At 26.6% G+C, this 57,419-nt stretch carries 65 protein-coding genes, 2 tRNA genes and 1 rRNA gene (1 of these 68 only partly in view); 25 read left to right on the top strand and 43 right to left on the bottom strand.

What is annotated here, in order from left to right; translation table 11 throughout:
• On the top strand, positions 1-659 hold the 3' portion of the coding sequence (locus tag ACTT9U_RS06750; RefSeq protein ID WP_440932395.1) for a polyprenyl synthetase family protein. Its footprint begins 355 nt before the window's first position; 659 of the gene's 1,014 nt are visible here — the last part of the coding sequence; its start codon lies beyond the left edge, outside the window; its stop codon occupies positions 657-659.
• Here the strand turns inward: ACTT9U_RS06750 and pdxH are convergent.
• Positions 656-1,282, bottom strand: coding sequence for a pyridoxamine 5'-phosphate oxidase (gene pdxH / locus ACTT9U_RS06755; protein ID WP_440932396.1), 627 nt, complete (start codon positions 1,280-1,282; stop codon positions 656-658). The genes ACTT9U_RS06750 and pdxH overlap by 4 nt on opposite strands.
• A 33-nt stretch (positions 1,283-1,315) precedes the next feature.
• Between pdxH and aroC the strand changes: the two genes are divergently transcribed.
• Positions 1,316-2,398 carry a chorismate synthase gene (gene aroC / locus ACTT9U_RS06760; RefSeq protein WP_440932397.1) on the top strand — a complete coding sequence of 361 codons (1,083 nt, stop codon included), beginning with the start codon at positions 1,316-1,318 and terminating at the stop codon, positions 2,396-2,398.
• Position 2,399: 1 nt separating this feature from the next.
• Here the strand turns inward: aroC and dxs are convergent, their stop codons facing one another.
• The 3 genes from dxs to ACTT9U_RS06775 are packed head-to-tail and all read right to left on the bottom strand — an operon-like array spanning position 2,400 to position 5,417.
• Complete coding sequence (gene dxs, locus ACTT9U_RS06765; RefSeq protein ID WP_440932398.1) at positions 2,400-4,313, bottom strand: 1-deoxy-D-xylulose-5-phosphate synthase; 1,914 nt, start codon at positions 4,311-4,313, stop codon at positions 2,400-2,402.
• Positions 4,310-5,182 carry a polyprenyl synthetase family protein gene (locus ACTT9U_RS06770; protein ID WP_440932399.1) on the bottom strand — a complete coding sequence of 291 codons (873 nt, stop codon included), beginning with the start codon at positions 5,180-5,182 and terminating at the stop codon, positions 4,310-4,312. Before ACTT9U_RS06770 ends, dxs begins: the two co-directional genes overlap by 4 nt.
• Complete coding sequence (locus tag ACTT9U_RS06775; protein WP_440932400.1) at positions 5,163-5,417, bottom strand: exonuclease VII small subunit; 255 nt, start codon at positions 5,415-5,417, stop codon at positions 5,163-5,165. The genes ACTT9U_RS06770 and ACTT9U_RS06775 overlap by 20 nt, the downstream gene beginning before the upstream one ends.
• Positions 5,418-5,437: 20 nt before the next feature.
• Between ACTT9U_RS06775 and ACTT9U_RS06780 the strand changes: the two genes are divergently transcribed.
• The 3 genes from ACTT9U_RS06780 to ACTT9U_RS06790 are packed head-to-tail and all read left to right on the top strand — an operon-like array spanning position 5,438 to position 7,885.
• Entirely contained in the window at positions 5,438-6,373 is a 936-nt protein-coding gene (locus ACTT9U_RS06780) for an L-threonylcarbamoyladenylate synthase (protein ID WP_440932401.1), read from the top strand.
• A complete protein-coding gene (locus ACTT9U_RS06785) occupies positions 6,370-7,107 on the top strand; it encodes an ABC transporter ATP-binding protein (protein ID WP_440932402.1) in 738 nt (245 codons plus the stop codon). The genes ACTT9U_RS06780 and ACTT9U_RS06785 overlap by 4 nt, the downstream gene beginning before the upstream one ends.
• Entirely contained in the window at positions 7,088-7,885 is a 798-nt protein-coding gene (locus ACTT9U_RS06790) for an ABC transporter permease (RefSeq protein ID WP_440932403.1), read from the top strand. Before ACTT9U_RS06785 ends, ACTT9U_RS06790 begins: the two co-directional genes overlap by 20 nt.
• A 3-nt stretch (positions 7,886-7,888) precedes the next feature.
• Here the strand turns inward: ACTT9U_RS06790 and ACTT9U_RS06795 are convergent.
• Positions 7,889-7,965 (bottom strand) — tRNA-Arg (locus tag ACTT9U_RS06795).
• Between the two features lie 20 nt (positions 7,966-7,985).
• Here ACTT9U_RS06795 and ACTT9U_RS06800 point away from each other — a divergent pair.
• A complete protein-coding gene (locus ACTT9U_RS06800) occupies positions 7,986-8,966 on the top strand; it encodes an RluA family pseudouridine synthase (RefSeq protein ID WP_440932404.1) in 981 nt (326 codons plus the stop codon).
• Positions 8,967-9,019: 53 nt separating this feature from the next.
• Positions 9,020-9,901 (top strand): RNA polymerase sigma factor RpoH, encoded by an 882-nt coding sequence (gene rpoH / locus ACTT9U_RS06805; RefSeq protein ID WP_440932405.1) that lies wholly within the window; start codon positions 9,020-9,022, stop codon positions 9,899-9,901.
• Here the strand turns inward: rpoH and ACTT9U_RS06810 are convergent.
• The 18 genes from ACTT9U_RS06810 to ACTT9U_RS06895 form a co-directional block, all read right to left on the bottom strand.
• Positions 9,898-11,190, bottom strand: a complete 1,293-nt coding sequence (locus ACTT9U_RS06810; protein ID WP_440932406.1) for an adenylosuccinate synthase — start codon at positions 11,188-11,190, stop codon at positions 9,898-9,900. The genes rpoH and ACTT9U_RS06810 overlap by 4 nt on opposite strands.
• Position 11,191: 1 nt before the next feature.
• On the bottom strand, positions 11,192-11,998 hold the full coding sequence (gene thiD / locus ACTT9U_RS06815; protein WP_440932407.1) for a bifunctional hydroxymethylpyrimidine kinase/phosphomethylpyrimidine kinase: 807 nt from the start codon (positions 11,996-11,998) through the stop codon (positions 11,192-11,194).
• 1 nt (position 11,999) lies between these two features.
• On the bottom strand, positions 12,000-13,331 hold the full coding sequence (glmM, locus tag ACTT9U_RS06820) for a phosphoglucosamine mutase (RefSeq protein WP_440932408.1): 1,332 nt from the start codon (positions 13,329-13,331) through the stop codon (positions 12,000-12,002).
• A complete protein-coding gene (gene folP / locus ACTT9U_RS06825; RefSeq protein WP_440932409.1) occupies positions 13,331-14,377 on the bottom strand; it encodes a dihydropteroate synthase in 1,047 nt (348 codons plus the stop codon). The genes glmM and folP overlap by 1 nt, the downstream gene beginning before the upstream one ends.
• Positions 14,378-14,382: 5 nt before the next feature.
• The gene (gene ftsH, locus ACTT9U_RS06830; protein WP_440932410.1) at positions 14,383-16,275 is read right to left on the bottom strand and encodes an ATP-dependent zinc metalloprotease FtsH; all 1,893 of its coding nucleotides are present in this window, start codon (positions 16,273-16,275) and stop codon (positions 14,383-14,385) included.
• 64 nt (positions 16,276-16,339) lie between these two features.
• Positions 16,340-17,368, bottom strand: coding sequence for a tRNA lysidine(34) synthetase TilS (tilS, locus tag ACTT9U_RS06835; protein WP_440932411.1), 1,029 nt, complete (start codon positions 17,366-17,368; stop codon positions 16,340-16,342).
• Complete coding sequence (gene ybgF, locus ACTT9U_RS06840; protein WP_440932412.1) at positions 17,328-18,314, bottom strand: tol-pal system protein YbgF; 987 nt, start codon at positions 18,312-18,314, stop codon at positions 17,328-17,330. Before ybgF ends, tilS begins: the two co-directional genes overlap by 41 nt.
• Positions 18,315-18,397: 83 nt before the next feature.
• Positions 18,398-18,877, bottom strand: coding sequence for a peptidoglycan-associated lipoprotein Pal (pal, locus tag ACTT9U_RS06845; protein ID WP_440932413.1), 480 nt, complete (start codon positions 18,875-18,877; stop codon positions 18,398-18,400).
• 81 nt (positions 18,878-18,958) lie between these two features.
• Positions 18,959-20,299, bottom strand: coding sequence for a Tol-Pal system beta propeller repeat protein TolB (tolB, locus tag ACTT9U_RS06850; RefSeq protein WP_440932414.1), 1,341 nt, complete (start codon positions 20,297-20,299; stop codon positions 18,959-18,961).
• A 9-nt stretch (positions 20,300-20,308) separates the two neighbouring features.
• The gene (locus tag ACTT9U_RS06855; protein WP_440932415.1) at positions 20,309-21,070 is read right to left on the bottom strand and encodes an energy transducer TonB; all 762 of its coding nucleotides are present in this window, start codon (positions 21,068-21,070) and stop codon (positions 20,309-20,311) included.
• A 50-nt stretch (positions 21,071-21,120) separates the two neighbouring features.
• A complete protein-coding gene (gene tolR / locus ACTT9U_RS06860) occupies positions 21,121-21,540 on the bottom strand; it encodes a protein TolR (RefSeq protein ID WP_440932416.1) in 420 nt (139 codons plus the stop codon).
• 1 nt (position 21,541) lies between these two features.
• Entirely contained in the window at positions 21,542-22,216 is a 675-nt protein-coding gene (gene tolQ / locus ACTT9U_RS06865) for a protein TolQ (protein ID WP_440932417.1), read from the bottom strand.
• Between the two features lie 50 nt (positions 22,217-22,266).
• Complete coding sequence (locus tag ACTT9U_RS06870; RefSeq protein ID WP_440932418.1) at positions 22,267-22,764, bottom strand: crossover junction endodeoxyribonuclease; 498 nt, start codon at positions 22,762-22,764, stop codon at positions 22,267-22,269.
• A gap of 3 nt (positions 22,765-22,767) precedes the next feature.
• Positions 22,768-23,490 carry a YebC/PmpR family DNA-binding transcriptional regulator gene (locus ACTT9U_RS06875; protein ID WP_440932419.1) on the bottom strand — a complete coding sequence of 241 codons (723 nt, stop codon included), beginning with the start codon at positions 23,488-23,490 and terminating at the stop codon, positions 22,768-22,770.
• Positions 23,491-23,492: 2 nt separating this feature from the next.
• Positions 23,493-24,296, bottom strand: coding sequence for a TIGR00282 family metallophosphoesterase (locus tag ACTT9U_RS06880; protein ID WP_440932420.1), 804 nt, complete (start codon positions 24,294-24,296; stop codon positions 23,493-23,495).
• The gene (locus tag ACTT9U_RS06885; protein ID WP_440932421.1) at positions 24,293-24,826 is read right to left on the bottom strand and encodes a 5-formyltetrahydrofolate cyclo-ligase; all 534 of its coding nucleotides are present in this window, start codon (positions 24,824-24,826) and stop codon (positions 24,293-24,295) included. Before ACTT9U_RS06885 ends, ACTT9U_RS06880 begins: the two co-directional genes overlap by 4 nt.
• A 6-nt stretch (positions 24,827-24,832) precedes the next feature.
• Positions 24,833-25,279 carry a cell division protein ZapA gene (locus tag ACTT9U_RS06890; protein ID WP_440932422.1) on the bottom strand — a complete coding sequence of 149 codons (447 nt, stop codon included), beginning with the start codon at positions 25,277-25,279 and terminating at the stop codon, positions 24,833-24,835.
• Complete coding sequence (locus ACTT9U_RS06895; protein WP_440932423.1) at positions 25,267-25,590, bottom strand: 5-formyltetrahydrofolate cyclo-ligase; 324 nt, start codon at positions 25,588-25,590, stop codon at positions 25,267-25,269. The genes ACTT9U_RS06890 and ACTT9U_RS06895 overlap by 13 nt, the downstream gene beginning before the upstream one ends.
• A 51-nt stretch (positions 25,591-25,641) precedes the next feature.
• On the opposite strand from ACTT9U_RS06895, the gene tkt reads away from it, so the two are divergent.
• The 12 genes from tkt to ACTT9U_RS06955 all read left to right on the top strand — a co-directional run bounded on the left by tkt (position 25,642) and on the right by ACTT9U_RS06955 (position 35,131).
• Complete coding sequence (tkt, locus tag ACTT9U_RS06900; RefSeq protein ID WP_440932424.1) at positions 25,642-27,600, top strand: transketolase; 1,959 nt, start codon at positions 25,642-25,644, stop codon at positions 27,598-27,600.
• A gap of 1 nt (position 27,601) precedes the next feature.
• A complete protein-coding gene (gap, locus tag ACTT9U_RS06905; RefSeq protein WP_440932425.1) occupies positions 27,602-28,612 on the top strand; it encodes a type I glyceraldehyde-3-phosphate dehydrogenase in 1,011 nt (336 codons plus the stop codon).
• A 12-nt stretch (positions 28,613-28,624) separates the two neighbouring features.
• Positions 28,625-29,797 carry a phosphoglycerate kinase gene (locus ACTT9U_RS06910; protein ID WP_440932426.1) on the top strand — a complete coding sequence of 391 codons (1,173 nt, stop codon included), beginning with the start codon at positions 28,625-28,627 and terminating at the stop codon, positions 29,795-29,797.
• Entirely contained in the window at positions 29,798-30,808 is a 1,011-nt protein-coding gene (locus ACTT9U_RS06915) for a class I fructose-bisphosphate aldolase (RefSeq protein WP_440932427.1), read from the top strand.
• Positions 30,795-31,415, top strand: a complete 621-nt coding sequence (thiE, locus tag ACTT9U_RS06920) for a thiamine phosphate synthase (protein WP_440932428.1) — start codon at positions 30,795-30,797, stop codon at positions 31,413-31,415. The genes ACTT9U_RS06915 and thiE overlap by 14 nt, the downstream gene beginning before the upstream one ends.
• Positions 31,412-31,972 (top strand): elongation factor P, encoded by a 561-nt coding sequence (gene efp, locus ACTT9U_RS06925; protein WP_440932429.1) that lies wholly within the window; start codon positions 31,412-31,414, stop codon positions 31,970-31,972. Before thiE ends, efp begins: the two co-directional genes overlap by 4 nt.
• Before the next feature lie 2 nt (positions 31,973-31,974).
• A complete protein-coding gene (locus ACTT9U_RS06930) occupies positions 31,975-32,712 on the top strand; it encodes an inositol monophosphatase family protein (RefSeq protein WP_440932430.1) in 738 nt (245 codons plus the stop codon).
• A gap of 34 nt (positions 32,713-32,746) precedes the next feature.
• The gene (rpmE, locus tag ACTT9U_RS06935; RefSeq protein ID WP_440932431.1) at positions 32,747-32,977 is read left to right on the top strand and encodes a 50S ribosomal protein L31; all 231 of its coding nucleotides are present in this window, start codon (positions 32,747-32,749) and stop codon (positions 32,975-32,977) included.
• A complete protein-coding gene (locus ACTT9U_RS06940; RefSeq protein WP_440932432.1) occupies positions 32,978-33,553 on the top strand; it encodes a cell cycle transcriptional regulator TrcR in 576 nt (191 codons plus the stop codon). It begins immediately after the preceding gene.
• A gap of 63 nt (positions 33,554-33,616) precedes the next feature.
• Complete coding sequence (gene rpsU, locus ACTT9U_RS06945; protein WP_075521090.1) at positions 33,617-33,811, top strand: 30S ribosomal protein S21; 195 nt, start codon at positions 33,617-33,619, stop codon at positions 33,809-33,811.
• A 4-nt stretch (positions 33,812-33,815) separates the two neighbouring features.
• Positions 33,816-33,892, top strand: a tRNA-Met gene (locus ACTT9U_RS06950).
• Between the two features lie 279 nt (positions 33,893-34,171).
• Positions 34,172-35,131, top strand: a complete 960-nt coding sequence (locus ACTT9U_RS06955; RefSeq protein ID WP_440932433.1) for an O-antigen ligase family protein — start codon at positions 34,172-34,174, stop codon at positions 35,129-35,131.
• On the opposite strand, the gene ACTT9U_RS06960 is transcribed toward ACTT9U_RS06955, so the two are convergent.
• From ACTT9U_RS06960 to ACTT9U_RS07025, 14 genes are all read right to left on the bottom strand, one after another.
• Positions 35,121-35,816, bottom strand: coding sequence for a transaldolase family protein (locus tag ACTT9U_RS06960; RefSeq protein ID WP_440932434.1), 696 nt, complete (start codon positions 35,814-35,816; stop codon positions 35,121-35,123). The two genes, ACTT9U_RS06955 and ACTT9U_RS06960, sit on opposite strands and share 11 nt — an antisense overlap.
• Before the next feature lie 5 nt (positions 35,817-35,821).
• A complete protein-coding gene (locus ACTT9U_RS06965) occupies positions 35,822-37,216 on the bottom strand; it encodes an NAD(P)(+) transhydrogenase (Re/Si-specific) subunit beta (protein ID WP_440932435.1) in 1,395 nt (464 codons plus the stop codon).
• A gap of 10 nt (positions 37,217-37,226) precedes the next feature.
• Positions 37,227-37,529 (bottom strand): proton-translocating transhydrogenase family protein, encoded by a 303-nt coding sequence (locus ACTT9U_RS06970; protein ID WP_440932436.1) that lies wholly within the window; start codon positions 37,527-37,529, stop codon positions 37,227-37,229.
• Between the two features lie 2 nt (positions 37,530-37,531).
• Positions 37,532-38,620, bottom strand: a complete 1,089-nt coding sequence (locus ACTT9U_RS06975) for an NAD(P) transhydrogenase subunit alpha (RefSeq protein ID WP_440932437.1) — start codon at positions 38,618-38,620, stop codon at positions 37,532-37,534.
• A gap of 10 nt (positions 38,621-38,630) precedes the next feature.
• Entirely contained in the window at positions 38,631-38,741 is a 111-nt protein-coding gene (locus ACTT9U_RS06980) for an aa3-type cytochrome c oxidase subunit IV (RefSeq protein ID WP_440932438.1), read from the bottom strand.
• A 3-nt stretch (positions 38,742-38,744) separates the two neighbouring features.
• On the bottom strand, positions 38,745-38,870 hold the full coding sequence (gene ykgO, locus ACTT9U_RS06985) for a type B 50S ribosomal protein L36 (RefSeq protein WP_440932439.1): 126 nt from the start codon (positions 38,868-38,870) through the stop codon (positions 38,745-38,747).
• A 14-nt stretch (positions 38,871-38,884) separates the two neighbouring features.
• Positions 38,885-38,999 (bottom strand): 5S ribosomal RNA (gene rrf / locus ACTT9U_RS06990).
• A gap of 51 nt (positions 39,000-39,050) precedes the next feature.
• Complete coding sequence (locus ACTT9U_RS06995; protein WP_440932440.1) at positions 39,051-39,935, bottom strand: NAD-dependent epimerase/dehydratase family protein; 885 nt, start codon at positions 39,933-39,935, stop codon at positions 39,051-39,053.
• Positions 39,936-39,938: 3 nt separating this feature from the next.
• A complete protein-coding gene (locus ACTT9U_RS07000; RefSeq protein ID WP_440932441.1) occupies positions 39,939-40,880 on the bottom strand; it encodes a GDP-L-fucose synthase family protein in 942 nt (313 codons plus the stop codon).
• On the bottom strand, positions 40,858-41,913 hold the full coding sequence (gene gmd, locus ACTT9U_RS07005; protein ID WP_440932442.1) for a GDP-mannose 4,6-dehydratase: 1,056 nt from the start codon (positions 41,911-41,913) through the stop codon (positions 40,858-40,860). The genes ACTT9U_RS07000 and gmd overlap by 23 nt, the downstream gene beginning before the upstream one ends.
• Positions 41,910-42,734: an NAD-dependent epimerase/dehydratase family protein gene (locus ACTT9U_RS07010; protein ID WP_440932443.1), complete on the bottom strand. Its 825-nt coding sequence runs from the start codon at positions 42,732-42,734 to the stop codon at positions 41,910-41,912. Before ACTT9U_RS07010 ends, gmd begins: the two co-directional genes overlap by 4 nt.
• Complete coding sequence (locus ACTT9U_RS07015; RefSeq protein ID WP_440932444.1) at positions 42,731-43,528, bottom strand: glycosyltransferase; 798 nt, start codon at positions 43,526-43,528, stop codon at positions 42,731-42,733. The genes ACTT9U_RS07010 and ACTT9U_RS07015 overlap by 4 nt, the downstream gene beginning before the upstream one ends.
• Positions 43,515-44,231, bottom strand: coding sequence for an FkbM family methyltransferase (locus ACTT9U_RS07020; protein WP_440932445.1), 717 nt, complete (start codon positions 44,229-44,231; stop codon positions 43,515-43,517). The genes ACTT9U_RS07015 and ACTT9U_RS07020 overlap by 14 nt, the downstream gene beginning before the upstream one ends.
• Complete coding sequence (locus ACTT9U_RS07025; RefSeq protein WP_440932446.1) at positions 44,224-45,909, bottom strand: hypothetical protein; 1,686 nt, start codon at positions 45,907-45,909, stop codon at positions 44,224-44,226. The genes ACTT9U_RS07020 and ACTT9U_RS07025 overlap by 8 nt, the downstream gene beginning before the upstream one ends.
• 138 nt (positions 45,910-46,047) lie before the next feature.
• Here ACTT9U_RS07025 and ACTT9U_RS07030 point away from each other — a divergent pair, with 138 nt between their 5' ends.
• Positions 46,048-46,713 carry a glycosyltransferase gene (locus ACTT9U_RS07030; RefSeq protein WP_440932447.1) on the top strand — a complete coding sequence of 222 codons (666 nt, stop codon included), beginning with the start codon at positions 46,048-46,050 and terminating at the stop codon, positions 46,711-46,713.
• Here the strand turns inward: ACTT9U_RS07030 and ACTT9U_RS07035 are convergent.
• On the bottom strand, positions 46,694-47,821 hold the full coding sequence (locus tag ACTT9U_RS07035) for a DegT/DnrJ/EryC1/StrS family aminotransferase (protein ID WP_440932448.1): 1,128 nt from the start codon (positions 47,819-47,821) through the stop codon (positions 46,694-46,696). The genes ACTT9U_RS07030 and ACTT9U_RS07035 overlap by 20 nt on opposite strands.
• 24 nt (positions 47,822-47,845) lie before the next feature.
• On the opposite strand from ACTT9U_RS07035, the gene ACTT9U_RS07040 reads away from it, so the two are divergent.
• On the top strand, positions 47,846-48,232 hold the full coding sequence (locus ACTT9U_RS07040) for a sugar 3,4-ketoisomerase (RefSeq protein ID WP_440932449.1): 387 nt from the start codon (positions 47,846-47,848) through the stop codon (positions 48,230-48,232).
• Here the strand turns inward: ACTT9U_RS07040 and ACTT9U_RS07045 are convergent.
• Entirely contained in the window at positions 48,221-49,303 is a 1,083-nt protein-coding gene (locus ACTT9U_RS07045) for a radical SAM/SPASM domain-containing protein (RefSeq protein WP_440932450.1), read from the bottom strand. The genes ACTT9U_RS07040 and ACTT9U_RS07045 overlap by 12 nt on opposite strands.
• Before the next feature lie 65 nt (positions 49,304-49,368).
• On the opposite strand from ACTT9U_RS07045, the gene ACTT9U_RS07050 reads away from it, so the two are divergent.
• Positions 49,369-50,412: a class I SAM-dependent methyltransferase gene (locus tag ACTT9U_RS07050; RefSeq protein WP_440932451.1), complete on the top strand. Its 1,044-nt coding sequence runs from the start codon at positions 49,369-49,371 to the stop codon at positions 50,410-50,412.
• Positions 50,413-50,415: 3 nt separating this feature from the next.
• Here the strand turns inward: ACTT9U_RS07050 and ACTT9U_RS07055 are convergent, their stop codons facing one another.
• Genes ACTT9U_RS07055 through ACTT9U_RS07065 form a run of 3 tightly spaced genes read right to left on the bottom strand, consistent with a single transcriptional unit; the run spans position 50,416 to position 53,345 of the window.
• On the bottom strand, positions 50,416-51,435 hold the full coding sequence (locus tag ACTT9U_RS07055; protein WP_440932452.1) for a hypothetical protein: 1,020 nt from the start codon (positions 51,433-51,435) through the stop codon (positions 50,416-50,418).
• On the bottom strand, positions 51,428-52,180 hold the full coding sequence (locus ACTT9U_RS07060; RefSeq protein ID WP_440932453.1) for a glycosyltransferase family 2 protein: 753 nt from the start codon (positions 52,178-52,180) through the stop codon (positions 51,428-51,430). Before ACTT9U_RS07060 ends, ACTT9U_RS07055 begins: the two co-directional genes overlap by 8 nt.
• Before the next feature lies 1 nt (position 52,181).
• Entirely contained in the window at positions 52,182-53,345 is a 1,164-nt protein-coding gene (locus tag ACTT9U_RS07065) for a glycosyltransferase (RefSeq protein ID WP_440932454.1), read from the bottom strand.
• A 52-nt stretch (positions 53,346-53,397) separates the two neighbouring features.
• Here ACTT9U_RS07065 and ACTT9U_RS07070 point away from each other — a divergent pair, with 52 nt between their 5' ends.
• Positions 53,398-54,495, top strand: a complete 1,098-nt coding sequence (locus ACTT9U_RS07070) for a glycosyltransferase family 4 protein (protein WP_440932455.1) — start codon at positions 53,398-53,400, stop codon at positions 54,493-54,495.
• 1 nt (position 54,496) lies between these two features.
• On the opposite strand, the gene kdsB is transcribed toward ACTT9U_RS07070, so the two are convergent.
• Positions 54,497-55,210: a 3-deoxy-manno-octulosonate cytidylyltransferase gene (gene kdsB, locus ACTT9U_RS07075; RefSeq protein ID WP_440932456.1), complete on the bottom strand. Its 714-nt coding sequence runs from the start codon at positions 55,208-55,210 to the stop codon at positions 54,497-54,499.
• Positions 55,211-55,244: 34 nt separating this feature from the next.
• Here kdsB and ACTT9U_RS07080 point away from each other — a divergent pair, with 34 nt between their 5' ends.
• Both ACTT9U_RS07080 and ACTT9U_RS07085 read left to right on the top strand, forming a co-directional pair.
• Positions 55,245-56,747 carry a hypothetical protein gene (locus ACTT9U_RS07080; protein WP_440932457.1) on the top strand — a complete coding sequence of 501 codons (1,503 nt, stop codon included), beginning with the start codon at positions 55,245-55,247 and terminating at the stop codon, positions 56,745-56,747.
• Positions 56,747-57,419, top strand: a 673-nt coding sequence (locus ACTT9U_RS07085) for a hypothetical protein (RefSeq protein ID WP_440932458.1), incomplete at its 3' end; no start/stop codon positions are given. The genes ACTT9U_RS07080 and ACTT9U_RS07085, both read left to right, overlap by 1 nt.

The raw sequence follows: 57,419 nt of genomic DNA on the forward strand, positions 1-57,419 counted from the left end.
AATCATCAGTACTAGTTGGTGATTATTTATTAAGTAGATGTTTTGAAATGATGGTTGAAGATGGAAACTTAGAAGTTTTAAAACTTTTATCATCGACTTCTTCTAAAATTGCGCAAGGTGAGGTACTTCAGCTTCAACACAAAGGTGAAGTTGATATGCTTGAGGAAACATATTTAAAAATAATTACAGCCAAAACTGCAGAACTATTTGCTGCTGCAACAAAAGTTGGTGCAATTTTATCTAATGTAGATAGTAAAAAAAAAGAAGCTCTAGAATTTTATGGAAGAAACTTAGGTCTTACGTTTCAAATCGCTGATGATACTCTTGATTATAATTCTGAGTTAAAACTATTTGGTAAGAAAATTGGTAAAGATTTTTTCGAAAATAAAATTACTCTACCAATAATTTTACTTTGTCAAAAAACTTCTGAAAAAGAAAAAGAAAATATAAAAAATATTTTTTCAAAAGAAAATAAAGATGATAAAGATTTTAATTATATTTTATCTTTAATTAAGAAATATAACATTATTTCAGATTGTTATAGAAAAGCAGAACACTATATTAATCTCGCTGGAAATGCTTTAAGTGCATTTGATGAGGACGATAATAAAAAAATAATGCTAGGTTTAACTTCTTTTAGCCTTGAAAGAGATTTTTAAGGACTTAGTAATACTTTGTCCCAAGTATTATTTTCATTTCTTATATACTTTAATCTCTCGTGAATTCTACTTTCGCCATCTAACCAAAACTCAATTGAATGCGGACTTAAATTCCAACCAGACCAATGATCTGGTCTTGGAACATTATTTTCATCATTAAATTTCTTTTTAAATTCATCAATTGAATTTTTTAATTCATCTCTATTTTTTAAGATACTACTTTGTTTTGAAGCCCATGCTCCAATTCTACTTTCATATCCTCTGGAATTATAATATTTATCCGCTACTTCATCAGAAACTTGAGAAACTTTTCCAACAATTCTGATTTGTCTTAATAAACTTTTCCAATGAAAACACATCGCCACATTAGGGTTTTCTTTAATATCATTACTTTTTTTGCTGTTTAAATTTGTATAAAATACAAATCCTTCAGAATTAAACCCTTTAAGCAAAACCATTCTAACTGATGGAACACCGTCTTTAGTAGATGTGCCAAGTGCCAGAGCATTTGGATCATTTGGCTCTCTTTTTTTTGCTTCTTCAAACCACTTTCCAAACAACTCAAAAGGATCTGATAAATCTAAAAAACAGTTATTTAGACCTAGGGTGTTTTTTTCGTTCATAATTTTAACAAAATAATTTATACAGTATAAATAATGTCATTTAACACTTTTGGAAAGATATTTCGATTCACAACTTGGGGTGAATCTCATGGTCCAGCTATTGGATGTGTAGTTGATGGCTGTCCACCTATGATTCAATTAAATGAAAAAGACATACAATTTGAATTAGATAGGCGAAAACCTGGACAATCAAAATTTACAACTCAAAGAAAGGAAAGTGACAAAGTTCAAATTTTATCTGGTGTGTTTGAAGGAAAAACAACTGGAACTCCAATCTCAATGATTATCTACAATCAAGATATGAGATCAAAAGATTATGGAGATATAAAAGATAAGTTTAGGCCCGGTCACGCAGATTTAACATATTTTAAAAAGTATGGCATCAGAGACTATAGAGGAGGTGGCAGATCTTCTGCTAGAGAAACAGCAGCAAGAGTTGCTGCTGGAGCAATTGCAAAAAAAGTTTTAGAAAAAAATTTTGGAAAAAAATTCAATGTTTCGGGTGCAGTGACTCAGTTAGGAATACTTGGGTGTGATACCTCAAAATGGGATAAAAAATTTATTAACAAAAATCCATTTTTTTGCCCTGACAAAACAATGTTGAAGATTTGGGAAAAATATCTTTTAGGTATTAGAAAAGCTGGTTCATCATGTGGGGCTATAATCGAAGTAAGAGCTAATGGTATTCCTGCAGGATTAGGAGCTCCTATTTACTCAAAACTAGATATGGATTTAGCATCGGCTATGATGAGTATTAATGCTGTGAAAGGAGTAAATATTGGCTCAGGCATGAATTCAGCACAATTAAGTGGTGAAGAAAATTCTGATGAAATATCTCAAAATAAAAACACACTTAAGTTTAAATCCAATAATGCTGGAGGTATTTTGGGAGGAATTTCGTCTGGGCAAGAAATAATTGTATCTTTTGCTGTGAAACCAACATCATCAATTTTAACATCTAGAAAAACAGTAAATAAATTTGGAAAAAACACAACTATATCAGTAAAAGGTAGGCATGATCCATGTGTTGGAATAAGAGCTGTGCCTGTTGGTGAAGCAATGATGAATTGTGTTTTGTTGGATCATTACCTAATGCACAAAGCTCAGTGTAAATAATTTAGTTTTGTTTTTGTAAAACTATATTTGAATTTATTAAATCCATTATTTTATCCTCTATAGAACTTGAGTCTAACAAAGCTTCTGAGTACATTCTTTCCGGTTTGTCTTGGTCAATAAATAAATCTGGTAATATCATTGATCTAAATTTTAAATTTGTGTCTAATAGATTTTTTTTTGTTAAAAAATTAACAACATGTGAACCAAAACCACCTATTGCGCCCTCTTCAATTGTAAGAATTGATTCATGTGTAGTTGCTAATTGCCAGATTAAATTTTCATCTAAAGGTTTAGCAAATCTAGCGTCTACAACCGTAATATTTATTCCTTTTTTCTTTAAATTTTCTGATGCTTTTAGAACTTCACTTAGTCTAGTCCCAAAATTAAGAACTGCTAATTTTTTTCCTTCTTGAATAATTCTTCCCTTACCAATTTCAATTTTTTCAGAAATTGGTGGTAATTCTGTGCCCAACCCAGTTCCTCTAGGATATCTAAATGCACAAGGTTTATCATTTATATCTACAGATGTGTTAATCATTCTTACTAATTCTGCTTCATCGCTTGCAGCCATTATTATAAAATTTGGTAAAGTAGATAAGTAAGTAATATCAAAACTTCCTGCATGTGTTGGGCCATCAGCTCCAACTAGTCCGGCTCTATCAATTGCAAATCTTACAGGTAAACTTTGTATTGCAACATCATGAACAATTTGATCATAAGCTCTTTGTAAAAAAGTTGAATAAATTGCAGCATAAGGTTTGTAATTTTCTGTAGCTAAACCTGCAGCAAAAGTTACTGCATGCTGTTCTGCAATTCCGACATCATACATTCTGCTTGGAAATTCTTTTCCAAATACATCTAAACCTGTACCGCCAGGCATAGCAGCTGTAACTGCAACAATTTTACTATCTTTTTTTGCGTGCTCAATTAAAGTTTTAGCAAAAACCTTGGTATATGACGGCGCTGATGCAGATGCTTTTACTTGTTCACCTGTACCCACATTAAACTTAGATACTCCATGATAATGGTCATCAGCTTTTTCAGCAAATGAATAACCTTTGCCTTTTTGGGTTTTAATATGAATCAAAATTGGACCTTGGTGCTTAGATTGTTTAACATTTTTTAATATTGGTACAAGAGTAGTTAAATCATGTCCATCAATAGGGCCAATATAATAAAATCCTAGTGAGTGAAATAAAGTTCCTCCCGTTACAGCTGATCTAAATAAATCTTCAGCTTTTCCGGCTTTAGCACTAAATCTTTTTGAAAAAGCTGAAGTAATAAGTTTTATTGTTTCTCTTAAACTAAAATAAATTTTTCCAGAAAAAATTTTCGCAAGATAAGTGCTCATTGCACCAACTGGTTTTGCGATAGACATTTCATTATCATTCAAAATAACAATCATTTTTGCTTTTGATGTTCCTGCATTATTCATTGCTTCATAAGCCATACCAGCGCTGATGGCGCCATCTCCAATAACTGCAATGACATCATCATTTTTATTAGATAATTTGTTTGCTTCAGCAATACCTAGTCCAGCAGAAATTGAGGTTGAGCTATGTGCTGCTCCAAATGGATCATATTCACTTTCAGTTCTTTTTGTAAAACCTGAAATTCCTCCACCTTGTCTTAAAGTTCTAATTTTATCCTTTCTACCTGTGAGAATTTTATGGGGATAGGATTGATGCCCAACATCCCAAATTATTTTATCTTGTGGTGTATTGAATACATAATGAAGAGCAACTGTTAATTCTACAACTCCTAAACTGGCACCAAGATGTCCTCCAGTTGTGGAAACAGCATCTATTACCTCTTCTCTTAATTCATCCGATACAACTTTTAAATCTTTTTCAGAAATTTTTTTTAAATCAGATGGAAAATTAATTTGATTTAGAAATTTATATTTTTTACTCATTTATTTCTATTTAAAATAAAATTTAGAGTTTTTCTTATTTCGTTTGTTTTTAATCCGTATTTATTTATTTTTTTTAAAATTTTTGTTTTTATTTCTTCGCCGTATTTAATAGTATTTTCATAACCGAGTAAACTAATTAAGGTTGCTTTTCCTTTTTTATGATCTTTTTTTGTCTTTTTTCCTGCTGAAGAGGATAATCCTTTATGATCGATCAAATCATCGGCTACTTGAAATAATAAACCAATTTCAGATCCAATTTTTTCAAACATTAATATTTCTTTAGCATTTCTATCTTTTATGATTAATGGAGCCATACAACAAAAACTAAAAAGTTTACCAGTTTTTTTTATCTCCATTTCAATAATTCTTTTTTTTGAAACTTTTTTATGTTCAAAATTTAAATCTAAAAATTGTCCTCCAGCTATACCTTGATGACCTGAACATTCTGATATTTTCTTTATAAGTTTTAATTTAGTTTGATCTTTAATCTTAAGTTTTTTATTACTTAAAATTTCATAGGCTAAAGTTAGAAGTGAATTGCCAGCAAGTACAGCAGTGGATTCTCCAAATTTTTTATGAGTTGAAAGTTTGCCTCTTCTCATATCATCATTATCCATACATGGTAAATCATCATGTATTAAAGAATAAGCATGAATACATTCAACCGCGCTGCCAATTATAATTAAAGTTTTGTAGTCTACGTTAAATATGTGACCAATATCTTTTAGTATTTTTGATCTAATTTTTTTACCACCAGAGAATAAACCATATGACATCGGAATAATTAGTTCTGTTTTTTTTTGAGATTTCACAAAAGTCTTCAGAAAACTATTTGTGTCTTTTGCAATTTTAGTTAGTTCTTTTAGCATTTAATTTTGAGGTTAATTTTTGAATTTTTTCTTTTGAATTAACAGAAATTTGTCTTGTATCTTCTTTAAATTTTTTCTCTATTAAATTATTTAATTGTAATAATTTTTGATAACTATCAATTGAACTTTCAAGATTTTTTTCTTTTTCTAAAAAATCTACAATTTTATTTGCCTCATCTTTTAATTCTTGAAGAGAATATGAGCTATATTCATTTGGTAAAATTTTATCTTTCATATATTAATGACTGATATTACATGAAAAGAAACTATTCAAATATTAAAAAAGCAAAATATTATTTAGATAATAATGAATGTGTGGCAATTCCTACAGAAACTGTTTATGGACTTGCAGGAAACGCTTACTCTTCAAATGCTGTCAAAAAAATTTTTAAACTAAAAAAAAGACCCTTTTTTAATCCTTTGATTGTGCACTACTTAAAAATTAGAGATTTACAAAAAGACTGTGAAATAAATGAAAATTTTATAAAACTTTATAAAAAATTTTGTCCTGGCCCATTAACTTTTGTTTTAAAACTAAAAAAAAAATCAAAAATATCAAATTATGTTACAAATAAAAAAAAAACATTAGCTGTAAGGTTTCCAAAACATTCTATAACAAAATTGCTTTTAAGAAACTTAGACTATCCTCTAGCTGCACCAAGTGCAAACTTGTCTACAAAAGTTAGCGCGGTAGAACCAAAGCATATAAATGAAGATTTTGGAAACAAGGTTAAATTTATATTACAAGGTAAAAAGTCTAAAATAGGAATTGAGTCAACTATAATTGACTTAACAAATAAACCTAAAATTTTAAGACTGGGTGGTTTGGAAATAGAAAAAATTGAAAAAGAAATCAAAACAAAACTTAATTTTAAATTGAGTCCAAAAAAAATATCAGCACCTGGACAACTGAAATTACATTACTCTCCTGGTTTACCAATCAAATTAAATGTAAAAAAAGCCAATGATGATGTTGCACATATACTGATAATTAAGAGAAAAAATGATAAAAAAAATTTTTTTTACTTAAGTAAGAAATCTGACCTCAAAGAAGCTGCTAAAAACCTTTATAGTGTACTAAGAAAGATTAAAAAAAGTGGTTTTAAAAGAATTGCAGTTGAAAAAATTCCTAATATTGGTTTAGGGCTTTCAATAAATGACAGACTTAAAAGAGCTGCAAAATTTAAATGAAAAATTCAATAGAAGTTATAAACTTATCAAAAAGTTATAAATCTAAAATTGCAGTAAACAATATAAGCTTCAAAATAAATGAGAATGAAATTATAGGACTTTTAGGTCCAAATGGTTGTGGTAAAACCACAACTATAGGAATGATACTTGGTTTATTAAAACCTACTAATGGCAAAGTTTTGATTAATGGATCTAACTTAGAAACAAACAAAATTCCAATTTTAAAAAAATTAAATTTTATATCTCCATATATTGAATTACCAAAAAAACTCAAAGTTAAGCAAAATTTAATTGTTTATGGAAAATTATACAACATTGAAAATTTAGATGATAGAATTGATTATCTCTCAAAAAAACTTCGTTTAGAAAATTTGTTAGATAAAATTACTGGAGAATTATCATCAGGACAAAAAAATAGAGTAAGTTTAGCAAAAGCTTTGATTAATGATCCAAGTGTTCTTTTGTTAGATGAGCCAACTGCTTCTTTAGATCCTGAAACAGGTGATTTTATAAGAACTTTTCTTGAAAATTATAAAAAAGAAAAAAAAATTTCAGTACTATTAGCTTCTCATAATATGGATGAAGTTAAAAGATTATGTAATTCTGTATTGATGATGAAAGATGGAAGCATAGTTGACAAAGGAACTCCAGATGAACTGATTGAAAAACATGGAAGAAAAAATTTAGAGGAAGTATTTTTAAAAATAGCGAGATATGAAAATGAATATAACTAGAATTTATGGTCTTTTTTTACGTCACTTTTATTTAATTACTAGATCTTTCCCAAGAGTTCTGGATTTAATTTATTGGCCATCAATTCAAATCACATTATGGGGTTTTATTTCAAATTTTTTTGCCGATCATAGCAATTATTATAATGGAGCAGTTGGCGTAATACTTTCTTGTGCTGTACTTTATGACTTTCTTTTCAGAACAAGCATTGGTTTTAATATGTTATTTTTAGAAGAAATATGGAGTAGAAATTTTACTAATCTTTTTATAGCACCTATGAAAATTAGTGAAATTATAGTCTCTTTAGTTATCACGGCTTTAATCAGAGCATTGATAGGTTTAATTCCTGCAATACTCCTAACTTCTCCATTATTTGGAATTTCATTATTAAACTTGGGTTTACCTTTGGCATTTCTTTTTTTAAGTCTATATATTTTTGGAATTACTTTAGGATTGTTAGTTTCAGCAGGTTTACTTAGATTTGGACCATCTTTTGAAAACATTGCATGGTCAACAATGTTTTTATTAGCCCCATTTGGATGTATTTACTATCCAGTCGAAACTTTACCAGATTTTTTTCAAACAATCGCTTACTGTCTACCCTTAGTTTATATTTTTGAAGAAACTAGAAATATATTAGTCAGCGGATTTGTTGATTATTCAAATATCATAAATGCACTGTATTTGAATGTATTGTATCTTTTTATTGCAATAGCAATATTTTATTATTCATTTAATATAGCTAGAGTTAAAGGAACTTTAATAAATATGGGTGAATAAATGTGGCGCGCCTGCTAGGAGTCGAACCCAGAACCTCCAGAGCCGAAATCTGGCGCTCTATCCAGTTGAGCTACAAGCGCATATTAAATTAATACACTAAATGAATAATAAAATAAAATATATTGTAGAAAGTAAAGAGGAAAATCAAAGGATTGATATATTTTTAAATAAAAGAAATAAAGAACTAAGCAGGACAAGAATTAAAAACCTCATACTTAATGGAAATGTAAAATATAATAATGATATTTTAACTGATCCTTCAAAAAAAATTAACGCTGAGGATCAGATACTTATTTCAATACCTGAGCCTAAAAAATTATCATTAAAGCCTTATAAATTTAAACTAGACATAGTTTTTGAAGATGATGATTTAATTATTATAAATAAACCAGCTGGCATAGCTATGCATCCAGCACCTGGTAATTATGATAATACTATTGTTAATGCTTTAATTAGTTATGATAAAAATTCATTATCAACAATTGGAGATGAATTAAGACCAGGCATAGTTCATCGTATAGACAAAGATACTTCAGGTTTAATTATTGTTGCAAAAAATAACAAAACACATGAAAATTTATCAATTCAATTTAATGAACATACTATAACAAGAGTTTATCAACTTCTTATTTGGGGAAAAATTAGACCTTCTAAAGGTAAAATTGAAACCTACATTACAAGAAGTTCAAAAAATAGACAAATGATGGAGGCTTCTTTAACAAAAGGAAAATGGGCTATAACAAATTACCAAACCTTAGAAGTTTTTGAAAATGAAAATACGCCAACTTTAAGTTTGGTTGAATGTAAATTAGAGACTGGACGTACACATCAAATTAGAGTGCACATGAATTATTTAGGAAACAGTATTTTAGGAGATACAAAATACAAAAAAAAATATAAATCAATAAAGAATATTGATAAACAACTTAACAATTTGATAACAAGCTTAGATCGTCAATTTCTACACGCAAAAACTTTGGGTTTCATTCATCCTAAAAGTGGTGAAGAAATGGTTTTTTCCTCAATTTTGCCACAAGAGCTTGAAATAATACTTAAAACACTAAGAAATGCAGAAAAATAAGATATTGAATTATTTTAATTATTTATTAAGTACTTCAACACATGAGCATAGCAATGAACAGTAATTTACCAATTCTAAGTAATGAAGGTGGTTTATCTGCATATCTAGACCAAATTAAAAAATTTCCAATGCTAGATGCAGAAGAAGAATACATGCTTGCAAAAAATTGGAAAAACACTGGTAATATTAAATCTGCAGAAAAACTTGTTACGAGCCATCTTAGATTAGTTGCAAAAATTGCTATGGGATATAAAGGATACGGCTTACCAATCAATGAAATGATCTCTGAAGGTAACGTTGGATTAATGCAAGCAGTAAAAAAATTTGAGCCTGAAAAAGGTTTTAGACTCGCGACTTATGCGATGTGGTGGATAAAAGCGTCAATACAAGAATATATTCTTAGATCTTGGAGTTTAGTAAAAATTGGAACTACAACAGCACAGAAGAAGCTATTTTTTAATTTAAAAAAATTAAAAAATCAAATTGCACCTGATGCGGAAGGTGACTTAAGAAATGAACATGTAACAGAAATTGCTAATAAACTAGATGTAAGCAAAGATGAAGTTGTTTCAATGAATAGAAGACTTTCAGGTAAAGAGTTTTCACTTAATGCACAAGTAGGAGAAGATGGAGATGAATGGCAAGATTGGTTAGTCGATAAAGAATTAGATCATGATTTAAAATTTGCACATCAAGAAGAAATGGAACAACGTAAAGATTTACTTAAAGACTCAATTAAAGTTCTTAATGATAGAGAAAGAGAGATACTCTATTCTAGAAGATTAAATGATGATCCAGAGACTTTGGAAGATTTAAGCAAAAAATACAAAGTTAGCAGAGAAAGAGTAAGACAAATAGAAAATAAAGCATTTGAAAAACTTCAAAAACAAATGCTTTTACTAGCTAAATCAAAAAATTTACTTCCAGCAAACTAAATCTCAAAAGGATTTTCAATTAAGATGGTATCTTGTCTTTCAGGGCTAGTGGAAATACTGGAAATTTTTGCTTCAACAAATTCCTCAATTGCCTGAATATAAGTTTTTGCTTTTTCTGGCAATTTATCGAATTCTTGGATCCCATTAGTAGAAGATTTCCAACCAGGAAAAACCTTATATATAGGTTTTATTTTGATTTGATCTTCCACAGCTGCTGGAAGATAGTCTATTTTTTTTCCATCTAACTCATATTGCACACACATTTTAATTTCATCAAGTTCATCAAGTACATCAAGCTTTGTTAAAGCAATACCATCGATACCTGAAACCTTTATAGTTTGTCTAACCAAAACACCATCAAACCAACCACATCTTCTTTTTCTACTTGTAACAGTTCCGAATTCTTTACCTCTTTTACCAAGCAACTCACCTACATTATCAGTCAGTTCAGTAGGAAATGGGCCTTCTCCTACTCGAGTGGTATAAGCTTTTGTAATACCCAATACATAATTGATTGAGTTAGGACCACAACCTGTTCCTGTTGCTGCACTTGCTGCAACAGTATTTGAAGATGTCACAAATGGATAAGTACCATGATCCACATCCAACAATATTCCTTGAGCTCCTTCAAATAATATTTTTTTTCCTTGTTTTTTAAATTCATCAATTTTTAACCATACAGGTTGAGAATATTTCAAAATTTTTGGAGCAATTTCTAATAAATCTTTTTTTAATTTGTCTTTTTCAAAGATTTTTTTTCCTAAACCTTTCCTTATCGCATTATGATGTACCAAAACAGATTCTAGTCTTTGATCTAAATTTTTTTCAGATCTTAAATCCATTACCCTTATTGATCTCCGGCCAACTTTGTCTTCATAAGCTGGTCCAATTCCTCTTCTGGTGGTACCTATTTTTGATTTACCAGCTGCATCTTCTCTTATTTCATCCATTTCTCTGTGAAATGGTAAAATTAAATTTGCTGATTCAGAGATAATAAAATTATCGACGTCAACTGTAACTCCTTTTGTCTTTATTTCCTCAATCTCTTCTAATAAAGACCATGGATCAACAACTACACCATTTCCAATAATTGAAATTTTATTTTTTCTAACAATTCCTGAGGGTAGAAGTCTCAGTTTGTATGTCACTCCATCTATAACAAGTGTATGACCTGCATTATGACCACCTTGAAATCTAATAACAACATCTGCTTGTTCAGATAGCCAATCTACTATTTTTCCTTTACCTTCATCTCCCCATTGAGAACCAACTACTGTAATATTTTTCATATTAAAATTTTTTTATTATAACTGAATTAAGATGATTAATAGGACCATGACCTTTTCCTAATTTAGGATTAGTTTTAATGGCAGAATTAACATATTTTATACCAAGCTCACAAGATTTCTTTAAATCTTTTCCACAAGAATAAAAAGATGTAATAGCGCTCGATAAAGTACAACCAGTTCCATGCGTATTTTTAGTCACAAATTTTCTGTTTTTAAATACTTTGATATCTTTTTTGTTTAAAAACACATCTACAATGTTTTTTTTATTTAGATGTCCACCTTTAATAAGAACATTTTTTGCACCTAAAACTATTAGTTTATTTGCAGCTAAAATCATATCTTCTAAAGTGCTTATCTTTGTATTTGTAAGAACCTCTGCCTCTGGAATATTTGGTGTAATAATATCAACTCTTTTAATAAGTTCTTTTTTTAGAATACTAATAGCTTTTTCATCTATTAGTCTTGCACCACCTTTTGCAATCATAACTGGATCTAAAATTATTTTTTTTAATTTCAATTTTTTTAAAGCTCTAAGTACATTTTTAATTACTTTTGTGGAATGTAACATTCCTATTTTTACTGCATCAGGCTTAATGTCTTCGGACGTGAAAACAATTTGATCATATATTTTAATTGGATCTATAGAAACCACAGATTTAACCCCTGTAGTATTTTGAACTGTCACAGCTGTAATTGCAGTCATACCGTAAGAGCCTAGGCTCGTAACAGTTTTTAAATCTGCCTGTATTCCAGCTCCTCCTGAAGAATCTGAGCCTGCGATTATTAATATTTTTGACTTAGGTTTCACTTTATTTAACCTCTTTTTTAATCATCAAAATACATTTTTTTATAAGTTCAATATTTTCACTTTCTGCCATAATTCTAATTTTTGGTTCTGTGCCTGATTTTCTAACTAACACTCTCCCTTTTCCTTTTATAATTTTTTTTGCATTACTTATAGATCTCAATAATGAATTTGATTTTAGAATTTTTTCATTTTTATAATTAACATTCTCCAAAATTTGTGGAGTTTTTTTGAAAACATTAAAGAACTTACTTGCCTTGATACCTTTTCTGATAGCAAATAAAGCTTCTAATGCTACGAGCAAACCATCACCTGTTGTAGCAAATTTTCCTAAAATTATATGTCCAGATTGTTCTCCACCTAAATTATAATTCTTTTTTTGCATCAATTCTTTCACGTATCTATCTCCAACATCTGCCCTAGAAAATTTTATATCTTGGGATTTAAAAAATTTTTCCAATCCATAATTAGACATTAACGTACCAACAACACCTCCTCTAAGAATTTTCTTTTTTTTCCATCTTAATGATAAAGCTGCAATTATTTGATCTCCATCAATAATTTTACCTCTTTCATCACACATAATAACTCTATCTGCATCTCCATCTAATGAGATGCCGATGTCAGCATTATTTTTTTTCACTGCTAATTGAATTTTTTTTGGAAATGTAGAACCACATTTCTCATTTATATTTAACCCATTTGGCTTATTTCCTAAAGTTATCACTTCAGCACCTAAAGATTTAATTAGTTTTGGAGCTGATTTATAGCCTGCACCATTTGCACAATCTATTACAATCCTCATATTCTGAAGATTAAACTTTTTTGGAAAATTTTTTTTTAAAATATTTATGTAAGTATCAGTTGCAGTTTCTAATCTTTTTACTCTTCCTAACAAATTATATTTGGAGAGTAATAATTCAGTTTTTTTATCTATTAATTTTTCAATTTTTTTTTCAATATTATCAGAAAGTTTTAATCCATCTGGACCAAATAATTTTAAACCATTATCAAAATATGGATTATGTGACGCTGTAATCATTATTCCCATATTTGCTTTAAACATTTTTGTCAGCATTGCTAACCCATTAGTAGGTAGAGGTCCTAAAGTATAGACATGCATTCCTGCTGAAGCTAAACCCGAAACTAAAGCTGGTTCTAAACTATAACCTGATAATCTAGTATCTTTTGCTATGATAGCTGTTTGTTTTTTTTTTTTTAAATTTGTAAAATATCTCCCAGCAGCTAAACCAAATTTAAAAAACATTTCTCCATTTATTTTATTCTGATTTACTTTTCCTCTAATCCCATCTGTACCAAAATATTTTTTTTTCATTAACTATTTAAAAGTTTATCGAAAACCTTAACGCTCTGTTTGATTTCATTGACATCATGTACTCTTAATATTTGAACACCTCTCATTATTGCAAATAAACTTGAGCTAACAGTTCCGCCGATCCTTTCCATGCTATCATTAATTCCTGAAATTTCTTTAATAAATCTTTTTCTTGATATACCAAGTAAAATTGGAAATCCTAAAGAATGATAAAGACTTATATTTTTTAAAATAGACAAATTATGTTTCAAATTTTTTCCAAAACCAATACCAGGATCTAATATTATATTATTATGATTAATACCATTTTGTTTCAAAAATTTAATTTTTTTTTCAAAATAATCATAAATATCTAAAATGACATTCTGATATTTTGGATTTTTTTGCATGTTTTGCGGATCACCTTGAGAGTGTTGAAGCACAAAAGGTGTTTTGTATTTTATTAATATTTTAATTGAATTTTGATCAAACTCTAAGCCAGATACATCATTGATTAAATTTACTTTTTTTTTAATACCTTTTTCCATAATAATTGATTTTCTTGTATCTAAAGATGTATTAAATTTTTTCAATTTATCTAATATCTTACTAATTCTGCTCCATTCCTTTGAGGCATCAATTGTTTTTGAACCTGGTCTTGTTGACTCACCACCAACATCAATAATTCTAGCACCAGATTTACAAAGTTTTAAAGCCTGATTGTAGCCAGAATTTAAGTTATTAAATTTTCCTCCATCTGAAAAACTATCTGGTGTAAGATTAAGCACACCCATTATATTCGTTTCATTAAATTTTAAATTAGAAAAATTTTTTTTTTTTTTGATTATATTCTTTAAATCATTTTTTATTTGAATTTTGATTTTCTCCGGTAAAGAATCTATCTTTTTTATGCTTATTATTTTTTCTGAGTTTCTGGATATAATTTTAATATGACTAAAAGAAATATTGTTTTTACCATGTAGAGGTAAAGTCTCTCTTTTATTAACTAGAAATTTAGAGTATTTACCATAATAGAAATTACACGCTGAAGTGTAATATCTTCTCATTGAATTTAATGTACAATTTTTGGTTTCAAGCCCATTGACGATAAAGCAGAACCTTTATCATCGTCATCTACTTTAAGATCTTGTTTATCTGCTGGATAGATATTCTTATTAATCAAATTCTCTATTTCTTCACCAGATAAAGTTTCATAGGTAAGTAATGCTTTTGCAAGCTTATGTAAATCATCAATTTTTTCTGTTAAAACCTTCCTTGCCCTGTCATATCCTTGATCAACTATTTTTCTTATTTCAGAATCAACTTTTTTTGCTGTTTCCTCTGACATATTTTGTTGTCTCGCTACTGATCTGCCTAAAAACACTTCTTCTTCATTTTCTCCATAAGCTATAGGACCTAACTCCTTACTCAACCCTGCTCTCATGACCATGGCTCTAGCTCTTTTTGTTGCTTGTTCAATGTCACTTACAGCTCCTGTTGTCACCTTATCATCACCAAAGATTATTTCCTCAGCAACTCTACCACCCATTGCTATAGCTAATTGTGCATGTAATTGTTCTCTAGTTTGTGACACTTCATCTCTTTCTGGTAATTGCATCACCATCCCTAAGGCTCTTCCTCTAGGAATAATTGTAGCTTTATGTATTGGATATGCTGCACTTTCGTTTATCGTCACTATAGCATGACCAGCTTCATGATATGCCGTTAATTTTTTTTCCTCTTCACTCATGACCATTGATCTTCTCTCAGATCCCATCATTACTTTGTCTTTAGCTTCCTCAAATTCGTTAAGAGTAACAATTCTTTTGTTTTTTCTAGCTGCAAGTAATGCAGCTTCATTAACCAAGTTTGCTAGATCTGCTCCTGAAAAACCAGGTGTTCCTCTTGCAATAGTTCTTAAATTAACGTCTGGTGCCATTTTTATTTTTTTTACATGAACTTTTAAAATTTTTTCTCTTCCAATAATATCTGGATTAGAAACAACAACTTGTCTATCAAACCTCCCTGGTCTTAATAATGCAGGATCTAATACATCTGGTCTATTTGTTGCAGCTATAATTATTACTCCTTCATTGGTATCAAAACCATCCATCTCTACTAAAAGTTGATTTAATGTTTGCTCTCTTTCATCATTTCCTCCTCCTAGACCTGCACCTCTACTTCTTCCTACTGCATCAATTTCATCTATAAAAATTATACAAGGTGAATTTTTTTTACCTTGTTCAAACATATCTCTCACTCTAGAGGCACCCACACCTACAAACATTTCAACGAAGTCTGAACCAGATATTGTAAAGAAAGGAACGCCTGCTTCACCTGCGATTGCTCTTGCTAATAATGTTTTACCTGTTCCTGGAGGACCAACTAACAATGCTCCTCTTGGTATCTTTCCACCAAGTCTACTAAATTTTTTTGGATCTTTTAAAAATTCTACTATTTCTTCAACTTCTTCTTTTGCTTCTTCGACTCCCGCAACATCATTAAAGGTTACTTTCCCTTTTAATTCATTCATCATTTTTGCTTTAGATCTTCCAAATCCCATTGCTCCACCTTTTCCTCCTTGCATTTGTCTCATGAAGAAAATCCAGACTGCTATTAGCAACAACATTGGGAACCAAGAAAGCAAAACTCCAAATAGAGAAGGCATTTTTTCTTCTAATGGTGCAGCTGAAATACTCACACCTTTTTCAGATAATTTTTCAATTAAATTTGGATCATTAGGTGAATAAGTTGAGAAATTATTTCCATTTGAGTATACACCCTTTATATTGTTTCCTTGAATTTCAACTTTTAGAACTTCCCCATTCTCTACTGCAGTTAAAAAATCCGAAAATATTATTTGATTTCCACCTCTAATGTTGCTTTGAGGATTTTTAAACATATTATAAAGACCAATAGTCAAAAAAACTATTATTGCCCACATTGCTATGTTTTTGAAATTCATAGTATTAAAATAAGAATTAATATTTATTTAACAAGTGTCAATTTATCATCAAAACAAATATTTATTAAATTTCTTCCTTGATTATCACTGTATTATTGGTTTTTTTAATAATACAACCACCTAATGTAGTCTTAAATCCTTTATTACTAGAAACTAAATTTAGTATTCTTTTTATTTTTTCTGCTCTTGCAAAATAATATTTGTTTCCCAGTTCTCTGATACATTTTGACAAAGATCTAAATTTTATTTCATCTGTACATTCAAAAAAATTTTGATTCAAATACATCCTTTTTCTTTTTTTTGAATAGAAAATATTTTTATTTATATTTTCATCTACTACATATTCGATAGCTTTATTGGAATAGCTTAAATTATTAATTGTTGTATCAAGCTTATTTTGATCAAGTCCCTCCAAACTCAAATTTTCTAATAATTTTCTAACTCTAACTCTTTTAAAATCTTGATTCTCATTTGATGGGTCTTTTATAAATTCTTTAAATATATAATTTGCTATATAAATTAAATTTTTCTTTTTAAAATCTAAACAAGGTCTTTCAATATTTATTTTATTCATTGAAGTTTTTTTCTGAAAAGAAACTAGACCTCTTAAGCCACTACCCCTAGTTAATCTCAAAATAAAATTTTCTAATTTATCTTCTAAATGATGGCCTATGATAAGATGATTTATGTTTAATTTTTTGCACTCATTCAGAATTAATTCGTATCTTTTTTCTCTTGCTTTAGCTTGAATGTTGCTAGTTGGTTTTTTTCCTTTCCAAGTTAGTATTTTTGCTTCGATAAAGCATTTTTTTAATAATCTTCTCACATATTGAGCTTCTTCTGTGGAGTTAGGTCTTAATTTATGATCTACAATGAAAAATTTTACCTTTAATCCAAATTGAATAGCATAAATTTTTGATAAATATGCTGTAGCAAGACTATCAGCACCACCAGAAACTCCTACCGCGAATGGAGAATTGATATTTAAATTTTTTTTAAAATCTAAAAAAAATTTTTTTAATTTTTTATTATTTAAAGTTTTAAGTAATTTATTATGAATCTTGTTTGCTACACTCAAATTTTTTAGATTCATATTTAGCTTTTTGAATTACAGATTGATTTGCATCAGGGTATTGTTCTTCTACTCCATTTATCATCTTGCAACCTTGATCTTTTTCACCAATTTGCACCATTGATACACCCAATTTTAATAAATTAATTGGAGCCTTTTCACCTTTAGGATATTTTTGATATCCCTCTAAGTATGCAGATGCAGCATCAGTATAAAGCTGACGAATTCTAAAAGTTTCTGCATACCAATATTGTGCATTACCAGCAAGGTCATGATCTGCATTTGCAATTACAAATTCTCTGAATGCTCTTTCAGCTGTAGTGTAATCTCCAACTTTTAAAAAACTTGTTGCAAACTCATATTGTTTTTCAGGACTCTCTTCAGGCAAAATTTTTTCTTCAGATTGAAAATTTTCAGTAACTACAGTTGCAGTAGTATCAATTGATGTTATTTGTTGAGTTGTTTCATTTGTAGCTGTATCTTTGTACGATATTGCGCCAAGGTCCTGGGGCTGTGAACTTCCTGGTAATGCCTCCACTACATTTTCGTCTGTTTTGGGTAAAGTGCTTATAATGTTTCCTGAAGATATTGAATTTTCTAAATCTTGAAATCTAATTTGATTATCCGCTTGAACTTTTGATAATCTACTTGATAACTTGTCTAATTTAAAATTTATCTCCTCAAAATTGTTAGTTAGAGCTTGAAATTGGCTTTCAATTTCAGATAACTTCAACAAATGTCTTGTTAGTACGTCCTCTGAGTTCCCTTCTGATATTTCTAAGGTATTAAAGTCTGTATTTGTTTCATTTGAGCCAGAGTATACGGCACGTTCTAATGTCTTTAGATCTTTTTTAATTAATTCTAATGTTTCATATAAATTTTGATCCTCAGCATTAACTGGAAGAAATACTAAAAAATATAAAATTTTAAAAATTATTAGGTTTTTTAATTTTTTTTTAAAGTACATTATTTAAGTACTAATTATAATGATGGCAAAAAAAAGACCCTAAATAATTTATTTATTTAGGGTCTAAATTTTTAAAGTTAAAATTAGTTTGCTTTTACTGTAACAGATCTTCTGTTTTTTGACCAAGCTAATGGGTTAGATCCAGAGTCTACTGGTCTTTCTTTACCATAACTTAAAACTGAAATTCTGTCTGAAGAAATACCATAAGTCATCAAGTAATCTTTAGCTGCATTTGCTCTTCTTTCACCTAATGCTAAGTTGTACTCTCTAGTTCCTCTTTCATCTGCATGTCCTTCTAGGACTATGTTGATATCAGAATTTTTTCTTAACCAAGCAGCTTGTTTTCTAAGTGTTTCCCTAGAAGCTGTTGTTAATACTGACTCGTTTGTTGCAAAAAATACTCTATCTGGAACACCTGATGCTAAATATTCAACTGTATCAGTTCCAGTGTATACGTCTGCTTGCATTTGGCCTGTTGATACTTTTTTTGTTGCACAAGCTGATAGTGCAAAACATGCCAAAACTACAAGTAATGTGTTTTTTAAAATCTTGTTAAATTTCATAATGCTCCTTGATCAAATTACTAAATCTTAACTTTTCACAATTAAATAGAGGTTTCAAGCTAAAAAATCAAGAATTATTATCTAATTACTTAATAAGGATGACCAAGATGGGTCGGATGCATCCATAGGCGTTGTTACTTGTCTCTCATTATAACCAGTAAGGTCTATAGACCATAGTTTTGCTGAAAAACCCTCTCCTTTTTCATCTGTTTTGGTTTCTCTATAAAATATTAATACTCTTCCATTAGGAGACCAAGATGGAGCTTCCTGATAGTAATTTTCTGTTAATAATCTTTCTCCAGTACCGTCTGTTCTCATGACACCGATATAAAATTTACCCTTATGTAATTTGGTAAAAGCGATAAGATCACCTCGTGGAGACCAAACTGGAGTACCATACAACCCTTTGCCAAATGAAATTCTTTTTACATTTTTTCCATTATTATCCATTACATATATTTGTTGATAACCACTTCTATCAGAATTGAAGCATATATATTTCCCATCTGGTGAATATGATGGAGAAGTATCAATTGAAGGATGATTAGTTATTTTATCAACAATTCTACTTTCTAAATCCATAGTATAAATGTCTGAATTGCCATCTTTTGCAAAACTCATAATAATTTTTTTTCCGTCAGGAGAAAATCTTGGAGCAAAAGTCATACCAGGAAAATCACCAACAACTTCCTGAGTCCCTGTTTCAATATCTAGCAAATATACTCTTGGTAGATTTCTAAAATAAGAAAGATAAGTAACCATTTGACTATTTGGATTAAACCTAGGGGTTAATACGAGTTCATTTCCTAATGTTAAAAATTTATTATTAAAACCATCTTGATCCATAATTGCTAGTTTTTTAATTCTTTTTGTTTTCGGACCTTCTTCGGCAACATAAATGATTCTGGTATCAAAGTACCCTTTTTCACCTGTCAATCTTTGATAAACCTTATCAGATATTATATGTCCTACACGTCTCCAATTTGTTGGAACAGTTGTAAAAGCTAATGCCATCATTTCTCTTCCGGCTAAAATATCCCACAACCTAAATTCAACTCTTAATTTTTGATCAACAAAGCTTACTTTGCCTGTTATCAATGCTTGTGCTTTAATTAATTTCCAATCTTCAAATCTTGGTTTTAAATTTGCAATATCAGGTTCTTGTAAAAATGCATCTTTATTAAGTGGATTAAATAGACCTGAAGTTCTTAAATTGTTTTCTACAACTTCAGAAATTTCTGAACCGATATTTTCTTTTTTTAATATTTTTTTGAATTCTTTTTTTGAACTTTCGTCAATTGACAATGGTGATACTGCAACAGGCAAAGGATTTAAATTACCTCTTGTTATATCAACTTCGATTAGTGCATAAGCATTAATAGGTATTAAAGTAAATATTATAAGAATTAATTTTTTTATCATCTAAATATATTACCCCTCTAACATCTCTCTTGCATCAAAATTTAGCTGTAAATCTTTCCATCTCTCATAACCTGTTGTTGGAACTCTTAAAGGCTGACACAGCTTAATTGCTCTTAAAGCACTCTCAGCAAGCACCTTATAAAACCCTTGTCCAGGTTTGTTCATTCGTGCATGATCTAAAATTTCTGAGCTAATTATAGAGCCATCTGGTTTTAATTGTAATTTAACTCTTACTAACAAATTTTCATTATAAGGTAATCCAAGTGGTATACTCCAACAACCAAAAATTTGTGCTTTAAGTGCGTCTTCTTCACTTAAGCTCAAACCGGTGTTCTCTAAATTTACATTTTGATCTTGTGTAGTTTTATTTGTCTTTTTTAGAGTTTCTGCTACTTCCTCTTTTGATTTATCTATTAATGCTGCAATATTATTTGGATCAAATAATTCTTTTTTTTCAAACTCTGAAACTTGTTTTACTTCGTTATCAACTTGTTCTGGATTTTGCTTATCATCATTAATCTTTTCAACTTTTTTTTCATTTTGGTCAGGCATTGGTATTGCGTCTGGTTTATCTTTTTTTACTTTTTTTGGAGGAGCTTGTTCTGAAACTAATTTTTTTTCCTTCTCTTTTATTTTCTCAATTGTTTTTTTGGCCTTGGGCGCAAAAGGTATATTTGTTTTATCGGTAATTTGAATAAGTTCTACGGAAACTATTGGTGGTAAATCGACAACTTTTTTTGATAAAAAAGGCAAGCTTAAAGCTGTAATCATTATTATTATCAAGTGGAAAATAGATGAAAGAAATAAACCTCTTGTCAACTTTACCTCTCTTTATAAGGTTCTGAAATTAAGGCTACTTTTGTAAAACCTGAACCAGATAAAAGACCCATAATTTCTAAGACTCTTCCATAATTAATTGTTTTATCTCCTCTAACGTAAATTCTAGTATCTGTTCTATTTTTTGAAACAGCTAAAACTTTTGCTATGATTTTATCATATTCAACTTTTGATTCCTGAATAAAGATTTCACCTTTTGAATTGATTGTAAGTGTTAATGGTTCTTGTTCCTCTGGCAGAGAGTCAGCTGAACTTTCAGGCAAGTCTACCTGCACTCCGACTGTCAGTAGAGGGGCTGTAACCATAAAAATAATTAAAAGAACTAGCATTACATCAACAAAGGGAGTGACGTTGATTTCACTCATAGGATCTTTTGATGATTTTCGATTTAATTTAAATCCCATTTTAGATTATTGATATAAATCTTTTTGAGAAGCTTTCTAATTTTTGATTATAAAGTCTTAGATCATTATTAAATTTATTATAGGCCACAACAGCAGGTATAGCAGCTAATAAACCTAACGCTGTTGCAAAAAGTGCTTCGGCTATTCCTGGTGCAACAATTGCTAAACTTGTATTTCTAGAAATAGCTATAGATTGAAATGAATTCATAATTCCCCAAACGGTACCAAACAAACCTATAAATGGAGCTGTTGATCCAACAGTGGCCAGAAAAGTAAAACCTTTCTCAATTTTAGAAGTTTGTTTTTCTATTCCAGCCTCTAATATATTTGAGAGCTTCTCATTGATATTAGTTTTTGATTTTGACTTCATGATTCCTTGCATAGACTCTTTAAAAATTAATGCCATCGGATCAGATATATTTTGGGGAAGATTATTATAAAATGTTTCGGCAGATTTTGATTTCCAAAATTTTTCTTCAAATTGATCTGAAGAGTTATTAATTTTTTTAAAGAGTTTTAGTTTTTCAAAAATTACAGCCCATGAATAAATTGAACATAAAATTAATAGTACAATCACTGATTTTACAATTATGTCAGCTTTTAAAAATAAATTGATTAATGAAAAATCAGCACTTGATGCTAATCCCACAGCTTGAGTCGATATTTCAGTTTCCATGATTATGTTTCACACTTAAATGTGTCATGAATTTGACTTAAAATTAAATGTTAATAATCTGCAATTTTGTATGTTTCATAAAAAAAACTAGCAATAAGTATAGCATCAGCTTTGTTTGAGTCTTTTTTTTTAGATAATTCTGATGAAAAATATGGAAAAATCTCTATAGCTCTTGTTCTGCTAGCATCTTTTTCAGAATTGATAAGGTTAAAATACTTTTTCCATTTAGCTGGCCTCACAAAGTACATTGATAGCTGCATTGCTGAACAAATACCTTTAAGAATACCGAATGATTGGCCAAAATTAAACATACTTGTAACTCCTTGTCCTGGCATAGCTGAAACTTGTTCTATTACTACTTTTACGTCTTTTTTTTCAAAGTTTTTTATTCCATTTGAAATTTCATTAAAAATTTGTGCACCATTAACTTGTTTTTTATTTTTTTTTCCATCTGTCATTGTAGGCATTTCTATAACCTTTAATATTTTACCATTATCAAAAAAACAAATTGAACCAGAAATTCCAGGATCTATTCCAATAATTAACATTACTCAATTTTCAAATATAACGTTTGTATATACACTTTGAACATCATCATCTTCTTCTAATGTTTCTAAAAATTCTATTACTTCTTGTTTTTTTTCATCTGTTATTTTTACACTATTTAAAGCTAACCATTCAATTTCTGTTGAAATAAAATTGTTTATCTTTTCTTCTAATTTTTTTTTAACATTATAAATTTCATTTATTGAGCAATGGATTTCATGAATTTCATTTTTAGAAACACATTCATCTGCTCCAGCTTCTATCGCTAATTCAAAAATCTGATCATCGTCAATCTCACTTTTAGAAATTTTAATTACTCCAAGTTGATTAAAATTATGAGAAGCAGATCCTTGTGTTCCTAAACTTCCTCCATTTTTTTGAAATATAGTTCTGATATTTGAGGCTGTGCGATTTTTATTATCAGTTAAAGTCTCTACAATAACGGCAATTTTATCAGGGCCAAATCCCTCGTATCTTAAATTTTCATAATTTGAGCCAGTTGAAGCTGAAGATTTATCAATTGCTCTCTCTATATTATCTTTTGGCATATTTGCAGACCTTGCAGCTTGTATTGCAGACCTTAATCTAGGATTCATTGCAGGATCCTTATCTCCTAATTTTGCAGCTACGGTAATTTCCTTTGATAACTTAGAAAATAAATTTGCTCTAAGTTTATCTGCTTTACCCTTTTTATGTTTAATTCCAGCCCAATGAGAATGTCCTGCCATAATTAACTATTTTTTAAATTTGCTCCAAAAATATAACTTGAAATATTTTTTGCTAGACCTGTTTTTATATCACAATCGACAATAACTCCACACATAGTGCCTTCTCCTATTTCTGGAAAATGTTTTACTGATTTTTTTTTCATAAATCTATTAATTGAATTTTCTTTATTCATACCAATAACTGAGTTGTAATCTCCACACATACCAGCATCTGTTTGATAAGCAGTTCCTTTATTTAAGATATGTGCATCATTGGTTGGTATGTGTGTATGAGTACCAACAACTAATGTAGCGCTGCCATCAAAAAAATGACCAATAGCATTTTTTTCACTAGTAATCTCACCATGAAAATCTACTATTAGAAAATCATATTTATCTTTTAATTTGTGATCACTTAAAAATTTATTTGCACATTCGAAAACATCTTCACATTTTTTCATAAAAACATTTCCCATCAAATTTAAAACACCAATTTTAATATCTTCTTTAGTAGTGTAAATTTGAAATCCTTTACCTGGTGCAGGCTCAAATAAATTTTTTGGTCTTAATAATCTATTCTCTTTATCTATGTAATTCATTATTTCTTTTTGATCCCAAACATGATTACCGGTAGTTATCACATTCACACCTGAATTGAATAGATCCTTGCATATTTCCTCAGTTAGACCCACACCAGACTTATCAGCATTTTCTCCATTAACTATTACAAAGTCTATCTTATATCTTTCAATTTCTTTTTTGAGATTTTTCATCACAACAGAGCAGCCTGATATGCCTACTAGATCACCTAAGAACAGTAATTTCATTGAAATATATTTCTTTCTGTAATTATTGCATCTAATCTTTGATCAAATTTATTAACTGGTAATTTATCAATTTTCTGAAACGAAAATGATAACCCTATCGTAATTATATTTTTAATCTTTTTCATTCTTGCTATATAACGATCATAGTAACCACCACCATAACCTAATCTGTATAAATTTTTATCGAAGCCAACAGTTGGTACTAAAAAAATATCTGGATAAGTAATTTTTGAACTGATTGGTTCAGGTATTCCAAAATTATTTATTATCAAAGGTTGATTAAAGTCCCAAGAAAAAAAATCCATTTGGTTATTTTTTCTCATAATAGGTAAAGAAATTTGAAAATTTTTACTCGATAATTTTTGAAGTATCTCCAAACAATCAAATTCATAATTGATTGGATAATACCCTCCAATTTTATTTTTTTTATATTTTTTTAAAAAATTATATATTTTGGAATTATCAAAATTTTGAGAAAATTTTTTTTTTCTTTGATTTAAAATTTTTTTTCTTATTTCTAATTTATTCACTTTGTATTAATTAGAAATATTTTTATTATCCATATTTTCAATAAAACTGGATATTTCTGAGGTTGCTGCATCTAAAACTTCTTCATATTTTTTTTGATTCTCATCAATAGTTCTCTTAAGTTCGTTTAGATTATTATTAAGGTTTTTTATTTCCTCTTCTTTATTATCCCTGTATTCATAAACTAGATTTTTTAACTCTTTAAATTTTTTGGATAAATCATTTAATTCTTTTTTTTTCTCTTCAATTTTTTTTTTAGTTTCATAGTATTCATCTAAAACTTTTATTGCTGTAATTAATAGCAGTTTATTTTCTCCTAAATTTCCAAGGTCATTTTTAAGAGAATTAAATTTTTGATTAATCTGTATTAGCAAGTTTTCTAAATGTTCTTCTTGACCATCATCACAAGAAAGCAAAAACTCTTTACCATTAAATTTTATGCTTACATTTGCCATTTATCTATTTCTTCCAGTAAAGTATCTGTTTCTTGGTTTAATTCATCAATTTTTTCGGAAAATTCTTGGTGTCTTGACTTCTTATCAAGATCTTTCTTTTCAAAATCACTTAATTTTTGGCTCAATTGCTCATGCTCCTTTTGAAGATTTTGATATTTTTCTTCTAATTCTGTTTTTTCAATTTCTAATTGTTTTTTTTTATTTTTTAATTCACTTACCAGTTCATTTTCGTTTGCATCATCAATTTTGATATTTTTTAATTTTTCTAAAGCAGATGTTAATTTTTTTTCTTTTTCGTCTAAAGAATTCATATATATAGTCATATTAATAAATAGAATCTTCTAAGTCTATACAGGATAATTTTGAACACACAATATAAAGACCTTGCGAATTGTATCAGATTTTTATCAATTGATGCTGTGCAAAAAGCAAATTCCGGACACCCCGGAATGCCTATGGGTATGGCTGACGTGGCTACGGTGTTATTTAAAGATTTTTTAAAATTTAATCCTTCTAATCCTAGCTGGATTAACAGAGACAGATTTGTTTTATCTGCTGGTCATGGATCAATGTTGCTTTACTCCTTGCTTTATCTTACTGGATACAAAAGCATATCACTAAAAGATATTAAAAATTTTCGTCAACTTAACTCTATCTGTGCTGGTCACCCTGAATATCACCCTAATACAGGAATTGAGACAACAACTGGACCTCTAGGACAAGGGATATCTAATGCTGTTGGTTTTGCAATTGCTGAAGAAATTTTAAAAAGTAAATTTGGTAGTAAAATTATAAACCATAAAACTTATGTGCTTGCTGGAGATGGCTGTTTAATGGAAGGAATTAGTCATGAAGCGATGAGTTTAGCTGGGCACTTAAAACTTAAAAATTTGATAATGTTATTCGATAATAATTCTATTTCTATTGATGGCCCAACTAACTTGGCCGTTTCTGATAATTATAAAAAAAGGTTCGAAAGTTATGGATGGAATTATATTAATGTTGATGGACACAATTATAAAGAAATTAAAAAAGCAATTAAAAAGGCTCATACTTCCAAATCTCCAACGGTAATTTCTTGTAAAACAAAAATTGGTTATGGTTCTCCAAATAAATCTGGCAAAGCCTCTTCTCATGGAAGCCCATTGGGATTAGAGGAAATTAACTTGGTCAGAAAAAAATTAAATTGGAACTATAAACCTTTTGAGATCCCAAAAAATTTATTAAATCAATGGAAAAGTTTTGGCTTAAATGGATTAAAAATTGAAAAAAAATGGAATAAGATTTTTTTAAAACAAAAGAGACAATACAACAATTTTACCAAATTAAATTTTAACAAAGGTATTAAATTAGAAAAAATTTCTGCAATTAAAAATCAAAAAGGTCTAGCTACACGTAAAGCTTCTGAGTCTGTTCTAAATTCTATTACTTCGGACTGTAAAAATATAATTGGTGGATCTGCTGATCTAGCGGGATCGAACAATACAAAAACAAAATTTCATGAAATTCTAAAACCAAACAAATTTAATGGAAATTATATTCATTACGGTGTTCGTGAACATGCTATGTGTGGTATAATGAATGGACTTTCATTACACAGTAATTTAATTCCATATGGTGGTACTTTTTTAATCTTTTCTGATTATTGCAAGCCTTCAATTCGATTATCTGCATTGATGGAACAACAAGTGATTTATGTTATGACACATGACTCGATTGGTTTAGGTGAAGATGGGCCAACACATCAACCTATAGAACAATTAGAGGGATTAAGAGCAATACCTAATTTAAATGTATTCAGACCTGCTGATAGATATGAAACAATTGAATGTTGGGAACTAGCCCTAAAAAATAAAAAAACACCATCAATCTTATCTTTGACAAGACAAAATTTAAATCCTGTCAGACATAACATCTCTAAAATTAATAAATGTTCTTATGGGGCATATGAAGTGTCAAGAACTAACAAAAAAATTCAATTAACAATCTTAGCAAGTGGATCTGAAGTAAACTTAGCTTTAGATGTAAGTAATGAATTAAGAAAATATAAAATTAATTCAAAGGTTATATCTGTACCATCACAAGAAATCTTTGATAAACAAAGTAAAAATTACAAAAAGAAAATATTGAATGAAACAAAACTTAAAATTTCAATTGAAGCTGGATCAAAAACATCATGGTATAAATATGTAGGTGATAATGGAATGGTATTTGGTATAGATGAATTTGGAAAAAGCGCACCTTATAAAAAAATATTTGAATATTTCGGTTTATCTACAAAAAAAATAACTGCAAAAATAAGAAATAATTATAGGACCTAATATGACAATTAAAGTCGGTATCAATGGAATGGGTAGAATTGGAAGAATGGTATTAAGATCTATTTACGAAAACAATTTTAAAGATATTAAGGTTGTACATATAAATAACAGATCAAATTCTGAGACTTGTTCTAATTTAATTAGATACGACTCTATTCATGGAAAATTCAATGCAGATATTAAATTTGAAGATAATAAATTAATCATAAATAATAATAACATTTCCTTTAGTCAGCATTCAAAATTAGAGGATATAAATTGGGGTGAATTAGGAGTAGATATAGTTTTTGAGTGTACAGGAAAATTTAATTCAAAAGAAAAATTAGAAACCCATATTAAAAATGGTGCTCAAAAAGTTATAGTTTCAGCTCCGTGCAAGAACGCAGACAAATCGATTGTTTATGGAGTAAATCAAAACATTCTTTCAGAGAATGATAAAATAATTTCTGCTGCATCTTGTACTACTAATTGCCTAGCACCTGTTGCAAAAGTAATTAACGAAAATTTTGAAATTGAAAAAGGTTTTATGACTACTATTCATGCATTTACAAGTGATCAAAGAATTTTAGATAATTCACATAAAGATCCAAGAAGAGCAAGATCTGCTAGTCAATCAATTGTGCCAACTTCTACAGGTGCATCAAAAGCAATTGGAGAAATAATACCTTCATTAAAAGGTAAATTAGAAGGTGTAGCTATGAGAGTGCCAACTCCAAATGTTTCTTTGGTTGAATTAGTTTTTTCTACAAAAAAAGATTTAACAGTTGAGTCTATTAATTCTGCATTTGAAATTGCATCAAAAAATGAATTAAAGGGAATACTTGAGATTACAGAGGAAAAGTTAGTTTCAATTGATTTTAATCATAATCAGGCTTCCTCAATTGTTGATGGATCACTCACTAATGTTGTTGGAAAAAATATGGGAAAAATTTCATCATGGTATGACAATGAGTGGGGTTTTTCTAACAGAATGTGTGATATTGCAGTTTTTTTAAAAAAAAAATTTAATTAACAAACAAAAATAATGAAAAAAATTGAAGATTTTAAGGATCTTTATAATAAAAAAGTTTTAGTTAGGTTGGATCTAAATGTTCCATTAAAAAATGATCAAATAACGGATACAACAAGAATAGATAAAATTTTACCTACACTAAACTTTTTAGTTCAGCATAAGTCTAAAATAATAATAATCTCTCATATCGGTAGGCCGAAAGGTAAAACAAATTCAGCTTTGTCTATGGCACCAGTTTGTGATTATTTATCTAAAAAGCTTAGTAAAAAAGTAGAGCTTTTAAATCAAAATTTGTTCGAAATTAAACCAGAAGAAATATTTGATAAAAGTGATGATAAAATAGTTTTTTTTGAAAATATAAGATTTTATGAACAAGAAGAAAAAAATGGTGAAGAATTTGCAAAAATGTTATCTAAATTTGGTGAAATTTTTGTTAATGATGCCTTTTCTTGTTCACACAGAGCGCATGCTTCTGTAGATAAAATTACAAAATATATGCCATCTTATTGTGGTTTGCAAATGAGCACTGAAATTGATGCATTAAAAAAAGTTACTTCTGATATTGATAGGCCAATTACATGTATAATAGGAGGTTCTAAAATTTCTACCAAAATAAGTGTTATAAAAAATTTGATACCTAAATTTGAAAACATTGTGATAGTTGGAGGTATGGCTAATAACTTTTTAAAGTATAGTGGTCATAATATTGGAAAATCACTAAAAGAAGAAAACTGCAATCCAATTGTTGAAGAGATATTATCTCTAGCAAAAGAAAATAAATGCAATATTTTAACTCCTATTGATGTTTCTGTAGGTAAAAATCTTGAAGATAGCAAAACAATTAAAAGATTAGGTGAGATAGAAGAAGATGATTTAATATTAGATATTGGTCCAAAAACAATCCAATTAATTTGTTCTTTGTTAGAGAATAGCAAAACTGTCTTGTGGAATGGACCACTAGGATATTTTGAGAATTCTAACTTTGCTATAGGAAGTATTGAAATTGCAAAAAAAATAGTTGATTTAAAAGATAAGATTTATTCAGTTGCAGGTGGTGGAGATACTATTGCGGTATTAAATCAGGCAGGTGCCTTCAAGTATTTAAATTTTGTTTCAACTGCTGGTGGAGCCTTTCTAGAATATCTTGAAGGTAAAGAAATTCCTGGTATAAGAGCCCTGAATTAAATGTCAGAATTAAACAAAGTAGCCTTAAAAATTTTAGAAAATGGAAAGGGTATCTTGGCTGCTGATGAAAGCACAGGTACCATGACTAAAAGATTAGAGAGTGTAAAAGTTAAGTCTACAGCTGAAAATAGAATTAAATTCAGAGAAACTTTATTCACAGCAAAAGGTATGAGTGAGTGTATTGGTGGAGTTATATTATATGATGAAACAATTAAACAAAAAACTAATGCTGGAAAAGAAGTTCCAAAACTTTTATCTGAAATGGGCTCAATAGCAGGAATAAAAGTTGATACAGGAGCGAAACAATTAGCTGGAAGCCCAAATGAAAAAATTACTGAAGGCTTAGATGGTTTAAGAGACAGGTTAAAAGAATATTCAAATCTTGGAGCTCAATTTACAAAATGGAGAGGTGTTTATAATATTTCAAAAGAATACCCTAGCAGACTATCAATTCATTCTAATGCACATGCTCTTGCTAGGTATGCTGCTTTAGTTCAAGAATGTGATATGGTTCCAATTGTTGAACCAGAAGTTTTAATGGATGGTGATCATTCAGCTGATGATTGTTTTAAAAAAACATCTGAAGTAATAAAAAAATGTTTTGAAGAACTACTGTTACATAAAGTAGATCTAACAGGTGTTATTTTAAAACCAAATATGATTTTAGCAGGTTCAGAGTCTAATAATCAAATTTCTAATGAGGAAACAGCAAAACTCACTGTTAAATGTTTAAAAGAATCAGTGCCCAGTGAAGTGCCAGGTATAGCTTTCTTATCTGGTGGTCAAAGTGAAGTTCAAGCAACTGAGAATTTAAATCTAATAAATAAATTTAACGATACAAATTTTATTATGTCATATTCTTATGGTAGAGCATTACAACAAAGTGCTCTTAAACATTGGGCCAAAGACATAAGTGATGTTGAAGGAACTCAAGCAGTTTTTGATCATAGAGCTAAAATGTGTACTTTAGCAGCTCAAGGAAAGTGGTCAAAAGATATTGAAAATAACTAATTCTAAAAAAAAATTTTTATATTTAATTTCACCAAATAAAATAAAAAAAGATTTTTATTTAAAACTAAATCAAATCTTAGCTTTTAAAAAAGTTGAATTTTTTCAATTAAGAATAAAAAATAATTCACTTAAAAAAAAAATTGAAATTGGAAAAAAAATTAAACCAATTTGTAAAAAATATAATGTTAAATTTTTAATTAATGATGACCCGATGCTTGCAAAAAAACTAAATGCTGATGGATGTCATTTAGGACAAAAAGATATGGATATTATTTCAGCTAGAAAAATTTTAGGAAAAAAAATCATTGGAATTACTTGTCATAATTCAATTTTATTAGCAAAAGAAGCTTTGAAAAATAATGCAGACTATTTGGCATTTGGTGCTTTCTTTCCAACTAGTACAAAAAAAGTAAAATTTAAGGCAAATATTTCAGTTATAAAAAAGATTAAAAGATTAACAAATAAACCAATCATTGCAATTGGTGGAATTAATAATAGAAATTACAAAAAACTTTTATTGAACAATGTGAACTTTTTGGCTATTTCAAGCTACATTTTTAATAATAATAAAAATAAACCAATTGAAGCTTTAAAAAAACTTATATGAAAATAAATGCAAGTGAAATTAGAGTAGGAATGCTTTTAGAGTATAAAGATGATTTATGGCAAGTTTTGAAAACTCAACATGTAAAACCTGGTAAAGGAGGTGCATTTGCCCAAGTTGAAATGAAAAGTTTAAATAAAAATACTAAACTTAATGAGAGATTTAGATCTAGTGAAACAGTTGAAAAAGCAGCTCTAGATGAAAATGATTTTAATTACTCTTATGATGATGATTTGAATTACTTTTTTATTGACCCTAAATCGTTTGAACAAGTTGAAGTAAAAAAAGAGATTGTTGGTGATAAAGGAAAATTATTAACTGAAAATTTAGAAGTCAAAATTAGTTTTTATAACGAAAAACCAATATCAATTGAACTTCCCAATCAAGTACAGTGCAAAATAGAAACAACTGATGCTGCATTAAAAGGCCAAACTGTTTCATCTTCTTATAAACCTGCAACTTTAGATAATGGTTTAAATATACAAGTTCCCCCTTTTATTGAATCTGGGGATGAAGTTATTATTGATACAAGAAATTTAGAGTACGTAAAAAAGATATAAAAATGCAATCGATTTCGCCTCATCTTAACATAATGATTAAAGCAAGTGAAAAGGCTTCTAAAGTTTTAATAAGAGATTTTGGTGAAGTTGAAAAGTTACAAGTCGCTAATAAAGGCCCGTCTGATTTTGTTACAAACGCAGACTTAAAAGCAGAAAAAATTATAATTGAAGAGTTAAAAAGGGCTAAACCGAATTATTCAATCTTGAGTGAAGAAAAAGGAAGAGAAAATAATAAAGATAATAAAACATGGATAATTGACCCAATAGACGGAACAATTAATTTTCTACATGGTATCCCTCATTTTGCTATTTCAATAGCTCTAAAAGATAATAATGAAATAATAGCTGGTATAATTTTTGATCCAATAAAAGATGAAATGTTTTACGCAGAAAAAAATAATGGTGCATTCTTTAATAACCAAAGAATAAGAGTTTCAAAAAAAAATAATATTTCTGAGTGTTTGTTTGTAACGGGAGGAAAAATAGATAATAATTACGATTTTTTATTTAGGAAAACAGGAAGTGCTGCACTTGATTTAGCATATGTTGCTGCTGGAAGGTACGATGGTTATTTTCAAAAAAAACTTAATTTATGGGATATAGCTGCAGGTATAGTTATATTAAAAGAAGCTGGTGGCTTAATAAACGAAATAGATGTTTCAAATACCAAAGATATTAACATTATAGCCTCAAACTCTGAAATAAATGCGATATTTAGGGAAAAATTAATTAATTTTTAATTGTTTTAGAAATTTCTTTTGCTATAAAGCCGCTATGAAAAAAAACATACATCCAGACTATCACTCTATTAAAGTTGAAATGACCGACGGTACACAGTTTGAAACCAAATCAACTTGGGGGAAAGCAGGTGAAGTCCTTAAATTAGAAATTGACCCTAAATCTCATGCAGCTTGGACAGGTGGAAAACAAAAGTTGATGGATAAAGGTAGAATAAGTAAATTTAATAAAAAATTTCAAAATTTTAATTCAGAAAAGAAAAGCTAAATGTCAAATGCTCCTCTAATGCCAATGGCTACAGCTGTTTGGTTAGTAGAAAATACATCTTTAACTTTTAAACAGATTGCAAATTTTTGTGATTTACATGAAGTTGAAGTTCAGGGTATTGCAGATGGTGAAGTTGCAAAAGGAATTAAAGGTTATAATCCCATAATTTCTGGTCAACTTTCTAGAGAAGAAATTGATTTATCTTCAAAAGATGAAAATAGACCTCTTCAGTTAAAAGGAGTTGATATAGAAATATCGAATGATGAGAAAAAAATAAAGAAATATATTCCTCTTTCAAAAAGACAAGATAAACCTGACTCTGCGTTATGGTTAATAAAACAACATAACATATTAAAAGATTCTCAAATAGCCAAGTTAGTTGGAGTTACTAAAAACTCTGTTACTTCTATTAGAAATAAAAGTTACTGGAATTATAACAATCTAAATCCGAAAGATCCTGTAGCACTAAATCTTTTTACTCAAAAAGATTTGTTAGATGCTATTGAAAAAGCTGAAAGAAGAATAAAAAGAGAAAAAAAATTAAAAGAAAAACAACAGAAAACAAACTCTAATTAATGGAGAAAATTAATAGACATATAAATTTAAAAATGATAACAAACATTTTTTTGGGAGGTAGTTATTAAAATAGAAGTCAAAGATAATAATGTGGAACAAGCGTTAAGAGTTTTAAAAAGAAAACTCCAACGTGACGGTTTTTTTAAGATCATTAAGCTTAAAAATACCTATGAAAAACCTTCTGAAAAAAAGAAAAGAATTTTGCAAGAAAATATCAAAAGAGTAAAAAAATTAAACAAACTCAAGAACAGAATTTAAACACCGCGGGGTGGAGCAGTCTGGTAGCTCGTCAGGCTCATAACCTGAAGGTCGGCGGTTCAAATCCGTCCCCCGCAACCAAAAATGCCTAAAATCAAAATTTCAAATTTATACGAACGGGATAAAGCAATAATTTTACTAATATCTTTTTTTCCAATTTTTTTAATTTTAGGAAATTTATTAATTAATTTTTTTTATATTAGTATAACAGCCATCTCTATAATCAACATTAGTGATAATAAAAAATTATATGATTCTAATATTTTTTATTTTTTGTCATTTTTTTTGGCATGCTTGTTTTTAAATTTAATTTTCAGCAGTAATATCAATAATTCACTTCCAAGATTCCTTAAATTTATTTTGATTATTTTTGTAATAATTGAACTTCAAAAATTTAATTTTTTAAATACACACGTATTAGAAAAAATAATTAAATTTTGGTCAATAATTTTTCTGATTGTAACTTTAGATATAATATTTGAATTAATTTTTGGTTTTAACTCAATTGGATTTGTCTCAGAATATCCAGGCAGGATTGCAAGTTTCTTTGGTGATGAATTAATTGTAGGATCCTTTTATCATTTTTTTGGTTTAATATTTATTGGTTATTTACTTAATAAAAAATATCCACAACACCTTATCTTAATAATAGGAATTCTTATAATACTTATAAGTTTTATGATTGGTGAAAGAGCCAATTTTTTAAGAATGTTTATTTCGATTTTTTTAATTTTATTTCTTCTTTTAAAAATTAATTTTTTTAAAAAGTTAATATCAATATTAGTTATTATGATAATTATAATTTTTACAATAAGTGTAAATGATAATTTAAAGATTAGATATTATAGTCAATTAAAATCTATCTATACTTTAAATGGCATTGAGAAATATTTTAAAAAATCACAATATGGTGCGCATCAAAATACTGCATTTCAAATTTTTAAAAATCATAAATTGTTTGGAGTAGGTATGAAAAATTTTAGAGATGAAAGTAAAAAAGAAATTTATGAAAATACAGAATATAAAAAAAATGATATCCGACAAGCAACTCATCCTCATCAAATACATTTGGAATTACTATCAGAAACTGGTTTAATTGGATACTTGTCGTTTTTTATTTTAATTTTGTTTTCGATCTATTTTTCTCTTAAAAATTATATTAAAAATAGAGACCCAATCCAGTTATCGACAATCATATTTTTATTTACTAGTCTGTTTCCTTTATTGCCATCTGGAAGTATATTTTCTACATATTATGGGGGGATTTTTTGGTTTAATTACGCATTAATGCTTAGTTTTAATCGTAAATTTAAATCTTGAATCTAGATTTTTTACTATCTTTCAAAAAACCTAAGACTGTCTCTTTAGTCAATTGTTCAAAAGATTTTCCAAAATTTTCAATTTTCTCTATAATGGCTGGAGGTATTGTAATTAAATGACATCCTAGTTGTTTTGCTTGAATATAATTGTATGGTTCTCTCACACTAGCCCATAATATTTGAACATTTTTAAATTTTCTTGAGGCTAATATGCTTTTTTTAAATTCAGGAACTGGATCTTTACCAGTATCTGCAGCCCGACCACCAAAAATTGATATAATTACTTTTGATTTTTTATTTAAATTTTTTAAAATTTTTATTGTTTGAGAATAATTATATACAGCTGTAATATTCAATTTTATATTCATAGCGTTTAATTCTTTTATCAGTTTACCCATAAATATGCCTTTAGAATTAATGACTGGTATTTTTACAAATACATTTTTACCCCAAGAATTTATAATTAGTGCTTGTTTTTTCATTATTTTATAATCATCACCAAACACTTCGAAAGAAATTGGTTTTTTACATATTTTAAGTATTTGTTTTGAATACTTTGTGTAATTCTTAGCTCCTGCTTTTCGCATCAAACTTGGATTGGTTGTAAAACCTTTAACAATTTTTTTTTTGTTAAATTTATTTATTTGATTAATATCTGCAATATCACAATAAATTTTTGTTCTCATTAAAATTATAAATTTTTGGTTATATCTTCTGTCATTTTTTTTGCGTCAGCAAACAGCATAAGTGTATTTTCTTTATAGAACAAATCGTTATCAATTCCTGCATACCCTGGGGATAAACTTCTTTTAACAAATAAAACTGATTTACATTTTTCCACATCCAATACAGGCATTCCATAAATTGGACTTTGAGGATCAGTTTTTGCTACAGGATTTGTGACATCATTTGCACCAATAACGAAAGCTACATCTGCATTAGCAAAATCATTATTTATCTCCTCTAATTCAAAAACTTCGTCATATGGAACGTTAGCTTCAGCCAATAACACATTCATATGGCCTGGCATTCTCCCAGCAACTGGGTGAATAGCATATGAAACTTTGATACCATTTTTCTTCAAAGTATCTACCATTTCTCTTAGAGCATGTTGGGCTTGAGCAACTGCCATACCATATCCAGGAACGATTATAACTGATGACGCATTTTTCATTAAAAAAGCCGCATCTTCTGCATTTCCACTTTTAACTGGTTTTTGCTCTTTATTTTGATTCGAATTGGTTTGTTCTGTAGCACCAAATCCTCCTAGAATTACACTTAAAAATGATCTATTCATGCCTTTACACATGATATATGAAAGAATAGCACCAGACGATCCGACCAGAGCTCCCGTTATAATTAAAGCAGAATTTTCTAAAGTAAATCCAATACCCGCTGCAGCCCAACCTGAATAAGAATTAAGCATAGAAATAACTACTGGCATATCCGCACCACCAATAGGTATAATTAACAAAAAACCAATTAAAAAAGAAATGCCTATTAAAATCCAGAATAAACTCGATGACTGAGTTGCACAAAGAAAATAAGTTAAAATTATTATAGAAAACAATATTAATGCATTAATTGCATGTTGACCTTTAAATGTGATTGGAGCGCCCGACATTATTCCTTGTAATTTTAAAAAAGCAATTATCGAGCCAGAAAAAGTGACCGCACCAACCGCGGCACCAATGGACATTTCGATTAAACTTGCAAGTTTAATATTTCCTGGCGTTCCTAAATTAAAAGCCTCAGGGTTTATAAATGCTGAAATTGCTACTAATACAGCTGCTAACCCTACTAAACTATGAAAACCTGCTACTAATTCAGGCATAGCGGTCATCGGTATTTTATAAGCAATATATGCGCCAATAGCTCCACCTATTAGCATAAAGATAATTACATAAATAAAACTTGAAGAAAAGTTACCAATAGAAAGAAAAGTTACTGTAATAGCAATGACCATTCCAATTATCCCAAAAAAGTTTCCTTGTCTTGAAGTTTCTGGTGAGGAAAGTCCTCTTAATGCTAAAATAAAAAGCACTCCTGAAACTAAATAAAAAGATGCAGATAAATTTGCTGACATAAAATTAATTCTATTTCTTTTTCTTTTTATACATTGCCAGCATTCTCTGGGTGACTAAAAAACCACCAAATATATTTATTGCTGCTAAAGTTATTGCCAATAATCCAAAAAAACTCGAAGTGCTAAATATTTTATTATCCTCACCAGCTAATGCTGCGATTATTGCTCCAACGATTATAACCGAAGAAATAGCATTTGTAACGGACATTAAAGGTGTATGTAATGATGGAGTAACACTCCAAACTACATAATAACCAACGAAGATCGACAAGATAAAAATGCTAAATCTAAATATAAAAGGATCTATTTCCATGTTTATTTAATAAGTGTTTTTTCAATTATTTCATCCTCAAGATTTATCTTGATTTGTTTAACATCTTTATCATACAGATTTAGTACAAAATTATAAACATTTTTAGAATAAAGATTAGAGGCTGAAACTGGTAATTTATTAAGTATATTTTTATCACCCATAATTTTAACTCCTTTTCTGACAACTACTTCATCAACTTTAGTTGCTGAAGTATTCCCTCCTTGCGCAGCTGCTAAATCATAAATTATTGAACCAGATTGCATATTATTTAGCATATCTTCTTTCAATATGACTGGAGCTTTTTTTCCTGGTATTAATGCTGTACAAACAACAATATCAATTTTTTTTAATGTTTCGCTGAGAAGTTCCTCTTGTTTTTTTTTAAAATCTTCTGATGCTTCTTTAGCATAACCTCCTTCTGTCTCTAAATTTTCAGATCCATCGACAGTTAAAAATTTTCCTCCTAAACTTTCCACTTGTTCTTTTGATGCCATCCTTACATCTGTTGCAAATACAATTGCTCCCATTCTTTTTGCTGTTGCAATTGCTTGGAGACCGGCAACACCTGCGCCAACTATTAAGACTTTTGCAGCAGGGACAGTGCCTGCCGCAGTCATCATCATTGGAATAGCTTTCTCAAAACTAGCGAAAGATTCTACTACAGCTTTGTAACCTGCTAAATTTGCTTGTGATGAAAGAACATCCATAGATTGTGCACGAGTTATTCTCGGTAAAAGTTCTAAAGAAAAACAGTTTATCTTATTTTTTGATAATTTTTCTAAGTTTTCTTTGTTTTGATATGGATTTAATACTCCTACAATTGATTTATTTTGTTTAACATTTTTCATTATAGACATTGATGGTAAACTTAACTGAGTTAATATGTTTGAGTTTTCAATTATCATTTTCTCATCCTCAAAAAAATTAACATCTAAATCTTCATAGACTTGGTCCTCAAGACCTAAATGTGTGGCATAATTTTTTTGAAGATTAATCTCAAAACCGTTACTAATAAACTTTTTTGCTATTTCAGGTGTAATTGCTATTCTTCTTTCAAGATTTTGATCTTCTCTAATTGAACCAATTTTCATGATCTAGATTTTATAACAAAAATATTGCCAATAAAACCAAAACTAAGATTACTGCAGCCGTGCCCCAAGTTACAAACTTAGTGAAATTATTCCAGGTCTCTTTATGATTTAGATTATCCACAGATTATTTTTGTCTTGCTTTGAATTTGGGATTTGTTTTATTAATTATGTAAACCCGGCCTCTTCGTCTTACAAGTTTTGAGTTTAAATCTCTTTTTTTTACTGATTTAAGTGAACTTTTAATTTTCATAAACAATTTTAAAAAGCCGGCGACGTCCTACTCTCCCGTATCTTAAGACAAAGTACCATCGGCGCAGAAAGGCTTGACTTCCGAGTTCGGTATGGGATCGGGTATGGCTCTTTCGCAATAACCACCGGCCAAAGTTTTATACATTATAATTATTTAAAGTAAATGAAAATTTAAATTAATTTAGTCAATGTTTCTCTTAAAATTTTGGATATAGTCTCTTAGACTTATTTTTCCGTAATTTCTGTGTATTTTGTTGGATAAGCTAAGATTTGTTAAAGCTGAAGCATAGCGCTCCCCTTTTCTTGGAGGCAAAAGTCTAATTTTTTTATCAAACATTTTGGCGACTTGTAAAATAGTAAAGCTCTCTTTATTTGAAATGCTATAAAATTTACACTTATTTTCTTTCCAGGCTTTAAAGCATATTTTAATTGTATCTTCTATGTGAGTAAACCTTCTGGATTGATTTCCAGGCTTTACAACTGTCAAGGGTTTATTATTCATATATTGATCTTCAAAAATCCCTATGACAGTAGACATTTTACCTTTCATTATTTGTCCGGGCCCATATACATTATAAAAAAAAATAACTTCATATTTAAAATTAAACCATTTTTTTAAATTTTCTAATAACTCTAGATTTTTTGTTTTTGTAAAAGCATAAGGAGATAAATTTTTATCTTGTCCATTATTTCCTAATGATGCTGAAGTTGCAGAATAAATCAATTTAATCTTATTTTCCAAACAAAAATTAAAAACTGCATTAGAGCCTATTGTGTTAGACTGAATACAATTATTCATTTGTAAAAAACTTTGATAAATTCTTGAAAATTCTCCAAAATGAAAAATAACATTTATGCTTGTTTTATATTTTTTTAGTATTTTGTTAATATCTTTAGTGTGACCATTTAAATATTTTACTCTATTGTCTTTAATATGATTTTTTTTTGTTCCAGATGAATAATCATCTAAACTGATGATTTTATAATTAGTTTCTTTTAATATGTATCTAATTAAATTACTACCCACAAAACCACACCCACCTGTCACAATAATAATTTTTTTCATAATTTATTTAAATCTTTCATTTTTTAAAAAATCTTCATAAGTTATCTTTAATCCATCAATTAGATTTGTTTTTGGCTTCCAGCCATATTTTTTTGCTAGGTAACAATTTAATTTTTTTCTTGGGGTGCCATTTGGTTTTTTTTTATCAAAATTAATTTTCAAGTTAATACCAATATTTTTAAGCAAAAAGTTGGTATACTCTAAAATTGTTTTTTCAATCCCGCTACCAATATTTATTAATGTAGAATTTGTTTTTTTTTTTAAAAAAAATTCACATGCATCAGCTAAATCATCAACATACATAAGCTCTCTCATTGGCGTACCATCACCCCATAGAGTTATGGATTTTTTTTTTTTTGACTTAGCTATAAAAATTTTTTTAATCAATGCTGGAAAAAAGTGGGAATTTTTTAAATCATAATTATCATTAGGTCCATATAAATTTGTTGGCATAAGACAAATATAATTTGTATTGTATTGTTGATTATACGCTTCACACATTTTGATGCCTGCAATTTTAGCAATAGCATAAGCTTCGTTTGTTTTTTCTAATTTACCTGTTAAAAGATATTTTTCAGAAATAGGTTGTTTCGAGTGTTTTGGGTAAATGCAACTTGATCCTAAAAAAATAAGTTTTTTGACTCCGACCAGATATGAAGAATGTATCAAATTAGATTGTATCATTAAATTTTCATATATAAATTGAGCTTTGTAATTATTATTTGCTAAAATTCCTCCAACCTTTGCAGCAGCAATTATTACAAATTCAGGTTTTATTTTTTTTAAATATTTATAAGTTTTTTTCTGATCTTTTAAATCTAGTGATTTACTATTTTTAAAGAAAATATTTTTATAACCTTTCTTTCTAAAAGTTCTAAGAATTGATGAACCTACCATTCCTCTATGACCAGCTAAAAAAATTCTACTTAATTTGTTTAGTTGCATCTAAAAGATCATTTTCTAATTTAATCATTTCACTAATAAGTGAATTAATATTAACTTTGGGTTTCCATTTAAGTTTTTTCCGAGCTTTTTTTGAATTACCTAAAAGTGTATTTACATCTAGAGGTCTTAGATAATTTTTATCACACTCTATAATAGGGTATCCTTTATTATCGTAAGCCTTTTCATTAATTCCTTTCCCTTTCCAATATATTTTTAAATTTAATTGTTTTACTGTTAAATTGATGAATTGTTTAATAGAGTATTGTTTGCCTGTTGCTATAACATAGTCATCTGGTTTCTTTTGTTGCATCATTTTCCACATAGCCTCACAATAATCTTTAGCATGACCCCAATCTCTTTTAGCATTTAAATTACCAAGGAATAATTTTTTTTGTTTTCCTTTTTTAATTTTACATAAAGCTGAAATAATTTTTTTTGTTACAAAAGTTTCTCCTCGTCTTGGACTTTCATGATTAAATAAAATCCCATTACACGCAAAAATCCCATATGCTTCTCTATAATTCTTTGTAATCCAATGAGCATATAATTTTGCAACACCATATGGACTTAATGGGTAAAAATTAGTTTTTTCATCTTGAGGAATTTTTTGAACTTTTCCATACATTTCAGATGTGCCTGCTTGATAAAATTTTGTTTTTTTTTCTAGTTTGTGAAATTTTATTGCTTCTAATATTCTTAATGCACCTAATGCATCAGCATTTGCTGTGTATTCAGGAACCTCAAAGGAAACAGCCACATGAGATTGTGCAGCTAAGTTATATATTTCATCAGGTTGAGTTTTTTTTACTAAATTAGAAACTGATGAAGAATCGGTTATATCTCCATAATGAAGTCTAAATTTATAATTTTTTTCATGTGGATCTTGATAAATATGGTCTACTCTGAATGTATTAATACTTGAAGATCTTCGTTTAACCCCATTTACTATGTATCCTTTATTAAGCAAAAACTCTGCTAAATAAGACCCATCTTGACCTGTAATTCCAAAAATTAAAGCGACTTTCTTTTTCATGATTTAAAAAACAATTTACTGATATTTTTACAATCTTTTTCTAATTTAGTTAAGCTTAATTTTAATTTAGTTTCTTTTAACAATTTTCTATTATTTAAATAGAAATTCTGTGATTTATTTATTGTAATCGGTAATTTTTTTTGGGTAATTTTTTTTTTATTATAAAAATTTAACCACTGAATTATTTTCTTCAGATAAACTTTTTTTCCCATTGACACATTATAAATTCCATGTGAATTATTTTTTATAAATACTTTAATAATCTCAGAAAATTGATTAATTGAAATAAAATCTCTATATAATTTTTTGTTATCATAAACTATATTTTTTTTCACATCCTTAAAAAATTGATTTACAAAAGTATTATGAATTCTTCTATTATTTTTTTTCTGATAATGTCCTATGATGTTAGAAATTCTCAAAATTAATAATTTATATCTCAATATTTCATACAATTTCCCTTCAGAAATCAATTTATTCTTAGAATAATTACATTTTGGGGTTTTTTTAGAAGTTTCTTTAATATTATCATCTAAGTTATAGACTTTTCTAGTACTTAAAAAAATAAATTTTGTATCAAATTTTTTTATTTTCTTTGCAATTTTTAAATCTAAATCATTATTAGTTAAATATTTTTTTTTAAAATAATCTTTATGAATAGAGCAATTAATAATATAATCTATTTTGGATAACTTATTTTCATTCATCCTGACAAATTTTTCAAAAGATATTATTTTTATATCAAATTTTTTTTTTAATATCTTTTCCAAATTTAAAGCTATAAAGCTTTTGCTTCCAATTAATAAAAGTTTTATCCTCATTTTAATATTTCATAAAATATTTTTGTTAAATAAAAATCAAAATTTTTTTTATATTTTAAATTATTTTTATGAAGGAAATATTTGACGTAATCATGAGCTTGTTTTCTTCTTAACCACCAATTTTTAGATAAATAATTAAACTTTGAAGAAATGCTAGAATTAATTTGTCTATAAAATGTTAAATTTTTTTCTAAAACATTATATTCTCGAAAAATATATTGAGACAAAATTCCCAATCTAAAATCTAGCCAAATATCCGGGTAATCTTGATTTGATATAAAACCAAAAAAATCAATTAATTTATCTTTTTTAATAGAAATACAACTTGTAGGTGGAAAATATGGCCAATGATTTTTAAAAAATTTTTTTTTTTTTTTAGTGAAAATAGAATTATTTTCAAATTTTAAAATAGGTAAATCAAATATTAAACTATAATTTTTATTTTTACTAAATTCTTCAGTAATAATCTCGATCTTATTTTCAACAAAAAAATCGTCACTATCACAGAAATGAATTATATCCCCAGATGAATTCTTAATACATTCAAAATAACTTAAAGTTTGATCAAATGAAGGTATGCCAGTTTTGGGTCTATTTTTTTTTACTTGTTTAATTTGATGTTGATATTTTTTAAAAACCTCTAATGAATTATCTGTTGAGCCATCATCAATAAATATTATTTCAATATTTTTGTATGTTTGATTTAAAATAGAATTAAAACAATCAGTTAAATATTTAGAATTGTTGTAATTAGCAATTATAACTGAGGAATTAATATTGTTATTTTTGAGCATAAATATATTCAAAAGTTTTTCTAAAAGGCATTTTATATTTATAAATTTGATAAAAATTATTTTGTTTTAAAAGCTGATTAATATCTCTAAAATTATAATTTTTGATTATCATATTATCGTAATGATGTTCAAACATAATCATTGAAACCTTTTTAAATTCATTTTGTAGACCTAATAAAACATTAAATTCATAGCCTTCTGTATCAATCTTTAAAAAATCAATTTTTGAAATCTTATTTTCTTGAATGAAATAATCCAATGTTATTTGTTCTACTTCTTTTTCTACAAAAAAATCTTTGGTTTTATTTCTAAATAATAATAATGATTTTTTTTTAAAATATTTAGAACTAGTGTTTATATCATTAATTGTAGATGATGAGCTTTCTTTTAAATGTTTGATTAAAATTTTCGACTTTTCTTTTCCTAATGCTTTTTTATTTAAAAAAATTTCTACATTTTTTTTGTTTAAATCTTGCACATTTTTTTTTAAAAATTCAAAATTTATCTCACTTGCCTCAAAAGAGTAAATTTTTTTAATCTTAAAAATTTTTGTGAAACTATCTATTGTTTCACCTCTGTGAGCACCAATGTCAAAAAATATATTAAATGAACAATATCCTTTATTTTTTAAAAATTTAAATATTTTATTTTTTTGATGATTATCAAACAACTTTAATATGTATAATATAATAAACTTAATCATTGACGAATAAATATCTATTTGGAAATATTTCTTTTACTTGTTTTAATATTTTATTATCGCATTGTTTTAATTCTAAATTACAATTTTTAAAATTTGTAATCAATTTATCAAAATTTTTTTGTACTCTAAAATGATTATCATTAATTAAATAATAAGGATTTTTCAGTGGGTTATAACTATACTTAATTATTTCTTTATTAATCCTATCAATATTTCTAGAAAAAAATATTATTATTGTAAAACTGATTAATATGATAATTTTTTTCTTAATATTTGCTATTTTATCTTTGTATCGTTCTAGCAAAAGAGAAAATGGTAAAAATAAAATGATTGTAAATAAAATATACCCTCCGTATCTTAATGAAGGGTGGTTTAAAAACCATTCAAAAAATATTATTATGAAAGTTACATATATAAACTTTACATATAAATATATTTTTCTATTATAAAAATTTAAATTTTTAGTATTTTTATAAAAAAAACATGTTACTAAAATTACTAAAAATAAAATACCAAAAATAAAATCAGATACTTTGTTAAAAAAATAAGAATCAATCCAATTGGGGATCCAGTTAAAATTTTTTAGGTATATCTCAGGGTTTTCGACCTGAAAATTAGGCGCTTTTCCAGCTTTAGACCATAATTGATAATGATTATTCATTAACATTGTTTCGTGTGATCCAATGGACCAATTTAAATTATCAAAACACGTCAAGACTAATGGATATAACAAGCAACCAGTATTCAAAAAATAAATTGAAATAATCAATATAATTAAAGCTAAGAAATAAAAGAAAATTTTATGTTTTAAAGTAAATAGTATTAAATATAATTTATTTTCTTTTAAAAGAATCCATATTAAAGGAACAACTAAAATTAAATAAATTATATAAAATGCCTTTAACGAAACAATTAAACCTAACAAAATCAAAATATATCCAATATATTTTTGATGATGTTTTTTAAATTCGATAAAATTTAAAATGTATAAAATTAATATTGAAATTAAAATTTGAGCTGATCTATCAGTTCCATGTTCTTGGATTCTATAAAAAAAAATATTAAAGAAAATTAGAAATAAAAGACAATAAAAACATATAAAATCAATCTTTTTATTTTTTAATTGAAAAATAATTTTGTTAAGCAAAATATAATTGCTAAGACCCATTATTATTACAGTGGGAATATAAAAAGAAAAATATTTAATTATTGGTAGATAATATAATGAATTTAAATAAAATATTGAAGAGTGTGTTCTAAAACCATGGTTAAAACTTCCAATACCTACAATCAATGGTTCCTGTGATAAATAATAAGTGTAAGGAAAATGATAATATGGAAAATCATCGTGTGTTTTAAAAATTATAAGAGAAATAAAAAGAATTAAAAATATTGAAGAAAATAAAAATAGTTTTTCTTTTTGAATTTTTTGAAAAAAAACTAAGAATAATATCAATCCAATAATTAGTATTATTGAATTATGCCAATAATTATGTGAAATAAAATAATGCGATACATATGAATATATGATTAAAATAAAAATTCCAATAAGCCCTATTATACCTAAGTTTATATTATAATATTTAAAAAAATAATTTTGGAAAGTTAAACCATATCCAAGAATTGAAAATAATATTACAAAATAAAATAAAAAAAGGATTATTAAATCTACAAACATTTAAGATAAATTAGCTAATTAGGTTAAATAATTTTATAATTAATACATATGAAATTTCAATGGATTTAATAATCTTCTTTAATTTCATAATATATCATATATCCGTGTATTATTTAAAGCTATTTAAAATAAATTTTTATGGAAAACTTAACTTTAATTATACCCGCAAAATTTGAAAAAGAGTCACTGCCAACTGTTTTAATGGAACTTAAAAAATATAATTTAAAAACTATTATAATATTAGAAAAAACAGATGAAGAAACAATTAATTCAATTCAAAATTTTAATTGTAGTATTTGTTATCAAGACAATGTGGGATATGGAGATGCTTTAATTAAAGGAATTCATAAGGTATCAACTAAATATTTTTGTATTTTTAATGCAGATGGTTCTTTTGATCCCTCCGAATTAATGGGTATGTATAACTTAGCAAACTATAGAGATATTGATTTTGTTTTTGGTTCTAGGTATATGAAAAATTCTGGCAGTAAAGATGATACTGTGATTACTTTTGTAGGAAATAAGATATTTACATTTTTAGGTAATCTTTTTTTTTCATTAAATATATCGGATATTTTGTATACTTATGTTTTAGGAAATACTGAAAAAGCAAAATCTTTAAACTTGATCCAAAGAGATTTTGGATTTTGTGTTGAGCTTCCTATTAAAGCAAATCGAGAAAAATTCATATTAAAATCATTTCCATCTTATGAAAGACCCCGAATAGGAGGGAAAAAAAAAGTAAACGCATTTAAAGATGGCTTTAAGATATTGATTAAAATGATTAAATTATTTTTTTCTTAAAAATCTTTTTATTATAAAACTCATTTATTTTACTACATACATAACGTATTTCTTCTCTTGTATGCTCATGAGAAATTGGCAAACTTAATATTTTATCTCCTAAATTTTTTGCGATTTTAATTGATGAGGAACTTTTATTTTTATCAAAAATTTTCAAATCTGAAAGCATTCTTGGATAGTGGATTAAAGTTTCTACACCTTTATTTTTTAAATATTTTTTTAATTTATTTCTATGTTTGCAATAAACTACAAATTGATGAAAGGAGTGGACCTCGTCTTTTTTAATATTTGGAAGTAAAATATTATTTTTTTGAGAAAAAAGATTTTTCAAGTAGATTTTTGCTAAAAAATTTTTCTTTTTTATATGTAAATTTAAATATTTAAATTTCTCTAAAATTGCCACAGCTTGAAAATTATCTAACCTTGAATTTCTTCCAATTAACTCATGATCATGTCTCACTATACTTCCATGATTTTTAATTCTTCTGCACATATAATTTAATTTATCACTATTTGTTAGAATACACCCCCCATCTCCAAAAGCTCCTAAATTTTTAGTTGGATAAAAACTTACTGTGCCAATTTCACCAAAAGTTCCTACGTGTTTTTTTTTTATCGTTGTTCCTGTTGATTGAGCACAATCTTCAATAATTTTAATACCTTTTTTTTTTGCAAGTTTTGATATCTCTTTAATTTTTGCAGCTTTTCCATATAGATGAACAATTATTATAGCAGATGTATTTTTTGTAATTTTTTTTTTTAAATCTTCTATATTCATATTGTAATCATCAAGATCAATATCACAAAAAATTAAATTATAATTTTGACGAATAACCGCTGAGGCTGCTGAAATCCATGTATTTGCTGGCACAATTATTTCTGAGTTTTTTTTTAAATTTAAAGATTCTATTGCTATTTCAAGTGCGTCAGTTCCATTAGCTACTGAAATACAATGTTTGATTTTAAAGTAGCTTGAAATTTTTTTTTCAAAATTTTCTAAAAATTTACCTCCCATTATTTGATTTTTTTTGATCAAATTATCGAATGTTGAATAAATTTTTTTTCTTTTAATAAGTGTTTTGTTTAAGTTGACGAATTTAATTTTCACTATAAGTTTATAATTATTTTAATTATGCAAGTCAAATTACTAAAATTTAATATTTTTAAAGATGACTCAGGCTTATTGTTACCAATTTCATTTAAAAAAGAATTACCATTCAGAATAAAAAGAATTTTTATTATTTTTGGAAAAAAAAAATTTGTAAGAAGCAAACACGCACATATAAAATCAAAACAAATATATGTCCCACTTAATGGAAAAATAAAAGTATTGGTAAATAAAAAAAAAGAATTCGTATTAGATAAAAAGAAAAAACAAAGTTTATTGATCCCAGAAAAAACTTGGACAGAAATTTATTTTGAAAAAGATGATGACTCATTATTAGTTCTTACAGATACTGAATATTTTAAAAATGATTATATTAGAAATTACAACAAATTTAAAAAACTAAGAAAATAAATTTTTCATTTTTCTTCTTAAAAACTGAAATAATACTCCTCTTCTCGTCTTTTCACCCATGCACTTTCTACACGTTATATGCTTTGATCCACTTTTTGATCTTAAATTTTTTAAGAAATCATTATTTTCTAAAATATCTTTTAAATTTTTTTGCTTAATATTTCCTTGAGAAATACTATTGTCATATGCCAAACAACAAGGCACAACATTTCCATCAGCTTGAATTCCTAGTATTGGATTATGACATGAAAAAGATCTGTCAAAGGCTGGATAAAAATCACTTATTTTTCTTCCATACCAAAAATGTTTAAGCTTTAACTCAATATTATTAGCTAACTTGAATCCTTTTTCTTTGTTATGATCATTTGGAGCATATTCAAATATATCCCTAGTATCTTGTTTGCTTAAGAAATCCAAAGTTTTGTCATCGATAAAATTCTTGTCCAATTGATTAAGTTTTTCAACAAAAAACTTAAATTTATTCAAAGTTTCATTTGTGCTTTTCGGGACTGATGGATCTCCTGTTGAAATACCAAGAATTTTTTTTAAATAATATTTAAATAAAGAATTGTTATATTGATTTCCTATATCAATTGTAGTTTTAAGTTCAGTATCTTTTATTTTCATGCAAAAATCGAAAATTGTTTTTGCATAATTTTCCATCTCCAAGTTTAGACCTCTTTCATCTAATTTATTATCTTCTATGACCTGTAATGAAATTTTTAACTCTGGTTTTAATCTAATCAATTCATCTACGTTCTTTTTTTTATTTAACAATAATCCATTAGTTATCATTAAAACTTTTAGTCCTTTAGATTGAACATATTCAATTAATTCAAATATTCTGTTATCTAAAAGAGGTTCATTGAATTGGGAAAAAGTAACATATCTAAAATTTTTATCGTCATGATTAATTTGGTCGATTATTAATTTAATATCATCAATATTCATTTTTGTAATCTTGTCTTCTTTTAAAGGATATGGACAAAAGCTACATGCCATATTACATGCTGCTGTGCTTTCAATTTGTAGAATATTAAAACCAAATTCAGATAAATTTATTTTTTCCATTTTATGTATATCTATTATATCTAATTTTATTAATATACAACTAAGCATAATTAAAAAATTAAATAATGATACTTAATAAAAGATTTGAATATAAAAATAAATCATATCTAAATTTAAATCAAAATCAAAGAGACTTTATAAATAAATTCAATACTGAAATTAAAAAGTTTAACAATTCAGTTTATGAGAAATTATCATGTTTGATTTGTAATCAAGATAATTTTGAAATTATTTCCAATACAGACAGATATGGGTTTTATTATCCTACTGGTATTTGTAAAAATTGTGGCAATATACAACAAGCTGAATATTTTAATGATGAGTTATTAAAAATATTTTATTCAAAATATTATAATAAAATATATTTTAATTTTGATAACATAGAAGAAAGATTTAAGTCACAATATAAATTAGCAATTAATAAATATGAATTTTTATATAATCATATAAGAGATTTAAAAAAACATAAAGACGATTTAAAGATATTAGAAATTGGTTGTGGTCCTGGAGGTATTCTTTACTTTTTCAAAAAAATGGGATTTGATGTTACTGGAATTGATTATGATCAAGACCATCTTGATTTTGGTAAATCTAAAAATCTAAAACTAATAAATAAAATTGACAATGATTTAGATAAAAAATTTGATTTAGTTATTATTTCTCACGTATTAGAACACATTAAAAATCCAATAAATGAAATAAAAAAAATTAAAGAAAAATTTGTTAAACAAGGAACTCTACTTTACGTTGAGGTACCTTCAATTCATTCTATCGTATCAATGTATGATTCTGATATTTTAAAGTATTTACATATTGCTCATTGCTATCATTTTTCATTAAATTCATTTAATAATTTTTGTAATTTAAACGGTCTAAAAATTTTAAAAATTAATTCAAAAATACAATCTATTTTATCTTATGATGAATCAAAATCAGATATAATTTTAGATTTTAATCAGTGTAAAAACGAAATTTTAAAAATAGAAAATAGATACAAAACTTATGGCAAATTATTAATCTTAAAGAGAATAACAAGAAGATTTATTGGAAAAATTTTAAATCTTTTAGGAGTAAAAAACTTTATTTTGAACCTTTTTAGAAGAAACTAAACTCTATTTTTTATTTGATCTAAACAAGAAGATATATGTTAATGAATAGATAATAATATTTAAAGTTATTAAAGATAATTGAAAAATACTATTATTTTGTTGTGTGAAACTTAAAAAAATAATAAAAAAATTATAGAAATTAATTATAGTACCTGCCACAGTATTTAAATATTTTTTTTTAATGATTAATTTTTTTCCCTTTAAAAATCCTAAAATTAATTGATGCAGGTGATCTGTGTCGGGTTTAAAAGGAGATTTTTTTTGAATTTTTTTTCTTATTATAGAAAATAACATTTCAAAACAAGGATACCATAATAATAATATTATAAAGAATGGTGAAGTGGTTTTTGATATATTATAAAATTTAATTAAAAAGAAACCATATATAAATGCTAGTATAAATGATCCACTATCACCTAAAAATAATCTTTTAAAAAAATTGAAAGTGTAAACAACTAATAGTGATATTATCCAATATTTCCAACTCAAATAGTTTAATCCAAGATTTTCGTAAATAGAAAAGTATGTCATAAAAAAAGAAATAATAAGATAATAACCAATTACATTTGTATTTAAGCCATCAATAAAATTTGTTCCGTTTACAAGAATTAATAAACAAAAACTTACAAAAAAATAATTCATCATTGGATTTGACAACAATTGATCTAAAAATAAAATTCTTGTATCTGTTATTTTTATGTCACTAAAAGTTACAAATAAAATTATTAATATTGACTGAATAACTAATCTTAATCTTGGTGAAAAATTAGAATTAATATCAGATATAACTCCTAAAATAGTAATGGAAATCAAAGTAAACAAAAATAAAGTTGAATAATCAAAAAAAAGAAAGAAAAAACTTATGCAAATAATTATGCCACCTATCAAAGGTATTTTTTCATTACTAGCATAGGTTTGGTGAAATTCACCTGTATAACTAAGTAAAAAATTTTTTTTTTTAGTTAAGTAAACTAGTAATATTGTAAAAAAAATTAAGAATACTAAAAAGATTATATTAAACATTTTTTTTTAAAAAATAAGCACTCAATAACATTACATATAAAATTGATTTTATTACTCCAAATCTCATATATTTATTATAAACGCTAAAAGCATCTTTTAGTTTCTGGTATACCGATGATGATAATGAATTATTTGTTTTTCTCCAAAAAGATAAATTTTTTTTTAGTCCATAAATTTTAACTTTCTTTTTCAATAAGTTTAACCATAAGACAAAATCTTCTTTTGTTTTTAACTCTGGAAACTCAAATTTATTCTTGATTATATTTGATCTTATAACTACGGTCGATAAACCAATATCACAGGACTTTAATAAAGAACTTAAGGTAAAGTAATGCCTTGCTTTTCTTAAACCTATAATATCACTTTGTTTATTTATAATTTCATAAGATGTATGTGAGCAATCAATGTTTTTGCTGTTCATAAATTTTATTTGAGTAGAAAGTTTATTTTTTTTCCAAACATCGTCAGCATCTAAAAATGCTATAAATTCACCTTTCGAACTTCTAATACCTTTATTTCGAGACAAACCTGCTCCTAAATTTTTTCTATTAATTATGATTTTGAATCTTTTATCGCGTAAAATTAATTTTTTAATGAACTTAACCTCAGAAAGATCTTTATCATCATAAATAATAATAACTTCAATATTTTTATAAGTTTGTCTTTTTAAAGATAAAAAAGTTTTTTTAAAATAATATTTTTTCTTATAATATGGTACTATTACACTGACTAATTTTTTTTGCACTTTATTTTATTAAAATTTTTTCAAATAAACTATAATGATATTTTAAAGTAAATAATTTAGTTTTTTGTTTAGCATTGAATCTAATTTGGTTTATTAATTTATTTTTATTAATAATAAGATCATATATTAAATTAAATTTATTAATAAAATTATCACTATTGTTTTTTTCGTATAAAAAACCATTTTGTGAATCTTTAATTAGTGAAATTGGGCCATTTTTACAATTACTAGAAAAAACAATTGTATTAAAAAACATGGATTCTATTAAAACAAAACCTGGGTCTTCCCATTCAGAAGTCAAAACAAAAAATAAAGAGTTTTTTAAAATTGGTTCAATATTGTCTTGAAAGCCTAAAAGGAAAATATTGTCTCTTCTATTTAAATTCTTTATTTGATTTTCTAAGTTTTCTCTCTCTTCACCTTCACCACAAATTAACAATCTAAGATCTGGTTTTGTTTTAATGATTTTATCAAAACAATTAATTAAAAATTTATGATTCTTTTGTTTTGAGAGCCTACCAATTGTTACGACATAATTTTGATAATTTTTAGTATAATCAGTCAAGTTAAAATTGTTTTTTAAATTTCTAATTTTCCCTAAATCAATTATTGGCTCATTTATCACAAATATTTTTTTTTCATCAAAAATTTGTTGTTTGATAAGTTGTTTTTTAGTTTCATAAGTTGGACAAAAAATTTTATAAATCTTCTTATTTGAAATTTTCCAAAAAAATTTTCTAAATAAATTTAATTTTGGATATCCTGATATTCTTAATATAAAATTTGTTTTATAATTAAAAATATTCATCAATAATAGAGGCGTAAAAGTAATAAGATGAATAAAAAGATAATCTGGTTTTTTTTCTGAAATATATTTGTGTAATTTTAAAAATGAAAATATAGAAATCATTATGTATGTGAATCTACTTTTTATTTTTGAGCCTTTAGGTAAATATTCAAAACTCAATCCTATATTTAAATCAAATAGATCAATTTGATTTTCAAAAATATATTTTCTAAACTTATTCCATTCTTTTGCTACGTTTAAAATTGTTATTTGATATTTATTTTTTGAAAATTTTTTTAAAGACTTAGTAGTATTTAAAACAGTTCCTATTGTCCCAACATCATTGGAAATTGAAGGGCTCCAAATTAAGATTTTCATTGTAGATTTTATATTATAATAATTATTATATTAAAAATAAATATTTTTTGCTTTGAAAAAAAAAACTTTAATTTTCTTTTTACCAAATTTTTCACAGGGTGGAGCTGCTCAATCAATAACAAAGTTGATGATTTTCCTATCAAAAAAAAAGTATAGGTGTATTTTAATATGCCTGGGTAAATGTTTTTATTATAAAGAACTATTTCGAAATAAAGTCATAATAATAGAAATCAACTCAAACCGAACAATACTTTCAATTTTGAAGATTAGAGAAAAAATTAAAAAATTTTTAAAAAAGGATCAAAAGACAATCTTAATATCAAATATAAATTATGCTAATGTTTTAAGTATTATTTTCTTTCGTACACTAAATAATTTTAAAATTATATTATATGAAAGAACACCTATACAAGAATTAAACTATGATTATGGAAATATTCATAAAAAATTAAAAAATCTTATAACGAAGTTTTTAATTTTTATTTTTTATAGATACTCAGATAAAGTAATCACTAATTCTAAGAAATCTAGTTCTGATTTATCTTTCTTTATAAAAAGAAAAGTTGAAACTATCTATTCAAAAAGTATTGATAAAATTAAACCCTTCCAAAAAAAAAATATCAGAGGTGCAAAGATTATTTGGATTGGTAGACTTTCAAAAGAAAAATCATTTGATACTTTGATAGAAGCAATCTCATTGTTGAGAAAAAAAAATATAATAGTTTCTGTTATGTCTGGTACCAGTGATGTTTATAAATACAAAAAAAAGATTAAATTTTTAAAACTTGAAAATTATTTCAATTTTTTTAGTTATAAAAAAAATTTGACTAAATACTTCAAGTTTTCAAATTTATTTATAAGCACTTCATTGTATGAAAGTTTTCCAAATGCTGTAATTCAAGCTATCAATCATAGTTTACCTGTGATCTCTTCAAAATCTGATGGGGGTATTAGCGATATAATAATTAATAATCATACAGGGATACTTTTTGAGAAAAAAAATTCAAAAGATTTAGCAAAAAAAATATTAAACTTTATAAATAATCAAAAATTACATAATATATATGCTTATAGGGCGCATAAAAATCTTAAAAAGTTTGAGTTTGATAAGGTTGAAACAAAATTTGAAAAACTATTAATGAATTTGTAATTTACTTTAAAATTTTTTTTAATTTTTTATAATCTTGTATTGTATCTATTGCAAAACTATTAGTTTTAACTTTTATCATTTTAACAGATATACCGTTTTCAATTAGTCGCAAAATCTCAATATCCTCATTATTTTCTATTTTAGTTTTTTTGTTATTAAAGATATTTAATATTCTTCTTGGATATGAATATATACAGACTTGTTTAAAATATTTAATTTTTGCGTTAGTGTGATTAAATGGGACAATTGATCTAGACATATAAATCAATTCTTCATTATTGTTCAAAATTACTTTTGGGATACTTTTTTTTTTAGCCTCACTTTGGTTTATTTCAGTATAACAGTTGTACACTTTTGAATTATCTTTTTTAGTATATTGAATTACTTTTTTAATATTTTTAGGATCAATTATAGGCTCATCACCTTGTACATTTATATAATTTTCTGCTCTAATTTTTTTCGATAACTCTTCTATTCTATCTGAACCAGTAATTTTTTTTTGAGATGTTTTGACTACATTTATACCTTTCTCCTTACACAATGTGATTATTCGTGAACTATCAGTTGCTATATAAATATTTTTTTTGTTTATTGCCAAACAACATCTTTCATACGTATGCAAAAAAATCTCTTTTCCATTTACTTTTCTAATTAATTTTTCTTTTAATCTTTTTGATTTTAATCTGCATGGAATAACAATAATAATTTTTTTCATTTACAAATATTAATATTATAGTTAATGCTCTTTCATGACTACTAAAATATTAGACTGTACATTAAGAGATGGTGGTTATTATAATAAATGGTTTTTTAATCATAAACTAGTCAAATCATATTTAAATCTAATGGATGAACTTAATATAGATTATGTTGAAATTGGATTTAGAAAAAAAGATATTGAAAAAAAGTTTGGTGATTTTTTTTCAATTAGTGACAATCAAATATTAAAATTAACTAAAAACAAAAAATTTAAAATTTCGGTAATGATTGATCTTTCAGATTTTAGGAAAGATTTAAAAATAAAAGAATTATTTAAAAAACAAAAATTTACAAAAATTAATTTAGTTAGGATAGCGTCAGATTATGAGGATCTTGATATTTTAAACAAAATTATAAAACAATTACATGCTTTAGGGTATAAAGTTGCTGTAAATTTAATGAAAGCAACAACCTATAATACTGACAAGATATACAAATTTTTTAATCAGTTAACTTTAGACAAAGTTGAATATTTTTATATTGCTGATAGTTATGGAAATTGTACTCCTGATTTTGTTAAAAAAATTAAACAACAATTCATAAAAGATGGTTTTGATTTAAATAAATTAGGTTTTCATGCACATGATAATATAAACACTGCATTAAAAAATGCACTTGCTGCTAAGAAATGTAAATTTGGAATTGTAGACACATCTGTGATGGGAATGGGCAGAGGTGCTGGTAATTTGAAACTAGAGGAATATTTAAAATACGAAAAAAATTTTTTTAACAAAAAAAAATTACAAAACTTTTTATTAAATAAATTCAAACCACTAAAACAAAAATTTCAATGGGGAACAAATAAATTTTATAAATTTGCAGCAAAAAACTTTATTCATCCAACTTATATACAAAGATTACTTGAAGATAATAAATTTAATCATAAACAAATTGATTATATTTTAAATTTTTTAAAAAATGAAAAAGCTTCTAAATATGATTTAAATATTTTTGATAAATTTTTTTATAAAAAAAATTTGTTTAATTTGAATAATAAAAAAGAATTAGTTTTTTTAAAAAAAAATGTGAAAATAATTTTAAATAATTCTATAGATGTTAAAAAACTAATTTTAAAAAAAGATAATAACTATTACACAGCTCTTTTAAATTATTCTAGCCATGTAAACATGGGTAGTTTGGATTTTCTTTTTTTATGTAATCCATATAGACTAATTACTGAAAGCAAATTTTTAAAAAATTTTAAAAATTATCTAGTCATACCAAGAAATGCTAAAAATCAAATTAAGCTTAAAAACAAAAAAACTATTTACTACGATATTTTTTTTGGAAAAAAATTATCAATAAATAAAAAATATTGCGAATTTAATCTAAATTTAGTTCTTGTACATGCAATTTCTTTTTTTATTAGTAGTAATTTTTCAAAAATTGAAATCTATGGACTTTCTAAAAATAAGTATAACAATCATTTACTTGATAAAATTAAAACTTATATCCAACAAAAAAAACTAAAAGTAAATATTTATACTAAATAATGTTTAATAGAACATTAATATTAGTGGACACTCTAAAGAATATAAAAATTGATACTTCTAATTTTGATTTAATAAACATAGGTAACGGTAGAGTTATATGCAATTCGAATTTCAAAGAAATAATATTAAAAAATTATATAAAAAAATATTTTTTTCTTTATAGAAAAAAATTTGCAACTCAACTTTATCATCAAATAAAAAAAAGAATTGGAGATAATCCTATAGAATTTAATTTTTTTGAATTTTGTAATTTTCGTAATGATAAAGACTCAACTTTTGAAAAATTAGTTTTATTAGCAATAATTAAAAATGAAATTAATTTAAGTAAATATGATAAAATTATTATATATTTTGATGAATACAAATATCTAAATCTATATTCTAATTTTGATAAAAGAAAAATTATATTAAAACTACAAAATTATAAAACTAAAAAAAAAAATAATTCAAATTTTAAAAACATATTTAAATTTTTGATGAAAGTTTCAATATCATCAATCATATGTAAATTGATAACACCAAAAAATTTAATCAAAAGAAAAAATGTGCTTAATATATCTTTATTTCCTATACTATTTTTTGAAAAACAATCAAATACAGTAAATTTAAACTTTATTCATACAGATGATACTCATTTTTCAGAAAACTATTTTAAAACAATAAGAAGAATAT

Source organism: Candidatus Pelagibacter sp., from assembly GCF_052049975.1.
GTDB lineage: Bacteria > Pseudomonadota > Alphaproteobacteria > Pelagibacterales > Pelagibacteraceae > Pelagibacter.

What these genes read in the sequence shown, in the direction of transcription:
- pdxH (WP_440932396.1), bottom strand. Translation starts at nt 1,282, where the DNA reads ATGAACGAAAAAAACACCCTAGGTCTAAATAACTGTTTTTTAGATTTA.
- aroC (WP_440932397.1), top strand. Translation starts at nt 1,316, where the DNA reads ATGTCATTTAACACTTTTGGAAAGATATTTCGATTCACAACTTGGGGT.
- dxs (WP_440932398.1), bottom strand. Translation starts at nt 4,313, where the DNA reads ATGAGTAAAAAATATAAATTTCTAAATCAAATTAATTTTCCATCTGAT.
- ACTT9U_RS06770 (WP_440932399.1), bottom strand. Translation starts at nt 5,182, where the DNA reads ATGCTAAAAGAACTAACTAAAATTGCAAAAGACACAAATAGTTTTCTG.
- ACTT9U_RS06775 (WP_440932400.1), bottom strand. Translation starts at nt 5,417, where the DNA reads ATGAAAGATAAAATTTTACCAAATGAATATAGCTCATATTCTCTTCAA.
- ACTT9U_RS06780 (WP_440932401.1), top strand. Translation starts at nt 5,438, where the DNA reads ATGAAAAGAAACTATTCAAATATTAAAAAAGCAAAATATTATTTAGAT.
- ACTT9U_RS06785 (WP_440932402.1), top strand. Translation starts at nt 6,370, where the DNA reads ATGAAAAATTCAATAGAAGTTATAAACTTATCAAAAAGTTATAAATCT.
- ACTT9U_RS06790 (WP_440932403.1), top strand. Translation starts at nt 7,088, where the DNA reads ATGAAAATGAATATAACTAGAATTTATGGTCTTTTTTTACGTCACTTT.
- ACTT9U_RS06800 (WP_440932404.1), top strand. Translation starts at nt 7,986, where the DNA reads ATGAATAATAAAATAAAATATATTGTAGAAAGTAAAGAGGAAAATCAA.
- rpoH (WP_440932405.1), top strand. Translation starts at nt 9,020, where the DNA reads ATGAACAGTAATTTACCAATTCTAAGTAATGAAGGTGGTTTATCTGCA.
- ACTT9U_RS06810 (WP_440932406.1), bottom strand. Translation starts at nt 11,190, where the DNA reads ATGAAAAATATTACAGTAGTTGGTTCTCAATGGGGAGATGAAGGTAAA.
- glmM (WP_440932408.1), bottom strand. Translation starts at nt 13,331, where the DNA reads ATGAAAAAAAAATATTTTGGTACAGATGGGATTAGAGGAAAAGTAAAT.
- folP (WP_440932409.1), bottom strand. Translation starts at nt 14,377, where the DNA reads ATGAGAAGATATTACACTTCAGCGTGTAATTTCTATTATGGTAAATAC.
- ftsH (WP_440932410.1), bottom strand. Translation starts at nt 16,275, where the DNA reads ATGAATTTCAAAAACATAGCAATGTGGGCAATAATAGTTTTTTTGACT.
- tilS (WP_440932411.1), bottom strand. Translation starts at nt 17,368, where the DNA reads ATGAATCTAAAAAATTTGAGTGTAGCAAACAAGATTCATAATAAATTA.
- ybgF (WP_440932412.1), bottom strand. Translation starts at nt 18,314, where the DNA reads ATGTACTTTAAAAAAAAATTAAAAAACCTAATAATTTTTAAAATTTTA.
- pal (WP_440932413.1), bottom strand. Translation starts at nt 18,877, where the DNA reads ATGAAATTTAACAAGATTTTAAAAAACACATTACTTGTAGTTTTGGCA.
- tolB (WP_440932414.1), bottom strand. Translation starts at nt 20,299, where the DNA reads ATGATAAAAAAATTAATTCTTATAATATTTACTTTAATACCTATTAAT.
- ACTT9U_RS06855 (WP_440932415.1), bottom strand. Translation starts at nt 21,070, where the DNA reads ATGATTACAGCTTTAAGCTTGCCTTTTTTATCAAAAAAAGTTGTCGAT.
- tolR (WP_440932416.1), bottom strand. Translation starts at nt 21,540, where the DNA reads ATGGGATTTAAATTAAATCGAAAATCATCAAAAGATCCTATGAGTGAA.
- tolQ (WP_440932417.1), bottom strand. Translation starts at nt 22,216, where the DNA reads ATGGAAACTGAAATATCGACTCAAGCTGTGGGATTAGCATCAAGTGCT.
- ACTT9U_RS06870 (WP_440932418.1), bottom strand. Translation starts at nt 22,764, where the DNA reads ATGTTAATTATTGGAATAGATCCTGGAATTTCTGGTTCAATTTGTTTT.
- ACTT9U_RS06875 (WP_440932419.1), bottom strand. Translation starts at nt 23,490, where the DNA reads ATGGCAGGACATTCTCATTGGGCTGGAATTAAACATAAAAAGGGTAAA.
- ACTT9U_RS06880 (WP_440932420.1), bottom strand. Translation starts at nt 24,296, where the DNA reads ATGAAATTACTGTTCTTAGGTGATCTAGTAGGCATATCAGGCTGCTCT.
- ACTT9U_RS06890 (WP_440932422.1), bottom strand. Translation starts at nt 25,279, where the DNA reads ATGGCAAATGTAAGCATAAAATTTAATGGTAAAGAGTTTTTGCTTTCT.
- ACTT9U_RS06895 (WP_440932423.1), bottom strand. Translation starts at nt 25,590, where the DNA reads ATGAATTCTTTAGACGAAAAAGAAAAAAAATTAACATCTGCTTTAGAA.
- gap (WP_440932425.1), top strand. Translation starts at nt 27,602, where the DNA reads ATGACAATTAAAGTCGGTATCAATGGAATGGGTAGAATTGGAAGAATG.
- ACTT9U_RS06910 (WP_440932426.1), top strand. Translation starts at nt 28,625, where the DNA reads ATGAAAAAAATTGAAGATTTTAAGGATCTTTATAATAAAAAAGTTTTA.
- ACTT9U_RS06915 (WP_440932427.1), top strand. Translation starts at nt 29,798, where the DNA reads ATGTCAGAATTAAACAAAGTAGCCTTAAAAATTTTAGAAAATGGAAAG.
- efp (WP_440932429.1), top strand. Translation starts at nt 31,412, where the DNA reads ATGAAAATAAATGCAAGTGAAATTAGAGTAGGAATGCTTTTAGAGTAT.
- ACTT9U_RS06930 (WP_440932430.1), top strand. Translation starts at nt 31,975, where the DNA reads ATGCAATCGATTTCGCCTCATCTTAACATAATGATTAAAGCAAGTGAA.
- rpmE (WP_440932431.1), top strand. Translation starts at nt 32,747, where the DNA reads ATGAAAAAAAACATACATCCAGACTATCACTCTATTAAAGTTGAAATG.
- ACTT9U_RS06940 (WP_440932432.1), top strand. Translation starts at nt 32,978, where the DNA reads ATGTCAAATGCTCCTCTAATGCCAATGGCTACAGCTGTTTGGTTAGTA.
- ACTT9U_RS06960 (WP_440932434.1), bottom strand. Translation starts at nt 35,816, where the DNA reads ATGAGAACAAAAATTTATTGTGATATTGCAGATATTAATCAAATAAAT.
- ACTT9U_RS06965 (WP_440932435.1), bottom strand. Translation starts at nt 37,216, where the DNA reads ATGTCAGCAAATTTATCTGCATCTTTTTATTTAGTTTCAGGAGTGCTT.
- ACTT9U_RS06970 (WP_440932436.1), bottom strand. Translation starts at nt 37,529, where the DNA reads ATGGAAATAGATCCTTTTATATTTAGATTTAGCATTTTTATCTTGTCG.
- ACTT9U_RS06975 (WP_440932437.1), bottom strand. Translation starts at nt 38,620, where the DNA reads ATGAAAATTGGTTCAATTAGAGAAGATCAAAATCTTGAAAGAAGAATA.
- ykgO (WP_440932439.1), bottom strand. Translation starts at nt 38,870, where the DNA reads ATGAAAATTAAAAGTTCACTTAAATCAGTAAAAAAAAGAGATTTAAAC.
- ACTT9U_RS06995 (WP_440932440.1), bottom strand. Translation starts at nt 39,935, where the DNA reads ATGAAAAAAATTATTATTGTGACAGGTGGGTGTGGTTTTGTGGGTAGT.
- ACTT9U_RS07000 (WP_440932441.1), bottom strand. Translation starts at nt 40,880, where the DNA reads ATGCAACTAAACAAATTAAGTAGAATTTTTTTAGCTGGTCATAGAGGA.
- gmd (WP_440932442.1), bottom strand. Translation starts at nt 41,913, where the DNA reads ATGAAAAAGAAAGTCGCTTTAATTTTTGGAATTACAGGTCAAGATGGG.
- ACTT9U_RS07010 (WP_440932443.1), bottom strand. Translation starts at nt 42,734, where the DNA reads ATGAGGATAAAACTTTTATTAATTGGAAGCAAAAGCTTTATAGCTTTA.
- ACTT9U_RS07015 (WP_440932444.1), bottom strand. Translation starts at nt 43,528, where the DNA reads ATGCTCAAAAATAACAATATTAATTCCTCAGTTATAATTGCTAATTAC.
- ACTT9U_RS07020 (WP_440932445.1), bottom strand. Translation starts at nt 44,231, where the DNA reads ATGATTAAGTTTATTATATTATACATATTAAAGTTGTTTGATAATCAT.
- ACTT9U_RS07025 (WP_440932446.1), bottom strand. Translation starts at nt 45,909, where the DNA reads ATGTTTGTAGATTTAATAATCCTTTTTTTATTTTATTTTGTAATATTA.
- ACTT9U_RS07030 (WP_440932447.1), top strand. Translation starts at nt 46,048, where the DNA reads ATGGAAAACTTAACTTTAATTATACCCGCAAAATTTGAAAAAGAGTCA.
- ACTT9U_RS07040 (WP_440932449.1), top strand. Translation starts at nt 47,846, where the DNA reads ATGCAAGTCAAATTACTAAAATTTAATATTTTTAAAGATGACTCAGGC.
- ACTT9U_RS07045 (WP_440932450.1), bottom strand. Translation starts at nt 49,303, where the DNA reads ATGGAAAAAATAAATTTATCTGAATTTGGTTTTAATATTCTACAAATT.
- ACTT9U_RS07050 (WP_440932451.1), top strand. Translation starts at nt 49,369, where the DNA reads ATGATACTTAATAAAAGATTTGAATATAAAAATAAATCATATCTAAAT.
- ACTT9U_RS07055 (WP_440932452.1), bottom strand. Translation starts at nt 51,435, where the DNA reads ATGTTTAATATAATCTTTTTAGTATTCTTAATTTTTTTTACAATATTA.
- ACTT9U_RS07065 (WP_440932454.1), bottom strand. Translation starts at nt 53,345, where the DNA reads ATGAAAATCTTAATTTGGAGCCCTTCAATTTCCAATGATGTTGGGACA.
- kdsB (WP_440932456.1), bottom strand. Translation starts at nt 55,210, where the DNA reads ATGAAAAAAATTATTATTGTTATTCCATGCAGATTAAAATCAAAAAGA.
- ACTT9U_RS07080 (WP_440932457.1), top strand. Translation starts at nt 55,245, where the DNA reads ATGACTACTAAAATATTAGACTGTACATTAAGAGATGGTGGTTATTAT.